This window comes from Methylonatrum kenyense (genome assembly GCF_023195885.1).
In the GTDB taxonomy this organism is placed as follows: Bacteria; Pseudomonadota; Gammaproteobacteria; order Nitrococcales; family Aquisalimonadaceae; genus Methylonatrum; species Methylonatrum kenyense.
Genome location: NZ_JALPKO010000002.1, coordinates 1 through 57,671 on the forward strand (window position 1 = coordinate 1; position 57,671 = coordinate 57,671).

Below are 57,671 nucleotides of genomic sequence, written 5' to 3' on the forward strand. Positions count from 1 at the left end.
GCTGTCCTCTCCTGCCAGTTATCCGATGGATGCACAGTCGCCCGGCGGGCCTGTTGCGTTCATAATAGTAATGCAACGTGAATGCCAAGAAACAAACCAGGCCTCGCACCACCGCCTGGAGCGGTCTGGCAGGCGGCGACCACTCCGGCCTGTCACCGACAAACACCATGTTGACGATGAATCTTGAGACAATGTGTTTCATTGACGGGACGCGCGGGACAAAGTGTCATACTTGGCCGCACTGCCGTGTTGACGGCATTGTTCCGGTAGACTGCGCATGCAGACGGGGCGCCGTGACGCGCCATCACGGCCTGCCGGCAGGCCCATCGACTCCCAAGGACTGATTACGGCGTGACTCAGCGACCACTGAAAATCGAAGACACCAAGACTCTGGCGAATCGGCACTCGCACCAGAACCGCAAGATGGAGTTGGAGCAATACATCGGCAGCGTGCTCCGTGGACGGCGCGTGAATCAGTCACTGACCATCGCCGAGGTGGCAGAACGGGCCGACCTGAGCCGGGGCATGGTCAGCAAGATAGAAAACGGCCAGGTTGCGACAAGCCTGGATTCACTGGCCCGCATTACCGCGGCGCTGGGCATGACCCTGTCACAGCTGTTCCGCGACTACGATTCCGCGGAAGCTGACGCGCAGCTGGTCAAGGCCGGTTCCGGACTGGAAGTGGTGCGGATGGGTACGAAACGTGGCCACACCTACCACTTGCTGGCGCATCACCGGGGCCACCATAAGAACTTCGAACCATTCCTGATCTCGATGGACGACGAGAGCGAGGCATTCCCGACCTTCCAGCACGAAGGCACCCAGTTGATTCACATACTTCAGGGCCGGATAGACTACCGCCACGGCAAGCGGGTTTACGAACTTGAGGAGGGGGACACCTTCACGTTTGACGCCCGCGTCCCGCATGGCCCGGAACGGCTGGTGCGGGTACCGATTCGCTTTCTGGCCATCACCATTTTCGGCAACGTTGATTAGTCCGACTCTGCCGGCAAGGCACGCACGACTTCCAGTACCGAATCACGCTCGGTAAACATGACAAAGCCACCGAACACGGCGAGGACCAGGCCAAGCAGAAAATTCCAGTCGGGCATCTGCAAGGTGAATGCAGCGACGAACAGGACCGTGAACACCGCATACAAATCGCCCACCGCCTGGCCGCGCCCCACGCCGATCAGCGGGAACGACCGGTACCAGGTCACCTGGCCGAATGCGAAACTGACGCCGGCAAGCAGCAACATTGCCACGGTGGTCGGCGTCGACAGGGCCTGGATGACCAGGCTCAGAACCGGGAAGTCGGTCAGCAGGATCACCAGCGGCAGTACCAGTACAAGCCAGTAGGCGGCTTCGGCGGTAAAGCGTATCGCCAGGCCTGCATCCGGGTCCGACACGTCCATGACCCGACCGGCAATGGCACCTTCCACACCCCAGCCAATCGCTGTCATCGCACCGCCAAGATAGCCCAGCCAGGCGCCGGTTCCGGTACCCGAGAACTCGGCCAGCAAACCGGGACCAAAGATCGTGATGCCGCCTGCAATGATGATGAAGATGCCGATGGCAGCTCGCAGCGTGATCTTCTCGTGATACCAGAGCCGGGCCAGCACGGCACCAACAATCGGATACATCAGTCCTGCCACCGCGGCGAAAACCGCACCGATGAAACCCATGGCCAGGAAGCCGCCGAAAAGCGCCATCGGTCCGCCGAAGAAGGCAGCCACCATGTACCAGGAACTGATTGACCGCACCTGGCGCACGGTCCGCCGGTAGTCCGGAATCTTGCCGAGTACGCCAAGCCACACGAAGGCGAACAACAGCATGGTCAAGGCATTCAGCGCGGCAATCACCGTCGCCGTGAGCAGGAACATCGACACGGTGCCCTCGCGCCCGCTGGAAAACGCCGGCTCGAACCAAAGGGCGGTGGCCGGGATATACCAGGCACCGGCCAGGACAGCCGACCAGAGCGCCCAGATGAACCCCCAGCGAATGCGGCCGGCGTGATAGCGGGACCTGGCACCCTGCAGGGCCGCGTCTTCGCCCGACGAGGCGCTCATTGCCAAGCCCTAAGGTTGCCCCGCAAGGCGGCCGCGCCATCAGCGAGAGGCGGAAGTGCTGCGATACTGAACCTCACAGGCGATACGCGAAGGTGCGTGCCTGATACAAGGCCAGGGCGCAGAGTAGTCCGATACTGATCACGGCAAGCCAGGGTGCCGCCGGGTAGGCCCAGAATTCGTTCATCGTTCCGTCTCCTTGCCTGGCATTCGCGTTCTGGCCAGACCGGTGTCCAGCAGCCGTTGGCGACCAAAGGCATTCAGGCGAAACCGGAACAGGATACGTCCGCGCCCGAAATGACCATCGTTGTCGATGGCCTCGTCGACACTCTCGATCACGCCGCTGGCATGCAGGTCCACCAGTGTCAGCCGGATCACGCCGCGCCAGTAATCCCCCGAAAGCGCGTAATGCCGTTCGGCCAGTCGGGCCAGTTGCCAGTCCCACAGGCCATGGTCACCGACCTCGTCGATCCGTTGCAGGAGCCAGCCCTTGATATGCAGGTGCGGCACGAAGCCCTCCATTCGCCACTCCGGCGACGCATCGTTCCCAATCATGCCATGCATGGCATGTGCCGACTTCTGGTGCAGAAGGCCGAATCGTACCCGCAAGGCAGATGCATACCGATTCGGACACGACGACCGCGAGCAGGTTGCTGTTTCTCTAAAGGCAAGGTTTTTGCACCACAGGAAGCCGTCGTCTCTTTTCTGCACGACAATCCGACTTGCAACAATGATCTGGAGGAGCACCGATGAGAAAAAACCACCCGATCCTTACTCGTGGTCGACAGGCCGCCCTGGGCGCGACGCTGCTGCTCGCCGGGACCGGCATCGTTCAGGCCGAATTCAGTGCCAACATTGGCGTGACCAGCAACTACATCTTTCGCGGCCTGACCCAGACCGACGACGGCGCGGCCGTCCAGGGCGGGCTGGACTATGGCCATGAATCGGGCGTCTATGTTGGCGCCTGGGCCTCGAATGTGGATTTCGAAATTGAAGGAAGCAATTTCACCGGTTATGAGCTGGACGGCTGGATCGGCTTTGCCGGCGCCTTCGAGCAGCTCAACTACGATCTCGGCTACATCTACTACGCCTATCCCGGCAGCCGCGACCTTAAGGACTCGGACTTCGGCGAGATCTACCTGAATCTGAACGTCGACATGCTGACTGTCGGCGTGTTCTACGTCACGAACGCGGAAAGTGAGGTGCGCGAGCAGTTCAAGGACGCGGTCTATTACTACGCCAATCTCGACGTACCGATCACGGAAGACTGGTCGGCAGGCGCCACGCTGGGCCGCCAGGACTTCCGCAGCAGCGCGCCCGAGGATGACTACACCCACTGGCAACTCGGCGTGACCCGGCACACCGATATCGGGGATTTCACGTTTGCCTACGATCAGACGGATCTGAGCGGCAACGACGGTGATGCGAAGGTCAGTGCGAGTTTCGTCATGACGTTCTGAGGAAGATCCGGGACTGCGATGGAACCCCTTCCATCGCAGTCTCCAACGCGCTGCCCGTCGCAACACTGCGACCCGTTGCAGCAAACCGTCCCACGACTGCGACGAGATCAGGTACCGGAGCGACGTTCCAGCACCTCAGTGACATCGCAGACAAAACCCTCAATGGCGATCACCGAACCGCGCGCGTCGTACACGCCGTTACCCCGGTCCCAGACCCATTTGACGCCGCCATCGGCACCGATGATGCGATAGGTGGAGGCGAACGGCTTTCGGGCCTGGACGCCCTGTTGTACTTCCTGCCAGACCCGCTCACGGTCCTCGGCGACGATCAGGTCCCCGTAGGCAACGGTTCGGCTTTGCACCAGTTCCGATGACAGGTAGCCGGTCAATTCGACACAGCCATCACTGACGAACTCGAACATCCAGTCCGGCTCATTGCGGCAACGATAAGCCATGCCCGGCAGGTTACTGAGTAGTCGGGCCAGGGCCTGCTGACTTGAACTGAGCGTGTCTTCGGTACGTTTCCGTGCGGTGATATCGGTGATGAACCCTTCCACGGCCACGATCCGGTTGTCGGCGCCATAGACCCCGACCCCCTGTTCCCAGACCCACTTCTCGGCACCGAGCGCAGTACGAATGCGGTAACTGACCCGAAACGGCCGGAATTCGCGCAGTGCCTGCTGGATGTCGTTCCAGACGCGGCCCCGATCCTCCGGGTGGATCAGCTCCAGATAGGAGATCTCGCGATCTTCGAGCAACTGGTCCTCGTCGTAGCCGGTCAACGAGCGACAACCGTCGCTGATGAAACGCATGGTCCAGCTTGGCGTGTTGTCCGACCGGTACAGCACGCTGGGCAGGTGACTCATCAACTCCTGCAGGCGATGGGCATGTTCAGTGGTTGCTTCGGTGACCAGTGCGCCATCCGGCAGGAGCATCCAGATCTGCGGCCAACGCCGCCCGGGCTCCAGGTTGCGCACCCGCAGCTCCAGGCGCACCCCCTGGCCGGCAGCGGACCGGCAGCGGACCAGCTTCCGGCTTCCACTGTCCGACAGCGAGGCTTCGGGATCGACCAGGGGCGCCGACTGCAGGGGCTCGAGAAGCTGATCCGGTTTCCGGCCCCGGATTTGCGCGGCCCGCACCCCGAGCAAGCGGCACGCCGTCTCGTTGCCGGCAAGAATCCCTTCCGGTCCCACCAGCAATGCCGCCCGCTCCGCCAGATCAAGCAGGGCCAACCGCGGATCCTGTCCGCCTTCAGTGGCTTGCTCACTACGCGCTCGTTTAACGGCCATCGCCCCGTCGACTCACTGTAAACACCCCAGCCGCATGCGTCCGCCGGCACATGGCCGTATCGGCAGCACGATGTCCTCCGGCCCAGGCAGTCTGACAAATCGGAAAACAATGCGATCCGCCAGGGAAACGCTGATTTATTCGCAGACCTGCGTTGAAGTCCGCTTTCTTTCCGAGACAAGGCGCGCTGCGCAGTACCGTAGTCGTCCTGCGGTCAAACAGCGCAGACACGGGATTAAACCAGCGTTTCCCTAAATGCCGGCAGCTGCTATTCAAAGTGTTGCCGCAATTCCTTGCTCACTTCAAACATGTCGCCGACGACGCCGTACCGTGCCACGTTGAAGATGCCGGCGTTGGCGTCCGAATTGACCGCAATGATGTTCTCCACGTGCTTCATCCCGGCAAGGTGCTGCACCGAACCGGATATCCCGAGGGCCAGATACAGCTTGCAACTGCTCGCCGTCTTGCCCGAGTATCCGACCTGACGCGCTTTCGGTAGCCAGCCTGCATCGGCAATCGGGCGCGAACAACCAAGCACCGCCTGCATCTGTTCGGCCAGTTCAGCGAACTCCTCGACGTTATCCTCTTCGCCAACGCCGCGTCCGATGGACAGGATGAACTCTGCGCCGGGAATATCCACGCCCCCCTCGCTGGGCGGATCGATGAACTCCAGGTGACGGCTGCGCGCCGCGGTTTCGGGGACCGACAATTCGGTCACCGTTGAATCGGCAGCCCCCTCGGCGGCCGGGAAGGCGCTGGGACGCAGGGCGAGAAGAACGCGATCCCGCCCGGGAAATTCCAGCAGGGCATGGGCCCGTTCGCCGTAGGCGCCGCGAACCGCGGTGACTTCACCAGCGTCCACCTGAATGGCGAACACATCGGTCGCGAACCCGGCGTCCGCTTGCACGGCGAGTGCCGCAGCATAGCCCCAACCATCAACGCTGTGCGGGGCAAGGATCAAGGAGGGATCTCGCTCGCTGACCGCCTGCATGGCGGCCGCCACGTGCAGGTCCGGCTGGAACTCGTCGGCCGTCACCGGCAGCAACAGCACCTCGTCCACCCCGTCCAGTCGGGCGCCCTCGGCGAGCGATGCCGGGTCGCGCGCAATGATTGCCACCGACACGGCACCGCCGACGTCGTTCTTGATCGCCCGCGCCGCGCCGATGAGTTCCTGCGTCACCGGACTCAGGACGCCGCGCCGTTGCTCTGCAATAACCAGAATTCCCTGTGCCATGACTAGCCTCCCATGACCTCTTTGACGATGGCTGCGATCCGCTCGGCCTGCTGTGCCGGCGTGCCCTCGATCATCTCCGCCTGCCCCTTTTCGGGCAGGTACATTTTGCGAACCCGCGCCCCGCAGGCCTGCTCGCCAACGTCCTGCGCCTCCAGGCCCAGGTCCTCCGGCGTCAGTTCCTCGACCGGAAGCGAACGCGCCTGCTTGATACCCCGTAGCGACGCATAGCGCGGCGTGTTGATGCCGAGCTGGATGGTCAGTACGGCCGGACAGTCGATTTCGAGACGCTGGCGCAAGCCCCCCTCGAGCTCACGCTCCACGGTGGCAGTCGCCGCCCCGGGCGAGTAATCCAGGGCAACCACCACCGCCGCATGCGGCCAGCCCATGAAGGTCGCCATGGCGACCCCGGTTGCCGAGAACCCCAGATCCGACGACTGCGTGCCGGCAAGCACCAGGTCAGGAGTCTCGCGCTGGGCAACGGCGGCAAGAACCCGGGCAATGACCACTGGGTCGGCGTCGCCAAGCTCGTCGTCCCAGACACGAATCGCCCGATCCGCCCCCTTGGCCAGACAGGTCCGCAGTGCATCCTCGGCGTCGTCATCGCCGACCGTCACGGCAACCACTTCGATACCGTCGTGGGACTCCTTCAACTGCAGCGCGGTCTCCAGCGAATAGTCATCCCATTCGTTCAATTGCAGGTCGACGAAGTCGGGATCGACATCGCGGCCGTCGTCGCGCAACTCGAAGTCGTCCTCGACGAGGGCCGCCTGCTTTACGGGTACAAGAATCTTCATGGTCATACTCTCCTTCCGGTCGGCGTCGCCGACGAAATCAATCAATGGCTGGCGGCCAGGGCCCCCAGCCGCTTCCACGCGATGAAGCGAATCCGCGGCTCGGGGTCGCCGGCCAGCGCCTCCAGGGTCGCGAGGGACAACGCGTCACGCTGCGACACGACAAAGCGGTTCAACGGATAGGGGTCTGTCGCCAGCGGTGCGAGTACCGCCGCAGAGGCGGCCGGGTTCTGGGCCACCGCACGCCGGACATCCCGGTCGTCGTGCATTGCCAGCCCAGCCAGCCGTTCCGCCGGGGTCGACGGGTTTGCGGCGACCGCACCGAGTACATCCACCTCCGTGTCGTCAGCCAGTCGCGCCAGAACCGACGGGTACAGGTCGGCGCGGCCGGCGGCTCCGGCCCGCACCCAGGGGTCGGCGTCCGCCGCGAGTCGCGCCAGCATGAACGCGGATGTTGCCGGATTGCGGCTCACTGCCCGGCGGACCTCGGCTGCCGCGGACTGGGCCAAGCGCTCCAGCATTTGTCGCGGGCAGCACGGATTGCGCGCCACCCAGCGCTGCAGCCAGGCACCCGGTTGCCGGGCGAGGCTGTCCAGCCAGGACGGGGGCAGATCCTGGCGCCGAGCCAGGGCGATCCGAACGCGTTGCGCCGGATCCGCCTGGAATCGGTGAAGCAACTCCACCGGCGTGGTTGGTGCTTCCGCCACGGCCGCCCGAACCCTTGCGTCGGAATCCCGGAGCAGGCGCCACCGGACCGGTTCGGGCAATGCCGGATGGCCAGCAGCGCGGCGTCGCCATAGCGCATGCGGGGCATGCGCTGCCGCCGCCAGCAATTGCCGCGGGCATGTTGCCGCACGCAGCAGTTCGGCCTGCACGTGCCGGTCACCACGCTCCCAGATCCTGGCAAGCAGCGCCGTGCTCAGATCGGCTCGCGCAGACAGCACGCGCAGCACCGGCATCTCCCCACGCCCGGCAAGCTCGAGGAGCAGGCCGTGTCCGGCCCCGGGATGACCCGCCGCAGCCACGCGCGTCGCCAGCCTGCCGTCCGCCACCAGGCCCGGAAGCGCATCCGTCGGTGTACGGACATGCGCCGCCAGCCGCGGACCCACATCGGGGTCGGCGCTACTGTTGTCGAGAAGCCGGGCGATGACCGGTGCCGGCGTTGCCGGGTTGCCGGCCAGGCGACGTTGAACGGCACTATCCTGCCAGCCTCCGAGCTCTTCCAGCAGGCAAGCCGGCGAGAAGCGCATGCCGGCGAACACCAGGCCGGTCGCCCGGTCAGGCAATGCCATTCGCAGCAGACGGTGATCGGCAAAATCCGGATGGGCCGCAAGCAGGCCGGCCGCAGCATAGGCATCCGGCCTTGCCAGCAGACGCCCGATCAGTGTCTGCGGTTCGACGGTTTCGCCGCCCATGACTGCCTTTCCGGATTCCAGCGCACGGTCCGCACCCATCTCAGGCCGCCTCCGTCGCTTGTTTATCCAATGCGAGTGCTTCGGCGACCAGTTCATTGAGCTCCTTGACCACGAACTGTCCCTCGTAGCCAGCCGTCTTCAGGGCATCCTCGAACATGGTCAGGTCCTTCGGGCAGGCGACCACGAACACTTCCAGACCCTCGATCCGTGCTGCCTCATGCATGCGGTTCTCGGCGGGCTTCTCCTTGCCCGGCGGATCCGCCATCCAGATACGGCCGCCACCGGCTCCGCAGCAGAAGGAGTTCTCGCCGGAACGCTCCATCTCCACCAGATCCAGGCCCAGTGCCTGCATCACGAAGCGGGGGGCATCGAAGCCGCGGTTGAACCGCCCCAGGTGGCAGGGATCGTGGTACGTCACGCGGTAACCGAGCTGTTTGGAGAACTGCAAGCGGCCCTGCTCGATCAACTGTTTCAGCAGCGAAGTGTAATGGTAGATCTGGTATTGACCGCCGAACTGCGGGTATTCGTTGCGGATGGTGTTCAGGGAGTGCGGATCGGTGGTGACCACGCGTTCGAATTCCGCCCCGTCCAGGCTGGCGATATTGTTCTCGGCCAGTAGCTCGTAGAGGCCTTCCTCGCCGACCCGGCGGACGTCGTTGCCGGCATTCTGCTCGGCGTCATAGAGGATGCCAAAGTCCACCCCAGCGTGCTCCAGGATCCGCGCGAAATCACGGGTCACCGACTGGTTGCGCGGATCGAACGAGGCGTAGTCGCCGACGAACCAGAGGAAATCCACCGGTTCCTTGCGCGCGTCCTTGACCGGAAAGTCCAGCTCATCGGCCCATTTTCCGCGCTTGCGCTTGGCCTCGCCGAAGGAATTGCCGCGCTTCTGGATCTTCTGCAGCGTGCCCTGGAGCATCGGATCCATCTCGCCCTGCTCCACCAGCCAGCGACGCATCTGCACGATGATCGGCACATGCTCGATTGCCACCGGACAGATCTCGACGCAGGCCATGCAGGTGCGGCACGACCACAGGGTCTCCGCCCGCACCTGGTTGACCCCGTCGCCGTGGACCACCAGGCCGTCGGCGTCGACGGTCCTGCCCTCGATCTGTTCATGCGCGAACTCGCGCAGAGTCAGGATCAGGTCGCGCGGCGACAGCGGCAGACCGGAGGCATTTGCCGGGCAGGCCTCATGACAGCGGCCGCACTTGGTACAGGCGTCCAGGTGCAGCAGGTGCTTGCGGCTGAAATCGGTGATCTTTCCGTAGCCGGCGTCCTCGCCGTCTTCCGGCAATTTCGGCAGGCGTTGCGCTGCCAGCGGATCACGCAGCATCAGGGAACCGCCGGCGGTGAAAATATGCTTGACCTTGGTGAACGGAATGACGGCAATGAAGGCCAGTGCCAGTACCCCGTGGAACCACCAGGTAGCCGTCCGCAGCACACCGGCGCCTTCGCTGCTCAGGCCCAGCCCCGACAGCATGTAGGCGATGCTGGTCCCGACCGGGGTCCACCAGCGGTAATCCCAGACCAGCGGATCGTCGATCAGCCACAGCTTGCGGCTGCCGTTCAGCAGAAAGCCGGTGATGCCGATGATCACCAGGGCCCATAGGAAGGCCCAGTCCTCGATCCGGTAACGGCTGCGGTCGGCGTCCGGCTCACCGGGCTCGCGGTCGGGGCGGCGGTAGTCCAGCTTGGGCGGCTTAATCCAGCCGCGGCGAACCATCATGTAGACGAGGCCGACGATCAGCGCCAGGCCGGCGAGGTCCAGCGTGAGCTGGAATAACAGGTAAAACTCGCCGTGCCAGAACGACAGGCCCAGTGGGCCGAGGATGTCGTAGTCGATGAAAATCAGTGACGTGCCGATGAAAAGCAGCGCGAAACCGAAGAAGATGGCGGCGTGAGCGCGTCCCGCCGCGGCGTCGCGACGACGCAGGGTGCGGTGGCTGAGCATGGTCACCACCAGGTCGCGGGTGCGTCGCGCCAGATCCGCCCAGGAGCCGTCGGCAACACCTCGGCGGTATTTGCGGATCTGCAGGTAGCAGCCCCAGGCGAATACACCCAGGGCGAGGAATCCGAATATGTAGAAAAGAACGATGCCGCCGGTAGAAAAGTTCTGGAACAGTTCCCGGGTCACGTCCGTCGATTCATGGGCCGGATTGATCATCTCGCTGCCTCGCCAGGGCCAAGCTCGGACCCTTTGTTCTACTGACTGGCAAAAGGCCGCTGCGGGAGGCCGACGGGCGGCATCCCGCAGCGGAACGGCTTACAACCGGTAGATCAGTTCGTGGCTCTGGCCCGGGATATAGGCGGCACCCCAGGCATGTACCTCGCGCTTGTAGGGTTGCGGGTACTGCGGGTTGGGGTCCTCGATTTCCCGTGCCAAGCGCTGGCCGGTGAAAGTGGCATCGGCAATCATGCGCGGTGCCTCGGCATCGCCGATCAGGTAGACGGCCTTGACGCCGTTGTCGTCCCATTCGTCCTTGCGGGCCTTCAGCTCCCGGAAAAGGCCATCCTCGGAATGGCGGCCGGTGACCAGGATCACGGTGTCGCACTCATGCCACTTGTGGGTGCGGTTTTCCTCGCGCGGGAGGTTGCCCGGCCCGCGGTACTGGCGCTTGTAGCCATCACCCCAGAGGTTGAACAACTCGACCCGGCCGGGCTCGATCCGCGAACAGGCATGATCACTGATCACCTCGATGCCCAGTTCGTGGATCAGTCGGTGCATGTTCGGCGCCTCCAGCGTGAAGTGCATGTAGGAGCCAAGATCGACCGCTGATGCCACGGTCACCTCATGACCCGCGCGCGCCAGCTTTTCCGCCAGGCTCGGAGCCATGAAGTAGGTGTCGTGATTGAGAATCATCACCCGCTTGCCGATCGGCTTTTCACCGGCGAAGACCTGCTCCGGCGTCAGGCAATGGGGCTGGCTGGCATCGGCACCCGGGATCGGCGCGTGGGACAGGTTGTTGGTGCCGTCGGTGTTCCAGGACGAGCCGGTGGCAATGACCACGCGCTCGGCACCGTACTGCAGCACGTCGTCGGCGGTCAGGCGCTTCTGGCCCAGGGCCAGTTGGCAATCCTTGTTGCGCTTGACCAGCTTCTGCAGCTGGGTTTCGCGGTAATCCCGGTGATAGCCCCATTCGGCCAGGCCCGGCAGCGTGATGACGTCGTTCACGTGACCACCGACCTTTTCGGCGCTGTCCACCACGTGCACCGTGTAGCCCCGCTCCATCAGCACACGGGCGCATTCGGCGCCGGACGGCCCGGCACCGACCACAAGCACCGTGTCGTCGGAACCGGCCGGCTCGAACTTCTCCGGGTGCCAACCACGGCGGTACTCCTCGCCGGCGGTGGCGTTCTGGGTGCAGATCATCGGCGGGCCGCCGATCTCCCAGCGCGAGATGCAGACATTGCAACCGATGCAGGTACGGATATCGTCGATCCGGCCCTCCTCGATCTTCTTCGGCAGGAACGGATCGGCAATCGACGGTCGCGCGGCACCGATGATGTCGATGATGCCGGAGTTGATGACTTCCACCATCTTCTCCGGATCGTAGAAACGACCGACACCCAGCACCGGCTTCTTCGTCGCCTGCTTGATGTACCGAATCCAGTCATTCTGGTGGCCGATGCTGTAGAAGCGGGAGGGACCGGCATCCTCGCCCCATTCGGCGATGTCACCGATGTTGACGTCCCAGAAGTCGACAAAGGGGTCGGCAAGCTCGATGAAGCGCATGCCGTCCTCTTCCACCTGCACGCCGTCCTCCCCGTAGAGGGTGTCCACGGCAAAACGCGCTGTGACGGCGCAGTCGGCGCCGACCGCCTTGCGCACCTTCTCCAGCGTCTCGACCCAGAAGCGGGCCCGGTTCTCGACGCTGCCGCCATAACCGTCGGTGCGCCGGTTGTAATACGGCGAGAGGAACTGCAGCGGCAGATAGGAATGGGAGCCGTAGACATAGACAATGTCGAAACCGGCGTCGCGGGCACGCAGTGCGGCATCCACGTAGTACTGCTGGACCATCTTGATGTCATCCAGGTCCATTTCCTTGCAGTAGGTCAGGGCTTCGAACTCGGAGGCATACTGGATCGGGCCGCGCGGGGTGGCGCGGCTCTCCATGCCTGGCGCATGCGCACCGCCGTACCACATCTCGATACCGGCGAGTGAGCCATGGGCATGCACCGCATCGGTCATTGCCCGCAGGTTGCGCACGTCACCTTCGTCCCAGATGCGGGCCGAGATGCGCATGGTGTCGTCCGACTCCGGGTGGATCGACGCGTACTCGGTATTCAACGCGCCCCAGCCGCCCTCGGCTTTCAGGCTGCGGTGGGCCATCTGGTAGCCCGGCCGGTCGGTGCCTGCTCCGATGCAGTGCGGCACCTGATAAAAACGGTTACGGATTGTCTTCGGTCCGAGTTGAACCGGTGTGAACAGAATGTCGTAGCGTGAATCGCGAGCCATCGTTTTCCTCCCGGGCGCATCGTCGGCGCCTGAACTGCTGGGTTGTGCGGACGGGGCAGCCCCGCCCCGTTTTCAGGACCTGTGCGCCGGTTGCACCGCCGCCAGGCCTGAGGATGAGTCGGTAACCGGCACCCGCTGCAGCCCGGGCGGCACCTGCACGGGCAGGTAGCGATCCCAGTGCAGCTTGTCAGCGGACCAGCCAAGCTGAGCGGCCGCATGCAGCAATGCCTCGATGAAAGGAATTGGTCCGGCGCAATAAAGGTGTGCACCCGCCCCCGGTCGGCCGATCACGGCGCGCAGGTCCGGCCGGCCCTCCCGCAGCGTGTCGTGGAAACGGACATGCTGTTGCAGTTCCTCCGCCAATTCGGCTTGCAACACGCTGGCAGTGATTCCCCGGCCGACCCAGCACATCCGGACGCGGCATTCGGTCGCCAACAGGACGCGCGCCAGCGGCAACAGCGGGGCGATGCCGAGACCGGCACCAATCAGGCGCACGGATGCCGGCGCCAGATTGAGCGGCATTCCGTTGCCCGGCCCTTCCAGGGTCAACCTTTCATTCAGCCGCGGCGTTCGCTGCTGGTCGGATCCAGCCGTCCTGTCCGCGACCAGGATCTGGTAGCGCGACACCTGGGGCTGGGCCGCAATGGAAACCGGCACCGCGGGCCCGGCCCTGCGCGATAGGCGAATGTGGTCGCCAGGACGTACCGCCGGTAACGGCGACAGGTCCGGCTGTTCCAGAGTGAGACGCCGCACCTCGGGCGCAACGCATTCGCTCGCACAGACCTTGACGGTGATCGATCCGGGCATGACGCCACCTCCACCTGATGCTGCAACGACCGCCGGCATGCAAGCCGGGGGCGTCTGGCTGGTTTCGGTTGGGAGGTAGCACCGCCTGTGCCAGATCAGGGAAATCCGCGCCAGTCAACGGTTCGCGGGTCGTTCGGAAGGAGTGAACCGGGTGTGTCCATGCAGCAGATGTCGCAAAAGAGGGAATTACCAACTGGAAAAGTCCCACTAATGCGACATTTTCGCGTTCCTGTCGGGAAACGGAATCGTACGACGAAAGTTTTTTGCATATATTGAATATTGTGTCATATTTGCATGGCAGTGAGATGTCGAAAGCGGGGTGCGATCCACGCGTCCCGAGACAGCGAGGGCGAAACGGCATTCCGCCCTACAACAATCACTGCGGGTCAACGCCAATGGCAGTCACCGAACAGCGGAAGGACAGCAGTTCCAGCGTCCAGTCGATAAACGGCCGCCGCAGCGCCGCCTGGGTCCGTTGTCGCGAAGAACTCGGGCTTGAGACGGACATGCGTCCCAGCCAGACCTCGTTGAGCACCGAACAGCTGAAACGCCTGCAGGACCAGTTCGGCGAGATGTTCGAGGTGGCCAGGGCCGAAATGAACAGTCTGGCCAGGCGGCTGGCAGGAACTCGGTGCGGGGTCGCCATTGCCGATGCGAGGGGTACGGTCCTGCATTATCTCGGTGATCCCGAGTTCAATGCGCTGGCCGCCCGGGTCGGCCTCCGGCCAGGCACCGACTGGGGCGAAAAAACCCAGGGCAACAATGCCATCGGCAGCTGCGCCGCAATGCAGCGGTCTGTTTGCGTGAGCGGCGACGAACATTATCTCACCGCCAATCGCTGGATGAGTGGTACCGGAATTCCGGTGTTCAGCGGCGACGGACAGCTGGCTTTCGTGCTCGCACTGCTGACCGCGACGAACGAGCACGACAACCGGCAACCCTATGTCACGGCATTACTGGAGATGGCGGCACAGCTGATTGATCGCCGTGCATTCCTGAAGCGGTTTGCCAATCGCATGATCCTGCGCTTTCATTCCCGGCCGGATTCCGTTGACACCATCGATGGCGGACTGATCGCCATCGGCCGCGAACAACGCGTGCTGGGCATGAGCCAGACTGCCAGGAGCCTGCTCGGAGACGGCGCACCGGACAGTAGTCGCTATGGCGAATTGGGCGAACTGCTTAACCTGCAGCTTGACGAGCTGCCGGAAGGCAACGAGGAACCGGGCATCGTCTTCGATTCGCGCCAGGGACGACGTTTCTACGTCCTGCTCACCCCTCCCGCCGATCATCCGCAGGAATCACCAGCAAGCACCCAGACCACCGAAAAACCCGGCGACGATGCGGTCAACGCCGAGGACTACCTGGCATCGCTGGAACTGGGCGACCCGGCGGTGGCAGGCCATATTCGCCGGGCCAAGCGACTGGCCGGCGAGAATATCCCGATCCTGATCCACGGCGAAACCGGTACCGGCAAGGAGGTGTTCGCCAAATCCCTGCATCGGGCAGGTAGCCGGCGCGACGGCCCTTTCGTCGCGGTGAATTGCGCATCGATCCCGGAGACGCTGATCGAGAGCGAACTGTTTGGCTACAAGGGCGGCGCCTTCACCGGGGCCAGCCGACGTGGCAACACCGGGCGCATCGTCCAGGCCGACGGCGGCACGCTGTTTCTGGACGAGATCGGAGACATGCCACTGGCACTGCAGGCGCGCCTGCTGCGTGTCCTGCAGGAGCGCGAAGTCCTGCCACTGGGCGGCGACAAGGCCGTGCCGGTGGATCTCTGCCTGATCAGCGCGACCCACCGCGACCTGAGAGAATTGATCGCCGAAGGCCAGTTCCGGGAAGACCTGTACTACCGCCTGCAGGGTTTTACGCTGACCCTGCCGCCACTGCGAGAGCGGCATGACCGCACCGCCCTGATTGAACATCTGCTGGCTTGCAGCAGCGCGCCCGCGCAGCCACCGCGGATTGACCCGGAAGCCATGCGCTTGCTCGACGGTTACCACTGGCCGGGGAACATCCGCCAGTTGGTGACATGCATCCGCACCATGGTTGCCTTGCAGGAGGGGGGCTGTATCCGGGTGGACGACTTGCCGGCCGAGATCCGGCTTGGCGAAATCCCGCAGACCGCGAGCCGCCATTACGACGACGGCCTGGAAAGACACCAAGCGGGTGAGGAAACAGGGTCGGCATTGCGTCAGGCCGAGCGTGACACCCTTGTCACAACGCTGCGACAGCATCACTGGCACGTCAATGAGGCCGCGGAAACCTTAGCGATCAGTCGCAGCACGCTGTACCGCAAGATGAAACGCTACGGCATTTACCCGCCGCGCCAGAAGTCCCCGTTTGGTTGATCGGCAGCCGTCGAACAGCGCTTCGATGCAAGACGGTGGCGGCCCCCAACCCCGCAACCTCAGCGCTGGTGACGCGCTGCCAGTTCCACATAGTGCGCCGCCGAATAACGCAGAAAAACCTTCTCGTCCTCGGTCAGCGGCCGCTTCTCGCGGGCCGGACTGCCAATGTACAGATGACCGGCGCGAAGGTGTTTGCCCGGCGGCACCATCGAGCCGGCACCGACAATCACTTCGTCTTCCAGTACGGCGCCGTCCATGACGGTGGCCGACATGCCGATCAGGCAACGATCACCAATGGTGCAGGCATGGATGACCGCATTGTGGCCGATGGTCACGTCTTCGCCGACAAGGGTCGGAAAGCCCTCGGGGTTCATGCCCCCGGCATGCGCAACATGGACGATGGTACCATCCTGCACGTTGGTTCGGGCCCCGATTCTGATGTAATTGACGTCGCCGCGAATCACCGTCATCGGCCAGACCGAGACCTCCGAGCCAAGCACGACATCCCCTATCACCAGGGCAGCCTGATCCACCCAGGCTCCCGCCTTCAGCGTCGGCGATATTCCTTCAAATGCGCGCAGCATGGCTCTCTCCCGTTCCGCGGCACCTGCGCTTGCGCAGGCAACCATATCACCTTGGATCATGCCCGATTGATCGTCATTGTAGGGAGAGGGTAACGGCTGCCAGCCGAGAGATGTACCAGCCGGGGCAGGAAACCTGTCGCCGGCAAGCCGACTCCATTAAGCCGGCACGCCATGGCATCATCATCACAAGGCACTGGCGAACGATGGAATTCGCCGGTAACAGAACGCACAGGAGTTGCAATCATGACCAATCCGCTCCTCGACAACGAGGGCCTTCCGGCCTTTTCCGCGATCCGCCCCGAACATGTGGAACCGGCGATCGACGCGCTGTTGGCCGAGAACCGGGAGCAACTCGAGGACCTGCTGGCGGGGACCGACGAGCCCAGCTGGGAGACGGTGGTGGAACCGCTAGAGGCAATGGATGACCGCCTGAGCCGGACCTGGTCGCCGGTCAGCCACCTCAACGCCGTGATGAACAACGACGCCCTGCGCGAGGCCTACAACGCCTGCCTGCCAAAGCTCACCGCATATACCACCGAAATGGGCCAGAACAGCGCCCTGGCCAAGGCTTACAAGGCCGTGCGCGAACGGGAGGATTTCGCCAGCCTCGGCGCTGCGCAACGCAAGAGCGTGGAAAACGCGATCCGCGACTTCCGTCTGTCCGGAGTCGACCTGCCGACCGACAAGAAGGAACGCTACCGCGAGATCGCCAGTCGCCTGTCGGCGCTGTCCGCCAAGTTCGAAGAAAACGTGATGGATGCCACCAACGCCTGGCAGAAGCACATCCACAACGAGACCGAGCTGGCCGGGCTACCCGAATCGACGCTGGCCGTTGCTCGACAGGCGGCGGAGCGCGAGGGCACGGACGGCTATTTGCTGACCCTGGATTTTCCCTGCTTCTTCGGCGTGCTCGCGCACTGCGACAACCGCGCCCTGCGCGAGGAGATGTACACCGCCTTCGGCACCCGCGCCTCCGACCAGGGACCCCACGCGGGCCAGTGGGACAACAGCGCCATCATGGAGGAGATTCTCGCCCTGCGGCATGAAAAGGCGCAGTTGCTCGGCTTCTCCAACTACGCGGAACTGTCACTGGCCACCAAGATGGCCGAGTCCACCGATCAGGTGACCGGTTTCCTTGAGGACCTGGCAGCGAAGGCCCGGCCCCAGGCGGAACGGGAACTCGCGGCATTGCGCGACTACGCCGCCAGCGAACTGGGCCTTGAGGAGCTGCAACCCTGGGACACCACCTGGGCGACGGAGAAATTGCGCCAGGCCCGCTACCAGCTCTCGCGGGAGGACCTGCGACCCTACTTTTCGGCGGACCGGGTCATGGACGGCCTGTTCCAGGTGGTGGAACGGCTGTACGGCGTGCAGATCGTCGAGAACACCGCCAGGGTCGACACCTGGCACGACGACGTGCGGTTCTACGAAATCCGTGACCCCGACGGCAGCGTGCGCGGCCAGTACTATACCGACCTGTACGCGCGGGCGAAGAAGCGCGGGGGCGCCTGGATGGACGTCTGCCGCATGCGCCGGGCGCACGCCGGTAAGACGCAAATACCCGTGGCCTATCTGACCTGCAACTTTACGCCCAGCGTCGCTGGCAAACCCTCGCTGCTGACCCATGGCGAGGTGGAGACCCTGTTCCACGAGTTCGGCCATGGCCTGCATCACATGCTGACCCGGGTGGACTGCGCCGCGGTCTCCGGCATCGCCGGCGTGCCGTGGGACGCGGTGGAACTGCCCAGCCAGTTCATGGAGAACTGGTGCTGGGAGCGCGAGGCGCTGGACCTGTTCGCGCTGCACGTCGAGACCGGCGAGCGCATCCCCGATGATCTCTACCAGCGCATGCAGGCCGCGAAGAACTTCCAGTCCGCAATGCAGATGGTGCGGCAACTGGAATTCTCGCTGTTCGATTTCCGGCTGCATGCCGACTACGATCCAGCGGCAGGCGCACGGATCTTCGAGACGCTGGATGCCATTCGCGACCAGGTCTCGGTGATGAAACCGCCGGCCTGGCATCGCTTTCCGCACAGCTTCGGCCATATCTTCGCCGGCGGCTATGCGGCCGGTTACTACAGTTACAAGTGGGCCGAGGTGCTGTCGGCGGATGCCTTCTCCCGATTCGAGGAGGAAGGCATTTTCAACCAGCAGACCGGGCGGGATTTCCTGGAAAACATCCTGGAGAAGGGCGGCTCCGAGGATCTGATGGACATGTACGTCGCATTCCGCGGGCGCGAACCGCAGATCGACGCGCTGCTGCGACACAACGGACTGGCCGCCTGAGGGGAGAGCATTGATGGCCGATTATCCGCGCAAGGATGACTGCATTTTCTGCAAGATCGTCGCCGGCAACATCCCGGCGGCCGTGATTCACGACGATGACCGGATCATGGCCTTCATGGATGCATTTCCGTCGTCCAGGGGCCACGCCCTGGTGATCCCGAAGGGCCATTACCAGACCATCCTGGAGATTCCGCCGGATCTGCAGACCGCCTGCAGTCTGATGGCCCAGCGTATCGCCCGCGCCGCCGACCAGGTGTTCCGTCCGGAGGGCATCAGCATCCTGCAGTTCAACGGCGAGGCTGCCGGCCAGACCGTGTTCCATTACCACCAGCACATCATCCCGCGCTGGCAGGAGAAGAACTGGAGCGTGCACGGCAAGGAGCAGGCCGATGCCGCCGAGCTAAAGGCCCAGGCCGAACAGCTGCGCGCCGCTCTGGCATGAAGCTCGCGACCTGGAACGTCAATTCGCTGAAGGTCCGGCTGCCGCATGTGCTCGACTGGCTGACCAGCGAGCAGCCCGACCTGCTCGGGCTGCAGGAAACCAAGCTCACCGACGACAAGTTTCCGCTTGAAGCCATCGAGCAGGCCGGCTACCGGGTCGCGTTCAGCGGCCAGCCCACCTACAACGGGGTTGCGGTGCTGGCCCGCGAGCCACTCAGCGACATTGTTACCGACATTCCCGGCCTGGATGACCCGCAGCGCCGGGTCCTCGCCGCCACCATCGGCAAGCTGCGCTTCATCAACCTGTATGTGCCCAACGGCTCGGAAGTCGGCTCGGACAAGTACGCCTACAAACTGGACTGGCTGGCACGGCTGCGGGACTGGCTGGCCGAGGAGACCATGCGACACCAGCAACTGGCGGTGGTCGGCGACTTCAACATCGCGCCTGCGGATGCCGACGTGCACGACCCCGAGGAATGGCGCGGCAGGATCCTGTTCAGCGAACCGGAACATGCGGCGCTGGAGGCCCTGCTGGAGCTGGGGCTGCACGACACCTTCCGGCTGTTTCCGCAGGAGGACGCCGTGTTTTCCTGGTGGGATTACCGGATGAACAACTTCCGCCGCAATCGCGGCCTGCGCATCGACCTGATCCTGGCCAGCGAGGCATTGAAGGCGCGTTGCGAGGCCTCCTGGGTGGACCTTGGACCACGCCGCCTGGAACGCCCGTCGGACCACGCCCCGGTAGTGGCCCGCTTCGCCGCCTGACGGCCGGCGGCCTCGCGTTTCCAGGCTGCGGTTCACTGGTGATTCTCGGCATCGCCGACTATCCTCAGAAGTGGGGTATCCGTGCCCCGTGCCGCTTCGGGAGGCATGCGTGCGATGCGTATCGTGCCATGTACCGTTGCTCTTCCCCCGACGACCGACTCTTCCGAGTCCGCCGCCGATAGGGTCCACTTGGGTCCACGCCGGCAAACGGCCCAGCCACAGGGCCAACCACCCGACCAGCACAGTTCACAGCACGCTCCGCCGACGTGTGCCTGGGTTCCGCGCAGGGCCGCGGGCTTCCCGACGTTTCGACAACGGTGGAGGGCTTGTCATGAGGATGACGCGCTATTTCTTCATCAGTGACGACCTGGACGATCTGGAGCGCCTGGAAGAGGAACTGGAACGATCCGGCATCGTCACGCCGCAGATTCACCTGCTCACCCTGAACGAATCCGGTGCGGAGGACCACCATCACCTGCATCAGGTAACCGCGTTCATGAAGCGCGATGTCGTGCATTCGACCTTGATCGGGGCCGCCATCGGCCTGTGCCTGGCGACGGCGATCCTTATTACCGCCGGCCTGACCGGCTGGCACCAGACCCCGGCGGGCTGGATACCGTTCGTGTTCCTGGCGGTCATCCTGCTGGGATTCTGCAGTTGGGAAGGAGGCCTGCGCGGCATCGACACGCCGAATGTGCATTTCCGGCATTTCCAGAATGCGCTGCAGGCGGGTCGGCATGTCTTCTTCGTCGACCTGGAGGACGGCCAGGAGGCTATCCTGCAGCGACTGGCGAAACGTCACCCGTCGCTGGAGCCGGCCGGCACCGGACCGGCGGCGCCACACTGGGTGGTGTTCTGGCAACACCGGTTGCAGCGGTTCTTCGCCGACACCTTTCCATAAAAGCCACCCCGGTTGCCGCGCCGATGCGCGATGACCGGGCTGCCGGGAGGCGCCGGTAACCGGCTGTCTCCCGGCTTTGACAAGACTGGCGGGGGATTCGACCCATGATCCTGGCAATCGTCCTCGCACTGATCGTCATCGGTTCGGTCGCGTTCCACTTCGTTACGCCCTGGACCGTGTCCGCGTTGGCGTCCAACTGGAGCTCGATGGACGCCATGCTGCAGGTTTCCTTCGCCATCACCGGCGTGGTGTTTGTCGCCGTCAGCCTGTTCATGGTGGTAGCGCTGATCCGCTTCCGCCATCGGCCAGGCCACCGGGCGCGTTTCGAGCCGGATAACCGGCGGCTCGAATGGTGGCTGTTAGGTGCAACCACCGCTGGAATCGTCGGCCTGCTCGCCCCGGGCCTGATCGTCTACGCAGATTTCGTGCGCGCACCGCCGGACGCCATGCAGGTCGAGGTGGTCGGCGACCAGTGGCGCTATGGCTACCGCTTTCCCGGCGCAGACGGTCAATTCGGCGCTGCCAACGTACGCCACGTGCGCGGCGACAACCCGCTGGGTCTGGACCCGGACGATCCGGCAGGACAGGACGATATCGTGATCCGGGGCGGTGACCTGAGACTTCCGGTGGACCAGCCCGTGGAGGTTCTGTTGCGCTCCAACGACGTGATCCACGGCTTCTTCGTCCCCCAGTTCCGGGCCAAGATGGACATGGTTCCCGGCATGGTGACGCGATTCTGGTTCACCCCGACTCGCACCGGCCGCTTCGAGGTGCTCTGCACACAACACTGCGGCGTCGGCCATTTCAACATGCGTGGCGCGGTGGTGGTGAAGGGGCAGGAAGACTTCGACGCCTGGCTGGCAGACCAGCGTACCTTCGGCGAGCAACTGGCGATGCTTGAGGATCCGGAGATCGATGCGCAGGTGATCCGCGGCCGGAACCTCGCCGAACAGCACGGTTGCGTCGCCTGTCACAGCGTCGACGGCAGCCGCCAGATCGGTCCCACCTGGCTCAATCTCTACGACAGCGAAGTAACCCTGGCCGACGGGTCAACCGTTGTCGCCGATGCCGACTACATCCGTCGCTCGATCACCGATCCCGGCGCCGAACTGACTCAGGGCTTCCCGCCGGTGATGCCGGCCTTCGATCTGGACGACGCCGATCTCGGCGCCCTGGTGTCCTATATCCGCAGCCTGGCGGAGGCACCGGAGGACCGGTCGGAGCCGGAGGAGATGCCACACGAGGCACAGGCACCGGGTGATGGGGAAGAACCGGCCCGGGGCAACACCGACTGACTCCCGTTGCGCCCGTGCGCTGACGCACGGGCGTAGCCTGTCTGGCAACGAGGCAAGTGGCCATGGCCTACAGCGCAGCAGCCGAGACTCACGAGCATCACGAACCGCAAAGTTTCGTGACCCGGTACATCTGGAGCCAGGACCACAAGGTCATCGCCATCCAGTATTCCCTGACTGCGATTTCCGTGGGTCTGGTGGCGCTGGTGCTGTCGGGTATCATGCGCATCCAGCTCGGCTTCCCGGATTCCGGCGTAGTCGATGCCGCGACCTATTACCAGTTCATGACCATGCACGGCATGATCATGGTGGTCTACCTGCTCACCGCCCTGTTTCTGGGCGGCTTCGGCAACTATCTCATCCCTTTGATGCTGGGCGCGCGGGACATGGTGTTTCCGTACGTCAACATGCTGAGCTACTGGTTTTACCTGCTGTCGGTGATCGTGCTGCTGGCCAGCTTCTTCGTGCCCGGCGGCCCCACCGGCGCCGGCTGGACGCTGTATCCGCCACAGGCCATCACGCCCGGCACCCCGGGGGCCGACTGGGGCATCATCACCATGCTGGTGTCGCTGGCGATATTCATCGTCGCTGCCACCATGGGCGGGCTCAACTACGTGACCACGGTGCTGCAGTGCCGCTGCCCGGGCATGACGCTGATGCGCATGCCGTTGTCGATCTGGGGCATCTTCATTGCCTCCATCATGGCCCTGCTGGCCTTCCCGGCCCTGTTCGTGGCCGCCGTGATGCTGATCATGGACAACACTCTGGGGACCAGCTTCTTCATGCCGGCGGTCATCGCCATGGGCCAGCAGCTCGACCACGAGGGCGGAAGTCCGCTGCTGTTCCAGCACCTGTTCTGGTTCTTCGGACACCCGGAAGTCTACATCGTCGCCCTGCCCGCCTTCGGTCTGGTGTCCGACCTCATCAGCACCCACGCGCGCAAGAACATCTTCGGCTATCACATGATGGTATGGGCCATTGTTGCCATTGGCGTGCTCAGTTTCTTTGTCTGGGCGCACCATATGTACGTCAGCGGCATGAATCTGTCGTTCGGCTATTTCTTCGCCATCTCCACCCTGGTGATTGCCGTGCCCACGGCCATCAAGGTCTATAACTGGATCCTCACGCTGTGGCGGGGCGACATCCACCTGACCGTGCCCATGCTGTTCGCCGTCGGCTTCATCATCACCTTCGTGGTGGGCGGCCTGACCGGGCTGTTCCTGGGCAACGTGGTGGTTGATATCCCGCTCGCAGACACCTACTTCGTGGTGGCTCATTTCCACATGGTGATGGGCGTGGCACCGATCCTGGTGGTGTTCGGCGCCATCTACCACTGGTTCCCGAAGCTCACCGGCCGAATGATGAACGAACGCCTGGGCCAGCTGCATTTCTGGATCACCTTCCTCGGCACCTACGCCATCTACTTCCCCATGCACTACCTGGGAGTGCTGGGCATGCCGCGGCGCTACTATGCCTACGAGGACTACGCGTTCATCCCCCAGTCGGCGCATGATCTGAACACCTTCATCACCGTGGTGGCGCTAGCGGTTGCCATCTCCCAGGTCCTGTTCCTGGTGAACCTGGTGTGGAGTGCCTTCCATGGCAAGCCGTCCGGCGACAACCCGTGGAACGCCGCCAGCCTGGAGTGGCAGACGCCGGATACCCCGCCAAAACACGGCAACTGGGGCGCCTCCGTGCCGGTGGTCCATCGCTGGCCCTACGACTACAACGTGCCCGGTGCTCCCCGCGATTTCATTCCGCAGACCGACCCGCGACCGGAAACCGGTGAACCGCACGGCGGGCCCGGTCCGCAGGAGGGCAAGGCATGAGCTTCTGGGCGCAACACGCCCCGGGAAGGGGCACCATTGAACCCGCCTGGGGCAACCGCCAGCCCTGGCAAGGACCGGTGGACCGGTCCCGGGTCGCCCTGCGTGGTCTCCTGCTACTGCTGGTGCCGCTAACCTCCATGTTCGGCCTGGTGGTCAGCGCCTATTTCATGCGCCGTCATATGGGCGACTGGCAGGCGGTGCCGCTGCCCTGGCAGCTCTGGCTCAGTTCGGCACTGCTGCTGGCCAGCAGCGTGGCCTTCGAGCGGGCACGCCGGATCACGGCCCCTGCCCGGCTTGCCGAGTTGCAGGCAAATCTTGCCGCCGCCGGTCTGCTGGCGCTGGGTTTTCTTGCCACGCAGGTATGGTCGTGGCAGGCACTGGCCGGCCAGGGATACGCCCTCGCCGGCAGCGCCGGTGGCAGCTTCTTCTATCTGATGAGCGGGCTGCACGCGCTGCACCTGGTCTGCGGGATGGTCGCCTGGCTCAAGGTGCGGACCGCCGCGCGGGTCGGCACCGAGTTGGCCACAGTGCAGCTCTACGTCCGCCTGTGTGCCATTTACTGGCACTTCCTGCTGGCCGTCTGGCTGGTGCTGTTCGCAACCCTGCTGAGCGGGTAGCGAGGCGAGGAAATCAACGATGACAGACTCGACCGCTCAACAACAGGGAACCAGCGACCCGCCCCGGTCCGGCTGGCAGCGCGTGGTGGACGACTGGTCCGCGGACCGGCAGACCTTTCCCCGGGTGTCCTGGGGAAAGACCATGATGTGGATCTTCCTGCTGAGCGACACCTTCGTCTTCGGTCTGCTACTCGTGGGCTACATGGCGGTTCGCCTGACCACGCCGCAGCCCTGGCCGGACACCAGCGAGGTGTTCGCCCTGACCGTGGCCGGCGTGGAACTGCCGCTGCTGCTGATCGCCATCATGACCTTTATCCTGATCACCAGCAGCGGCACCATGGCCATGGCAGTGAACTACGGCTATCAGCGCCGCCGAGGGCTGGCGGCTGCGTTCATGGGGCTCACCGCGCTGCTTGGCCTGAGCTTCGTCGGCATGCAGGCCTTCGAGTGGACCGATCTCATCGGCAAGGGAGTGCGACCCTGGGACAACCCCATGGGCGCGCCCCAGTTCGGCGCCGCCTTCTTCATGATTACCGGTTTCCATGGCCTGCATGTATCCATCGGCGTGGTGCTGTTGCTGATCATTGCGCGCCGGGTGCTGCGCGGCGACTACGACCGCAGCGGCAACTACGAGGCGGTGGAGATCACCGGTCTTTACTGGCATTTCGTGGACCTGGTGTGGGTCTTCATCTTCGCCTTCTTCTACCTGCTCTGAGGTGGCGTCATGACAACCGCACAGGGACAGCAGCATCCGATCAGCCTCTACCTGCAGGTCTGGGGCTGGCTGTTCGTACTCAGCTTTTTTTCCTACCTGGTGGACTACAACGACCTGCAGGGCTTCTGGCGCTGGTCACTGGTGCTGCTATTCATGAGCATGAAGGCCACGTTGATCGTGGCGGTGTTCATGCATATGCGCTGGGAGCGCTTGTCGCTGATCTACGCCATCCTGGTGCCACCCCTGGCCATGCTTACCCTGATCCTGTTCCTGGCGGCTGAAGGGGGCTATATCAGCGCGTTGCGCGCCGCCTACCCCGGTTAGTTGACCGTTGTCGACGGTATCCCGCCCCGGCTTGCCACTTGAGTCCGACACCGCATAACGGCAGGCCGGCTCAGAGGATGAAAGGGCATTGGACTGGTAGGCTTGGGATATGAACCTTGCCTGCCACGAACGGGACCTGCGTATCGAGCCGACTGCCTTCGGTGAATACCTGAAAACCGGCCGCGGGAGAGTGCATGCGGCAGTGCCGGCAAGCCGTATCGAGTGGCCGGCGGACCAGCCGCCAATCCTCCCCTGTTGCGACGACTAAGGCCGTGGCCTGGCAGAACACGCCACGGCCCCTGCACCTTGGTCTGCTGATCGCCTTGCCGCTGATCGCGGCCAGTCTCCTGCTTACCGGTCCAATGCCACAGGATCCGGGCTATCACGACTTTGCCGACCAACGGCCGGTTCTGGGCATACCCCACGGCCTGAACGTGCTCAGCAACAGCGCCTTCCTGCTGGTTGCGGGCCTCGGCTTCGCCAGTCTGCGCCGCTGGCACCCGCCCCACGGCAAGGACCGCCTGCCCTACCAGACGCTGTGCGTCGGTCTGATCGGCGTGGCACTGGGCAGCGGCTACTACCATCTGGACCCGGACACGCCGCGGCTGTTCTGGGATCGCTTGGCCATGGCCGTGACCTTTGCCGCCCTGTTCGCGGCGGTACTCAATGAGCGCCTGCCGGCCGGCCACGCGCCGAAGCTCGTGGGCGGACTCTGCACGCTGGCCGCACTCTCGGCCGGCTACTGGCTGGTCAGTGAATGGCTGGGACGCGGCGACCTGCGCCCTTACCTGCTGGTCCAGGGAATCCCGATACTGCTGACGCCGGTACTGGTGCTGTGTTGCCGGTCACGCCATCCCGCCAACGGCTGGCTGCTGACCGCCGTCGCCCTGTATCTGGTCGCCCTGGCTTTCGATCTGAGCGATGCCGGGGTCTATCAGGCAACCGGCGGCACCGTCAGCGGCCATACGGTGAAACACCTGGTGGCGGCGCTGGCCGCATTATGCGTGGTCCTGCGACTGCGACGGCTTCCTTCAGGTTAACAACGGAAGCCAACCACCCATCGTTCTGACATCATTGTCACCCTCGAAAACCCGGGAGACAGGCATGGCGGCAGTACAATATCGGGATCTAAGGGACTTTCTGACGATGCTGGAGCAACGCGACGAGCTGCACCGGGTCAGGGTGCCGGTCAGCCCGCGTCTGGAGATGACCGAAATCTGCGATCGCGTGCTGCGCAGCGGTGGTCCGGCGGTGCTTTTCGAGAAACCGGACGGCTACAGCATGCCGGTACTCGGCAACCTGTTCGGCACGCCGCATCGGGTCGCGCTGGGCATGGGTGCCGACAGCACCGATGCGCTGCGCGATATCGGCAAGCTGCTGGCCTTCCTGCGCCAGCCGGAGCCGCCCAAGGGCTTTCGCGATGCCTGGGATCAACTGCCGGTGTTCAAGAAGGTACTGAGCATGGCGCCGAAGACGGTGCGCAAGGCGCCGTGCCAGGACATCGTGCTGGAAGGCGATCAGGTCGACCTGGGCCAGATCCCGGTGCAGACCTGCTGGCCCGGCGATGCCGGACCGTTGATCACCTGGGCGCTGGTAATCACGCGCGGGCCGCACAAGTCGCGGCAGAACCTGGGTATCTACCGCCAGCAGGTGATCGGCCGCAACCGGGTCATCATGCGCTGGCTGGCCCATCGCGGCGGGGCACTGGATTTCCGCGAATGGCAGCAGGCCCATCCGGGCAAGCCGTTTCCGGTGACCGTGGCCCTGGGCGCCGATCCGGCCACCATCCTCGGTGCCGTGACACCGGTGCCGGACAACATCTCGGAATACGCCTTCGCCGGGCTGCTCCGCGGTAGCAAGACCGAACTGGTGGCCTGCCAGGGCTCGGATCTGCAGGTGCCGGCCAGCGCCGAAATCGTGCTGGAGGGCCATATCCATCCGGACGATATGGCGCCCGAGGGTCCGTTCGGCGACCACACCGGCTACTACAACGAGGTGGACCGCTTCCCGGTATTCACCGTCGAGCGCATCACCCACCGACCAGACCCGATCTATCACAGCACCTACACCGGTCGGCCGCCGGATGAGCCGGCAATCCTCGGGGTCGCGTTGAACGAGGTGTTCGTGCCGATCCTGCAGAAGCAGTTCCCCGAAATCGGGGACTTCTATCTGCCACCGGAGGGCTGCTCCTACCGCATGGCGGTGGTCAGCATGAAGAAGCAGTACCCGGGCCACGCCAAGCGCGTGATGCTCGGCGTCTGGTCGTTCCTGCGCCAGTTCATGTACACAAAGTTTGTGATCGTGGTCGACGAGGACGTCGACGCCCGCTCCTGGGAGGACGTGATCTGGGCCATGACCACGCGCATGGACCCGGCCCGCGACACGGTGATGATCGAAAACACCCCGATCGACTACCTGGACTTCGCCTCGCCGGTCTCCGGCCTGGGTTCCAAGGTCGGCTTCGACGCCACCAACAAGTGGCCCGGCGAGACCCGCCGGGAATGGGGCCGGCCGATCGCGATGGACGACGAAACGAAGGCGCTGGTCGACCGGCGTTGGGGGGAATACGGAATTTAGCGGGCCGTTGGGCCCGCGTGTTACGTGTTACGTGTTACGTGTTACGTCAAAAGCGTCGTGTTCCTCGCGCCTCGTTAAACGTAAAACGTAACACCTAAAACGCGCTGTAAATCAGCGCTGCGCCAGGACCACGCCGCGCTGGCAGAGGTCGCGTAGGGTTGCCATGCCGCCGGCGATGACTTGTTCGGTTTGCGCATGCCCGAGTGTCTCAGCGATCGCGGCGAGGTGTTCGTCGGCACGCAGCGACGGCGCCTTGTCGATGTGCTCGAGCAGCATCGCGGTCACGGCATTCATCTGCATGACCCGCACCGCCTCTTCCCCGGCCAGTTCCCGATAGACGATCAGGAAGGTCGGCGCTGCCGGCTCGGCAGGGAGTTCTCCGGGCGTCAACGCATGCACCGGGTACTGGTAACTGAGCGGATAGGCCAGCGGGGAGACAAGCAGCCGCCGGGGGCCGATCGCCTGGTTGTCGGGCGCTCCGGCGGCCGAAAGGTCAGGATCCGACTGCACATACAGCATCATGCGCAGCCATTCGAAATGCGCGAGCTCCAGCAGGAACTGCGCCAGGGGCTCGCCGTGCGCATCGCGGGCCTCGGTCTGCAGATAGTCGAGGAACTCCTCCGCCGACTCGAAGAACTGCGGTTTCCGGCAGCGATGCAGGACGAAGAAACCGCGGACCAGGGCGTGCCATTCCGCCTCGCCGAAAAACGCGCGAACCGCGGAGAAGGCACGCGACATGTAGCTGTCGATATTGTTGAACACCAGCCGCTGGTAGACCGCCATGCGCGAGGGGTCGACATCCGGCGGGGATGCCACCCGTTCCGGATCGCGAATATTGGCGGTGAACGCGTGCTGCAGGCGACGAAAATCCATCGCCGTCAGCGACCTCCGGCGCCGGCCGTCGCGGTGCCCTGCGCCTGCGCCTGGATCGCCTTGATCCGGGACACTTCCTGCAGCAGGACCGGCAACGGCGGGAAATTGAAATCCCGCTCCAGCACGGTGGGAAAGACCCCGAAGCGCCGGTAGGCCTGCTGCAGCAGGCCCCAGACCGGGTCGATCACGTCGGAACCGTGGGTGTCGATGCGCAGTCCGTCGTCCTCTTCGTGATGGCCGGCGATGTGCGCATAGGCAATGCGCTCGCCCGGGATCCGGTCGAGGAACTCGATCGGGTCATAGCTGAAATTAATGCTGTTGACGAAGATGTTGTTGACGTCGAGCAGCAGTTCGCAGTCGGCCTCGTCGAGGACCGCGCAAACGAAATCGATCTCGCTCATCTCGGCGCCGGGCGTGGCATAGCAGGAGACGTTCTCTACCGCGATGCGCCGCCCGAGGATGTCCTGCGCGCGCCGGATGCGGCGGGAAACGTAATCGACCGCCTCTTCGGTAAACGGGATCGGCAGCAGATCGTACAGCGCGCCATCGTCTCCGCAGTAGGACAGGTGTTCCGAGTAGTAGCGGATACCGAACGCGTCAAGGAAATCCCGCACCTGCACCAGGAACGCCTCGTCCAGCGGCGCCGGCCCGCCAAGCGACAGCGACAGACCATGGGAGACGAACGGGTACTGCTCGGTCAGGGCCCGGAAGCGCTTCGCACGCGCGCCACCGATACCGATCCAGTTCTCGGGCGCAACCTCGAGAAAGTCCGGCCGATCGGATCCGCCCTGCGCCAGCGGCGCCATCAGTGCCCGCCGCAGTCCAAGACCCGCGCCATGCACGGGATACTGCCTGTCGTGCATGGCGCGGCGTGTAGCCTTAGCCGTTGCCACAGCTTCCTTCACCACAGCTACCCTCGGCGTCCTTGTCATCATCGCCGCCGCAGCTCCCCTCGCCACAATTGCCCTCGGCCAACTGATCATAACTGCTCGGGTTCTTCAACTCGTCGGCCTGGAACGGATTGCCGTCAGCCATTGCAGTGGCGGCGAACGAGCAGGCCGCGAAAGCGGTCCCCAGCGCGATGGCCAGCGGTTTCTTCGTTGCCTTGGTTCCCATGCTGTCCCTCCTCGGGTTTTCGGTCACGTGGTCCACGAACATCGTGAACGTCTCAATCCCGGTGCCTCGTCCATTTGTCTACGCGGAGCGACGAGGATTGGTTGCATATTTGCTTCAGGTTTACGCTAGTCCGGCCACCGTCACCTCACCATTGGTGATAGTACGTAGGCGCCAGGTTACGCGTCTGGCCAGAAGCAGGTTGCCCTGGGTAGTGGAGCTACCGAACCGGCACCGCGCCTTGCCAGATGACCAAAACCGGTCTCGGGTGCAGACGCGGGAATAAGTCAGCGTTTCCTTCAGTATGACCCTATAATCGCCATACCATGATCCGGTTTGTCCACCTCCATCGCTGGTCCATGCGTTGCCTGTTGCTGGCGGCTCTGGCCTTCGTGTTGCAGCCTTTGGCGCATGCAGAGCATCGGCTGCTTATGGCCTTTCCGGAGTTGGGCGCCTGTCCGTCGGAAAGCGCCGCTCACGGGGCGCACGACGATCATGACCATCATGCACACGCAGATCATGCCCAGCATGACCTGACGCCGATGCCGATCTGCTGTGACTGCACCTGCTGCAAGCTCAGCGAGACGGTCGCCGAACCAACCTCCGGGCTACCGCCGACACTGGCGGCGGCGCAATCGGCGATGCCGGCGCCGAGCCGAAACGAACCGCTGCCGCCGGACCCGTCGTTCCTGCGCCCCCCGAGCCAGGCCTCACCGCTCTCCTGACGGACGTCGTCGTCCGGCCCGCCTCGTGCCAACAACGGCCCTGAGCGCCCGCGCTACCCAGCGGCGGGTGTTCTGCGCCTGTCGGGGTCATTGGCGGGTCGCGGATAGCCCGTTTCAGGAGAACACCAACAATGAACGCTCATCGTTACGTGAGCCTGTTGCTCGCCGGCGCCCACCTGGCGCTGTCACAGGCCGTCACGGCCGACACCCATCACCTGCAGCTCTCGCCGCTTGCCGTGGAGTCGACCGGACCACTCGGCACCCTGCCGAGCGAGCAGGACACCGCCCGCGAGCTGCGCACGATCCCCGGCGGCGCGACCCTGGTTGACGAAGACCGGATCCGGCGTGGCCGCGCCGCCAACCTCGCCGACGCCATTGGTGACACCCCGGGTGTGTTCGCCCGCTCCCGCTTCGGCGCCGACGAACTGCGCCTGTCGATCCGTGGCTCGGGCATCTCGCGCACCTTCAACACCCGCGGCATTCGCCTACTGCGCGACGGCCTGCCGGTGACCGAGGCCGATGGCAACACCCGCACCCAGCTCATCGACCCGCTGACCGCCCAGCACCTCGCCGTCTACCGTGGCGCCAATGCCCTGGGTTTCGGTGCCTCGACCCTGGGCGGTGCCATCGACCTGGTCTCGCCCACCGGCTACAGCGTGTCGCCGCTGAGCCTGCGCGCCGAGACCGGTTCCTTCGGCTATGCCCGCGCCCAGGCCCGGGCCGGCTGGATCGCTGAGGACGGGCTGGACGGCGTCGCCGCGCTGACCGTCGGCCGCGATGACGGGTTTCGCAGCCAGGGTGGGCAGCAAACGCTGCGCCTTTACAGCAATCTGGGGATCCAGCACGACGAGGACCGGCAGACCCGTTTCCACCTGGACCTGCAGGACAGCCGGGTCGACCTGCCTGGCTCATTGACCCGCGCCGAGTTCCGGGACGACCCGCGCCAGGCCGATCCGGCGAATCGCGACGTGGATGCCGCCCGCGACCTGCGCCTGGGCCGGCTGGCGGTGCAGCGCGGTATCCGCACCCGCGGCGATGACACGCTGACCCTGGGGGCCTTCGTCCAGCACCTGCGCATGGACCATCCGCTGCCGTTCGCGCAGATCGACAGCAGCCAGGACGATGTCGGGCTCAGCCTGCGGCATCGCCTGCACGGCCAGCTGCTGGGACTCGACAATCGCTTCACCTGGGGCGCGCTGGCGGTCACGGGCCGTGAACGCAACGAGCAGGAGAATCGTTTTTCCGGTGTCGTGACACGGCGGCTGAACAGCGCGTCGACGCTGGAACTCTATGCCGACAACCAACTGGCCCTTACCGCCCGCACCACGCTGGTGACGAGCCTGCAGGCGAGCTGGGCCGATCGCGAGGAGGATGTGCGCACTGACAACGCCGCTGAAGGACGCCGCATCTACCGTGGCCTGAGCCCGCGCGTCGGCCTGCTGCACCGGATCAGTGACGACATCCAGCTGTTCGGCAACCTGAGCCGCAGCCTGGAGCCGCCGATCAACGGCGAGCTGGTCAGCGAGGACGGCTCGCTGGTGCGTCAGCAACGGGCCGATACCGCCGAGATCGGCCTGCGCGGCGCGACCGCCCGCGCGTCCTGGGAAGCGGTGGCCTACCGCGCCTGGCTGCGCGATGAAATCCTGGTCTTTCAGGATCCGGACAACCCCGGCGACACGCTGACCAGCAACGCCAACCGCACCATCCACCAGGGCCTGGAACTGGCCGTCCGGTGGCGGACGCCACTGGCGGCGCTGGGTCGGCCCGACGATCGGCTGACCACCTCGCTCAACTACACGCTGAACGATTTCCGCGGCCGCAACGATTCGCTTTGGAACAACAACCGCATCCCCGGGGTGCCCCGCCACGTCGGCCGTATCGGCCTCGAATACCGGCATGCGGGCGGCTTCCATATCGGCCCGAATGTGCAGTTCACGAGCCGGAATCTCGTCGATTTCGCGACTAGCCAGAGTGCGTCCTCCTATGCCCTGCTCGGCATGCTCGCCGGTTACGACAGTGGCGACGGCTGGCGACTGTTCCTGGAAGGACGCAACCTGACCGATCGCCGGCATGCCGAGACCACCAGCATCGTCGCCCGGGCGGACAACGACGACCGGCTCTACAATCCGGGCACGCCGCGCGCCGTCTATGGAGGTGTGCAATGGGACTGGTAACACGACTGCTACTACTGCTGGCACTGGCACTTGCCGGCTGTCAGCAGACGGCCGAGCCACCCGAGCCGGATCTCCACCATCTGGCGGAAACCGACCATCCTGTGGTCAGCCTGGCCGTTACCGCCGATCGCGACCGGCTGCATGTGGCATGGGCCGAGGAACAAGCCGACGGCGCGTATTTCGCACGCCACAGTCACAGTGAGGACGGTGGCGGGAGTTGGAGCGACCCGGTGACCATCGACACCGATCAGCGCGCCCCGAGTCGTGTCCATCGAAGCAATGATTTGCGCATTGCCGCGCACGGAGATCACCTGCTTGTAGTCTGGCAAACCCGTGGCGACGGCTTCGCCGACAGCGGTCCGATGGTGATGGCCGAATCAGAGGATGCGGGCCAAAACTGGATGGCGACTCCGCCACCGGCCAACGAGGAGGACAGCCAGGCCCACGGATTCTTCGGCCTGCATGCCGACGCTGAGGGAACCTGGCACCTGGCCTGGCTGGACATGCGCAATGGGGCGCAGGGGCTGCGCTATGCCCAACGCCCGCCAGACCTGCAAGACTGGAATCTGACCCACACGCTGGATCCCGCCACCTGCCAGTGCTGCTGGAACACTGTTGCGTCGGCCGATGACCGACTCTGGGTGCTGTACCGGGCGCTGGACCCGCGCGACATGGCGCTGGCGAGATCCGAGGACGGCGGCGGATCCTGGCAGCTCGATGGCGTGGTCGGCGGGTTCGACTGGGACGTGGACGCCTGCCCCCATGTTGGCGGTGACCTGGCGCTCGACAATGGCACGGATCCACGGCTGCATGCGCTGGTCTGGACCGGGGAGGAGCAGGCTGCGGGCGTGCATTACCTGCACGCCCCGGCCGACAACACCACGAGTTGGTCCAGCCCCCGCCGCCTCGGCGGCACCGAGGCCGGGAACCCGGCCCTGGTCTCGACGGACGCTGGCAGTCTGCTGGCAGCCTGGGACGAGCACAATCGCATCCATGTCGCCACCAACAATAACGGTGACTGGCTTGAAGCGACTGTGAGCAGCGAGGACCGACGCGCCAGCCATCCCTTGCTGACCACGACCCGACACGGCACGCAGGTCTTCTGGACCGAACGCGATGCGGACGGCCAGCGGCGCTGGGCCATGGCCCGGCTGCCGGCCGAGCGGACACGTGAAGCCGAGTGAGTCCAGACCAGTGCGAGCCACGTCACTGGTTGGGCTTCGAGTCTGGGGGCGGGAGACGCAGTCGCGGGACCGCCATGAACGCATCCATTCGCGCATGACGGCCGTCATGGCGGTTGGCACCGAGTGCCGGGGGAGGAGAAGGTTTTTCATCGGACCTGTTGAACCGCAGGTTCGTCAGTCCGAGGAAAAGCTTGTCCTCCCCCGCCATGGGGTCGGAAGAATAGGTGCCTCTCCTTAAACACCTCGCCGAAATCAGCGACAATCACGAAATGAGCTACCGCATACGAATAGAACCTAGTGGCCACGCCTTTCTCGCCGAAGCCGGCGAGTCGGTGCTCACCGCGGCCTTGCGCCACGGACTGGCGATCCCCTATAGCTGCCGCGGTGGCACCTGCACCACCTGCATGGGCAAGGTTGTGGAGGGTGAGATCCGTTACCCGGGAAACCGTCTGCCGGAGGCACTGGACGAAAAGGAGGATGCCGTCGGCCAGGCGCTTTTCTGCCTGGCCGAGCCCGCCAGTGATCTGGTGATCGAAGTCCGCGAAGTGCGGGATACCGTGGACATCACGCCGCGCAAGCTCCCCTGCCGTGTGGCAGACATGACCCAGCTCAATCACGACGTGATGCGTCTGTTGCTGAAGCTGCCGGATCAGGACCGGCTGCAGTTCCTCGCCGGACAATATGTGGACATCCTGCTGCGGGACGGCCGCCGCCGCAGTTACTCGCTGGCCAACGCGCCACACGACGACGCGCTACTGGAACTCCATGTACGCAATGTCGGCGAGGGCGCCTTCAGCGGCCATGTCTTCGGGGAAATGCAGGAAAAAGCGCTGTTGCGGCTGGAAGGACCGTTCGGCCGCTTTTTCCTGCGCGAGGATTCCGACCGACCGGCATTGTTCGTCGCCGGCGGCACCGGCTTCGCACCGATCAAGGGCATTCTCGAACATGCCTTCGCGGCAAACCTTTCGCGCCCACTGCACCTCTACTGGGGCGCGCGGACCCGCCAGGATCTGTATCTGCCGGATCTTCCGGGCCGCTGGCAGGCCGAGCACCCGAACTTCAGCTACACGCCCTGCTTGTCTGAACCGACACCGGACGACAACTGGGACGGCCGGATCGGACTGGTGCACAATATGCTGCTGGCGGATTACCCGTCGCTGGCCGACTACGATGTTTACATGGCCGGTCCGCCCGGCATGATCGCGGCGGCCCGCCGGGATTTCATGGACCACGGCCTGGACCCGGAACACCTGTTCGCCGACCCCTTCGATTACGCGCTGGACGGCGAGCTACCCGCATGACGCCGGAGTCGCTCGCCCTGCAGGACCGGCTGCTGCCCGGTGTCTCGCGCACCTTCGCGCTGACCATTCCCCAGCTTCCCGAGGAGCTGCGGCCCGCCATCACCAATGCGTATCTGCTTTGCCGGATCGCCGACACCGTCGAAGACAGCACTGAAATGGCGCCCGATCAAAAGGAACTCCATTACGGGCGCCTGCTGACGGCGCTGGACGATGATAGGACCGCGGACGCCTTCGCCAACGCCCTGCTTGAAACCGGCATGATCCGGGATCCGCTGGAGCGGGAGCTGATCGGCGAAACCAGGGGCGTGCTGACCGCCCATCGCGAGCTGCCGCAGCCGCAGCAAGATGCGCTGCGAACCTGCCTGCGGACCATGTGCCACGGGATGGCCCGGTTCGAACACGAAAAGAATCCCAACGGCCTCGCCGATCGGGCCCTGTTGCGGGATTACTGCTACGTGGTGGCCGGCTGTGTCGGTGAAATGCTGACCGAGCTGTTCGTCGACGCAAATCCACGGCTGGCGCCACAGCGTCGGGAATTGCGGGACCTGGCCGTTGCCTTCGGCCAGGGTCTGCAAATGACTAACATCCTGAAGGATGTCTGGGATGACCGCCGTCGCGGCATCTGCTGGTTGCCCCGTGACGTGTTCCGGGCGCACAGCCTGGATCTGGAAACAGCGGAGCGCTGGCACACGCTGGAATCGTACCGTGACGGCATCCGCTTCCTGGTTGCGGTTGCCTACCGGCACCTGCAATGTGCCCGGGATTACACCTTGCGGATTCCAGCGGAGGAGACTGGTATCCGACGATTCTGCAGCTGGGCCATCGGCATGGCGCTCTACACCTTGCGCAATATTGCTGCAAACACCGGCTTTACCACCGGCGAGCAGGTCAAGATCTCGCGCCGGCGGGTGCGTCTGATCGTGGCAACGTGCAATCTGTCCGCCAGCAGCGATAGGCTGTTGCAACTGGCCTTCCAGATCGGTAGCCGAGGCCTGCCTCAGGTCAAAGAACAAGAAATCGGCCGCTTGCGAGCCGGGGAGAATCACGCATGAACTCTATCGGTCGCGCCCCGACTGCGCTCCGTCTGTTACTCGTGATCGTTGCCATGACGATGATCACCGCCTGCGCCAGCACGCCGCCAACGCCCAAGGAAGAGGTGTACGACCCGCTGGAGCCGATGAACCGCAGCATCTACAGCTTCAACCAGCGTCTCGACCGGTTCGTGGCCGCACCGCTGGCAAGGGGTTATGTGCGGGTAACACCCGAATTCATGCGCGACGGGGTAACCAACTTTTTCCGCAACGCCCGCTATCCGGGAACAATCGTCAACGGGATGTTCCAGGGCAAGTGGGGGCAGAGCGGCCGTGACTCGGGACGCTTCCTGATCAACTCCACGGTAGGCGTACTCGGTCTGTTCGACGTCGCCCAGCATGTTGGCCTGGAGCGCAACCAGGAGGATTTCGGCAAGACCCTGGCCGGCTGGGGCGTCTCCGAGGGCGCACACCTGGAGATTCCCGCGCTGGGGCCGAGCAACACCCGAGACGTGCACGACATTCCGGTGAGCACGGCCACCAATGTCATCACCTATCTGGGCGGCTGGACCGTGGTGCTGCCGTTCTACGTACTGGAGGCGGTTAACACACGCGCCCGCCTGGACACCGCAGCCCGCTTCCGCAGCGAAGCCGCCCTGGATGAATACGTGTTCACCCGCGGCGCCTACCGCAGCCACCGCAACAACGTGATCTTCGAAGGCAGCCCGCCGGAAGTGGATCCGTTTGATGAGTTGGAGGATTGGTAACGCGGCCTTTTGGCCGCGAGTTTTCAGTGTTCAGACTTCAGTTTTCAGACGGGGGGTTGGCCCTATCTGAAAACTGAACACTGAACACTGAACACTGAAACCTGAACACTCCTCATCAAATCTCCGCCAATAATCTCCCGACCATCCCCTCCGCCTGCCGGAAATACCCCCCGCCAAACAGATTGCCGTGGTTCAGCACATGGTAGAGCTGGTACAGGTCGCGACGGACCGGATAGCCGGGGTCGACGGGCCAGGCACTTGCGTAGGCCTGGTAGAACGGATCGGGAAAGCGGCCGAACAGTTCGCTCATGGCCAGATCGCACTCACGGTCACCGTAGTGGGTGGCCGGATCGAAGAGTACGCCGTTGCCGGCGGGGTCGAAGGCCACATTGCCGGACCAGAGATCGCCATGCAGCAACGAGGGAACCGGCCGGTAGCCATTGAACAGGGCGGGCAGTTGTTCCTGCAGTCGACGGCCTGCGTCGATTAGCTGGCGGTTGCCCCCGCCGCCTGCCGCCAGATCGAGCTGGAAGCCCAACCGCTGGTCCGCAAAGAAGCGGCACCAATCCGCGTCCTGGCGGTTGGGCTGGGGCGTCGAACCGATGGTGTTGTCTCGATGCCAGCCGTGGGTGTCGGCCGTCTGCCGGTGCATTTGCGCCAGACGCTCCCCGAGGCCAGCCCAGTCACCGCGGCCGCGCAGATCGATCCACTCCAGCGCGATATAGCTCTTGCCATCGGCCAGGCCGTGCGTGATCACCTGCGGCACCCGGATACCGTTGGCGTCGGCCATCGCGGTCAGGCCTTCGGCTTCGGCCTCGAACATGTCCAGGGCATCGGACCGATTGGTTTTCACAAAGACCGCGTCATCGCCGGATTCGAGTCGCCAGGCCGCATTGATGCTGCCCCCGGAAACCGGTGTCGGACGAGCTGCGCGGAAATCCCTGCCCAGTGCCTCGCCGATCCGCTGTTCGATCTCAGACCACATGGCCTGCCGTCTCCTCTACTGGCTGCCGCGCGACCCGTTGCACCCAGGCCAGGGCCCGTCGCCGCAAGGCGGTCGGCAGGCAAAGCGCGTCGATCCTCTCGGGCGCGGGCGGCGCAAGTTCTATCGACCGCTGCTGCGACCAGTCCACCGGCACCTGGCAGTGAATCGTCGCCAGGCGCCGCGACAGATAGGCCTGATCCCGATGCGCCTCGAGCAGCCGGGCAGCGCGGGCCGCACCGCGCATCGGCAGGCCCGGCACCTGATCCAGTCGGGCATAGATCCCGTCCAGGCTGCCCAGCTCCCGCAACAGCACGGTTGCCGTGCGCGGGCCGATGCCCGGCACTCCGGGGATGTTGTCCACGCTATCACCGGCCAGCGCCAGCAGGTCGGCGACCTGGTCCGGACGCACGCCAATCTCCCGGAGAACGCCATCGCAGTCCAGATTACGCCGGCCGCCGGCGTCCCAGAGCCGATCACCCGGCTCCAGCAGCTGCGCGTAATCCTTGTCCGAAGTGAGAAACCGCATGGCGAAGCCGTGTCGGCGAAAATGCCAGGCCGCGCTGCCGATCAGGTCATCCGCCTCGTAACGCTCGCTGCGCAAGGCCGGCAGGCCGAGCGCGCGCGTCAGTTCCTGACAGATCTTAATCTGGCGTTTCAGGTCTGCCGGCGCCTCGAGCCGGTTGGCCTTGTAGGCCGGGTAGAAGTCATTGCGAAAACAGGTGCTCAGACTCTCGTCGAAAGCGGCCAGGGCGTGGGACGGCCGCGAGCCGTCAAGCAGGTCGAGCAGGAAGCGCCCATAGCCGTAAACGGCATTGGCCGGCCGACCTGCCTCGTCCCGCAGACTGTCATCCACCGAAAACCAGGCGCGGAAGATATAGATGCTGGCGTCGATCAGGAAAAGCGGCGGCATGGGGGAATTAAGCCACGACTGATCAGCCTCAAGCGGTTTCCTCGCGTGCCGCCTGCAGCCCGGTATCAGCGGCATCCTCCAGCACACTGCGGCCGGTCAGCCGGTTCACGGCGCTGAGTACGGCCCGCAGCGAGGCAGTGACGATATTGGCGTGCCGCCCCACCCCGTAAAGCGACGTACCGTCCGGTCCGCGCACCTGAACATAGGCGACCGCTTCGGCGCTGTCACCGGCGTTAACCGCATGCTCGTTGTAGTCGGTGACGTGCAACTCGCAGCCCGTGTGCGTGCGCAAGGCCTGCATGAAGGCGTCGATCGGCCCGGTGCCCTGCCCGGCAACGTGATGCTCGTGCTCGCCGTCTCGCAATGTCGCAGTCAGCGTATCCTGACCCTCGGCCTCGGAACTCTCACTGTAGTTGACCAGGGACAGCGGGCTGGTGACTTCGATGTATTCGGCGCGGAACGCATCCCAGATTTCGGCAGCGGTGAGCTCGCGACCCGTACGGTCGGTGACCTTCTGAACCACCTGGCTGAACTCGATCTGCAGCCGCCTCGGCATGACCATGCCGTAGTCCCGCTCCATCAGATAGGCGATGCCGCCCTTGCCGGACTGGCTGTTGATCCGGATTACGGCCTCGTAGTCGCGCCCCACGTCCTTGGGGTCAATGGGCAGGTACGGCACTTCCCAGATGTCCTGCGTTTCCTGAGCCGCAAAACCCTTCTTGATCGCGTCCTGATGCGAGCCGGAAAACGCGGTGAACACCAACTCGCCGGCGTAGGGATGCCGCGGGTGCACCGGCAACTGGTTACAATACTCGGCCAGTTGCACCACCTTGTTGATATCCGAGAAATCCAGTCCCGGATCGATGCCCTGGGTGTAGAGATTCATCCCCAGGGTGACGATATCCACGTTGCCGGTGCGCTCGCCGTTACCGAACAAGGTTCCCTCGACCCGGTCCGCACCCGCCATCTGGGCAAGTTCCGCGGCCGCCACCGCCGTGCCCCGATCGTTGTGCGGGTGCACTGACAGGATGATGCCGTCTCGCCCGGCAACATGCCGACCAAACCACTCGATCTGGTCGGCATAGACATTCGGCGTGGCCATCTCCACGGTGGCCGGCAGGTTGATGATCGAACGCTGGTCAGGCGTGGGTTCCCAGACCGCGTTCACCGCGTCGACAATCTCGACCGCGAAATCCAGTTCCGTGCCGGTGAAACTCTCCGGCGAATATTCGAACTGCCACTGCGTCTGCGGCTGCGCCTGCGCCAGTTTCCGGACCAACTCCGCACCGCGCACCGCGATGTCGACGATCCCGGGCTCGTCCATGCGGAACACGACCCGCCGCTGCACCGTCGATGTCGAGTTGTACAGGTGCATGATCACCGATGGGGCACCACGCACTGCCTCGAAGGTACGCCTGATCAATTCCGGACGCGCCTGGGTGAGCACCTGGATGCTGACACCCTGCGGAATCATGTCCTGTTCGATCAATTCGCGGCAGAAATCGAAATCAGTCTGCGAGGCAGCCGGGAAGCCGACCTCGATCTGGGTAAAGCCCATCTCCACAAGGGCCCGGAACATGCGGCGCTTGCGCTCGCCGGTCATCGGCTCGATCAGGGCCTGGTTGCCGTCCCGCAGATCGACCGAGCACCAGATCGGCGGCTTCTCGATACGCACGCCGGGCCAGCGGCGATCCGGCAGATCGATGGGCGGAAAGGCCCGGTACTTGGTATGCGGCTGCTTCAACATGTCGCGGGTCCTCCCTGCTGCAGGTTCCCGTCGACGCGAATTGCGCAACCGGGGAGCGCCGCACGGCGTCCGGCCACGCTGTACCTCGGGTCAAGGGCCCGGGTCACAGCGAAAACAGTCAGGTTCAGGTGTTTCATCTGGGGCAGATCCGTGTTCGGAAAAGAAAACGAGTGCGAACGAAATGGCGGCCCGACCTCCCTCAGGAAGCCGGGTGAGTCAGTCGCAGAAGCTCGTTCAAAAACACGGACATAATCATGTTCTCAAAGTACGCCTCGCAATGGTGCGTGGTCAAGCGTAAGGCTCGGCCGCCTCGACCACGAAGCGATCCCGCAGGCGACTGCTGCGCGGGAAATGGGCGCGCAGAAATTCCATCTGGTCGGCCAGGATACGACGGCCCTTCAGATACACGTACTCGGCGTGGGTCGGCGTGAACGGCACCGCCAGCAGTGCCATACCGGCCTGTTCAGGGGTGCGTCCGGCCTTGTCGTTGTTACACCGCTTGCAGGAAGTCACCACGTTGTTCCAGGTGTCCTGACCACGCTGGGAGATCGGCGTCACGTGATCCCGCGACAACTGGCTGTTGCCGAAGCGTTCACCGCAATAGAGGCAGATGTGGTCATCGCGGCGGAACAACGCCTTGTTGTCCAGCGGCGGCGTGTAGCCGGCATGGCCCTTCAAGCGGGCCTGCATTGCGCCCTCGGTGGCGATGATCGAATTGAGGTCAACGATACTGCGGAGACCGGTCCGAGCGGAATAGCCACCACGCATGCGATAGAGCAACGTTCCGCAGGTGTAAACAACCTGGCCCAGATGATAGAGACGGACTGCCTCCTCGCAGTTGATCCATTCCAGCGGCATGCCGGAAATGTCCGTTCGCAAGATCTGGTTGCTGGTAAGAATCACGCCTGGCTCTCCTGTCTCGCAGCGCATCGCCACCTGGCGCCTGCGCCCTGTCCGGGGGAGCCCGCATCCTCCGACGTCCTGTCAGATACCGACTCCGTTATTTCCCCATCGCCTCGTTGCGTTACCCCGTGTTGATTTCTAAACCCTTTTATTCCAGAACCCTTTATAAAACGCAATTTTTTCAATGTGATGACCGCTGCAGCAGGAGCGCTGCCGGAACCGGCGCATGGGCACCGGCTTTGAAAATTCGACCGCCGCTTTTATTCTAAGTGCCGTGCCGCGGTGCAGCATACGTTTTTTCTGCCACGCTCGCCGGATATTGTCCGTCTTGGCCACCGGGACGACATTCACCTCGCTCCGCCCTACACTGAGGCGGTGCGTGCCAACAACAACTCCGGAGGACTGCCGATGCCGATCACAGTCGCCGTACCCAAGGAAAGCATGCAGGGCGAGCGCCGTGTCGCGCTGGTCCCCAGCCTGCTCAAGCAGTATGAAAAACTCGATGTACAGCTGGTTCTGGAAAGCGGTGCCGGTGTGGAAAGCGGCTTCGACGACGCCGATTACGAAGGCGTGAAGATCGTCAAGTCGAGCGACCAACTGTTCAAGAAAGCGGATGTGATCCTGAAGGTTCGGCCACCGACCGTGGAGGAGGCAGGCAAGTTGCCGGAAGGGGCCGTGCTGATGGGCTTTCTTGCACCCCATGAGGGCGACACCCGGATCAAGGCGTTGCAGAAGAACCGGATCACCGCCTTCTCGATGGAACTGGTTCCTCGCATATCGCGCGCCCAGGCCATTGATGCACTCTCCTCGCAGGCCTCGATCTCGGGCTACAAGGCGGTGCTGCTGGCAGCCAATCTGAGCCCGCGGCTATTCCCGATGTTGACCACCGCAGCCGGCACCATCAAGCCGTCCCGGGTGGTCGTGGTTGGCGCCGGGGTCGCCGGGCTGCAGGCCATCGCCACAGCCAAGCGCCTGGGCGCCATCGTCGAGGCCTACGACGTGCGCAGCGCCACCAGGGAGCAGGTGCAATCGCTGGGTGGCAAGTTCATCGATACCGGCGTCAAGGCCGAGGGCGAGGGTGGCTACGCCCGCGAACTGACCGAGGACGAGCGGAAGCAGCAGGCCGAGGTGCTGGCCAACCACATCGCCAAGGCGGATGCGGTCATCACCACCGCCGCGATCCCGGGCCGCGAGGCACCGAAGATCATCGACAAGGCGACCGTCGAGCGCATGAAGCGCGGCGCAGTGATTGTCGATCTGGCTGCCGAAACCGGCGGCAACTGCGAGTTGACCAAGGCGGGTAAGGACGTGGATCACAACGGCGTGATCATCCACGGGCCGAAGAACGTACCCAGCGCCCTGTGTCAGCATGCCAGCGAAATGTACGCCCGCAATCTCTACAACCTGCTGACGCTGATCGTGAAGGACGGCGAACTGGCGCTGGACTGGGAGGACCAGGTCCAGGCCGACAGCTGCCTGACCCATGATGGCGAGGTCAAGCACGGCCCCACGCGTGAACGCCTGGAAGGAGACAAGAAATGATTGAGGGATTCACGGCGCTCTATATCTTCATGCTGGCCGCGGTGGCCGGCTATGAGGTCATCTCCCGGGTACCGGTGATTCTGCACACACCGCTGATGTCCGGCTCCAACTTCATCCACGGCATTGTCGTGATCGGCGCGATGATCGCGTTGGGTCATGCCGACACACCGCTGGAACAGCTGATCGGCTTCATTGCCGTGCTGCTGGGCGCGGGCAATGCGGTGGGTGGCTATGTGGTCACCGAACGCATGCTCGAGATGTTCAAGAGCAGCAAGTCGGAAGCCAAATAAGGGGGGCCGGGCATGCAGACAATCATTCAACTGAGTTATTTCGTCGCCGCGGTCCTGTTCATCGTCGGCCTCAAGGGCATGAGCTCGCCGAAGACGGCGCGCACCGGTGTGCTCTGGGCCGGGGTCGGCATGATCGTGGCCACCGCAGTCACGTTCTTCTATCCGGGCATCACCGGGGTCAGCAACTATGTGCTGATCATCCTGGCGCTCGCCATCGGTGGCGGCATTGCCTGGAGTTCCGGCAAGAAGGTCGCCATGACCGACATGCCTCAGATGGTGGCCCTGTACAACGGCATGGGCGGCGGCTCGGCAGGCGCCATTGCCGCGGTCTATCTGCTGGCGGCACAACGCGACCTGGTCGACAGCGGGCTGCAGTCGGTGCAGCAGCAGATGGGCAGCGATGTGGCCGTGCTTGCCGTGCTCGGCGGCATGATCGGCACCGTGGCCTTCTCCGGCTCGCTCATCGCCTGGGCCAAGCTGGACGGCCGTTTCAACCGTAATTCCCTGGTGCCGGCCCAACAGATCGTCAACATCGTGCTGTTCGCAGCGCTGGTGCTGACCGGCATCTGGGTGCTGTTCACCGGCGGCGTGTTCCCGATTGCGCTGTTCTTCCTGCTGGCACTGACATTCGGTGTCTGCATGACGGTTCCGATCGGCGGTGCCGACATGCCAGTGGTGATCTCGCTGTTCAACGCCCTGACCGGCCTTGCTGTCGGCTTCAAGGGCTATGTGCTGGCCAACCCGGCGCTGATAATTGCCGGTACCGTGGTCGGTGCCGCCGGCATGCTGCTGACGCACCTGATGGCCAAGGCAATGAACCGCCCGATTAGCAATGTGCTGTTCAGCGGCTTTGGCACCACCGGTGCGGCAGATGGCGACGGTCCGGAAGGCGAGATGAAGGACGTCGGCGCCGAGGACGCGGCCTACATGATGGCCTATGCCGAGCGGGTCATCATCGTGCCGGGTTACGGCATGGCAGTGGCTCAGGCCCAGCACAAAATCTGGGAACTGGTGCAGTTGCTGCAGGCCCGTGACGTGGAGGTGAAATTCGCCATCCATCCGGTGGCCGGCCGCATGCCGGGTCACATGAACGTGCTGCTGGCCGAGGCTGGTGTTCCCTACGACATGATCTTCGACATGGAAGAGGTGAACGAGGAGTTCAAGATGACCGATGTGGCGCTGGTCATCGGCGCCAACGATGTGGTCAACCCGGCCGCCAAGAAGGACGAAAGCAGCCCGATCTACGGCATGCCGATCCTGGACGTGGAGGATGCGGAAAACGTGCTGGTGATCAAGCGCGGTCGCGGCACCGGCTTCTCCGGCGTCGAGAATGCCCTGTTCTACGGCGAGAACACGCGCATGGTGTTCGGCGACGGCGCCCAGGTGGCGAACAAGATGGTGGCTGCGGTCAAGGAACTCTAGACGCCTGCTCGTTCCCGCGACATACGACGCCCGACGGCAATCCGTCGGGCGTTTTTTTCGCCAACCACCCAACCGCCAGGGAACCCCTGACGCAGGTGCGCTGGTGCGAGTGCTCAGCCCACACGTAGGGCCAGGTCGAAACTGCGGATGATATCCAGGCCATCGTAGTCCGGCAGCGCCGCACTCAGGATCGCGCAGAGACGTTGCCGGCTCTCGATATCCGGTGAACATGGCAGGGCGAGGAGGTAACGCGCCAGGGCCGAACTGGCATCCGCCAGTGGGTCGGAGGCAGGCACCCGCGCTCCCGGTCTGTCCGCAAGGGCGAGCACCAGGCGTTGCTCGATGCGCTCGGCATCCAGTTCCCGCGCCAGCAGGCCTGTCCGCAGTTCGGCCAGACCCGGCACCGGATCAGTCCGCAGTCGCGCCTTCAGGGCATCGCGTGCCTGTCGCAGCGGACGTAGAACGTCCACCTGCCAGCGCCCGGATTCAGCCGCAATTTCCGCCGCCGCGGACGGCCGGATGGCGCCACGGCCATCGACGGCCAGCAGGATCAGACTCAGCATTGCGGTCACACTCAGACCCAGCCGGTCCTGGCAGAGCAGACAATGTTCGGCCATGCCAGGCTGCTGATACAGGTCGACCATTTCCTGCCAAATACCGTCGTCTGCCATTACCGTTTCGCAAGTCCGCATGTTGGGTTATTCACACAGCCGGTTCGGGTACGCAACCTTGCGTGGCGACGCGAACCTAATCAATACGCAGAAACGAACCCGAAACTGTTGTTTTAATAACCTTTTTTCGACACGCACGGTCAAACCGGAGATCCATGCCTGACAGGATGCCGTTGCGGGCATCGGGGCTGAATTTCTTCCACAGACTTATCCACAGGCATGCGCGCGACGAGGCCGATGGCCGACATCCAGTCCACAAACACAATCGGTTAGGCTGCACGGCGTGAGCAAACCTTCATCCATTCTACAGGTCGCCGTCCCCGGCCCCTTTAGCGGCCCGCTGGACTATCTGCCGCCATCAGGCGATGGCCCCGGCCCGTTGGCCGGTGCCCGCGTTCGCGTACCCCTGGGGTCGCGTCGCGAGGTCGGCGTCATCACTGGATTATCCGAATCAAGCGATCATCCGCGAAAGCGGTTGCGGCCGGCGATTGAGATCCTCGACCAGAGACCATTGCTGGACGCGCCCACGCTGGGCCTGGCGCAGTGGGCCGCCCGCTATTATCACCACCCGATCGGCGAGGTCCTGGCCGGCTGCCTTCCCACCAGCCTGCGGCGCGGCCAGTGGCCGTCGGCGCCATCAGTCAGTGCCTGGCGCATCAACGACGATATTCCGGAAGAACAATGTGCACGGCAGGTGCAACGGTCGCCGCGTCAGGCCCAGGTGCTGGCCCGCGTGACTGCCTGCGGCGGCGCGGCGACTATCGGGGACTTGCAGGATCTTGATGGCGACTGGCGTGGCGCCATTCGACATCTGGTGGACAAGGCGCTGCTTGAGCCGATAAGCGAGTTCGAGGCCGCGACATACCCCACCGAGGCGCCTGAGCTGAACGATGAGCAGCATGCGGCAGTCACGGCAATCTGCGCCGCACTGGATAAACACGCGGTTTTCCTGCTTGACGGCATCACCGGCAGTGGCAAGACCGAGGTTTACCTGGCAGCGCTGCAGGCAACGCTGCGCGCTGGCCGCCAGGCCCTGGTGCTGGTGCCGGAGATCGGTCTGACACCGCAACTGGTGCAGCGCTTCCGTCAGCGGCTGGGTACCCGCCTGGCGGTGATGCACTCCGGTCTTTCCGACGGTGATCGCGCAAGGGCCTGGCTGGCCGCCCGGGACGGTACCGCGGACGTGGTCATTGGCACCCGTTCGGCACTGTTCACGCCGCTGGCGCGGCCCGGCCTGCTGATCGTCGACGAGGAGCATGATCTGTCGTTCAAGCAACAGGACGGCTTCCGTTATCACGCCCGGGATCTGGCGGTGGTCCGCGCGCACCAGCTTGGTGTTCCGCTGGTGCTCGGTTCTGCCACGCCGTCACTGGAAAGCCGGCACAACGCGCAGCAGAGACGTTATCGGCATTTGCAGCTGAACCGCCGTGCCGGAACGGCCAAACCGCCTGCAGTCCATCTGCTGGATCTGCGCGGCCAGCCTCTGCAGGCCGGGCTATCGCCGGAACTGATCCGCCAGATGCACCGGCACCTGAACGACGACGGCCAGGTGCTGCTGTTCCTCAACCGGCGTGGCTACGCGCCGGTGCTGCTCTGCCACGACTGCGGCGGTATCGCCGAATGCAGCCGTTGTGATGCGCGGCTGACGTACCACCGCGCGGCCAGCCGCCTGCGCTGCCATCACTGCGGCTATGAGCGGCCGGTGGACACCCGTTGCGGGGACTGTGGCAGCACCACGCTGCAATCAGTCGGTCAGGGCACCGAGCAGCTGGAGTCCATGTTGCAGACCCTGTTTCCGGAACATGCAGTCAGCCGGATAGATCGCGACACCACGCGCCGCCAGGGCGCGATGGAGGCGCTATTGGACGACGCGCACAGCGGCCGCTCCCGCATCCTGCTTGGCACCCAGATGCTGGCCAAGGGCCATGACCTGCCGGATGTCAGCCTGGTCGGCATCCTCGATTGCGATCAGGGCCTGTTCGGTGCCGACTTTCGCGCCACCGAACGCATGGCACAGCTCATCGTTCAGGTGTCCGGCCGCGCCGGACGCGCGGAACGCGCCGGCGAGGTCCTGCTGCAAACGCATCACCCGGAACACCCCTTGCTGGTGCGTCTGCTACGCGACGGTTATCGCGCCTTTGCCGACGATGCGCTGAAGGAACGGCAGTTGATGGGTCTGCCACCCTGCGGCCATCTGGCCCTGCTGCGGGCCGAAGCACCAACAGCCGGGCCACCGCGCGCCTTTCTCGAGCAGGCCCGGGGCCTTGGCGTTGGACTCGCGGGTCCCGGTCTGTCACTGCTCGGGCCGGTGCCGGCGCCGATGGAACGGCGGGCCGGCCGCTTCCGGGCCCAATTGCTGGTGCAATGTGGCGACCGCCCGACCATGCAACGCTTCCTGTTCAGACTGCGACCAGGGCTCGCCGATCTGCCGCTGGCACGCAAGGTCCGCTGGTCGCTGGACGTGGATCCGCAGGACATGCTCTGAACCATCCTCGCGAGCACCCGACGCTCATTGGATGGGGCTAGGGAAACACTGATTTATTCCCGCGTCTGCGCCCGAGACCGGTTTTGGTCATCTGGCAAGGCGCGGTGCCGGTTCGGTAGCCGTCGCTACCGGGCCGGGGACGCAACGCCGCCAGGGGCCAAAACCGGCCGGGCCCTTCGGGTTGGGCCGCATTTTTCCCGAAGGCTGCGTTGCGCTGCTTGACCGCAGAATCACTGCGGCGCTGCGCAGCGCGCCTTGCCTCGGAAAAAATGCGGACTCCAACGCAGGCGTGCGAATAAATCAGTGTTTCCCTAGGCGGCCGCCCCTTGAATCCGCCTGTTCACAACGGATAATACCGGTCCACATCCGCTACCGATCCCGCCACATTCATGAAAAATCAGATTCACGACCTGCTGCACGGTGCAGTCCAGCAACTGACCCGCGATGGCCTATTGCCTGAAGACACGCAGGTCGCGATCCAGGTGGATCGGACCAAGGACAAGGCCCACGGCGACTTCGCCGCCAATACAGCGCTGATGCTGGCGAAACCCGCGCGGCGCAAGCCCCGGGAGATTGCCGAAGCGCTGGTTGCCGCGCTGCCGGAGAGTACGGCGGTGGACCGCGTCGAGATTGCCGGCCCGGGGTTCATCAATTTCTTCCTCAGCAGGGATGCCGCGTTCCAACCGGTGCGTGACGCGCTGGACCAGGCCGAACATTACGGCCATGCCGAACCGGGCAGTGGCCAACGGATGCTGGTGGAATTCGTCTCCGCCAATCCCACCGGCCCGTTGCATGTCGGCCACGGTCGTGGCGCGGCCTTCGGTGGGGCGCTGTGCAATCTGCTCGCCGCCGCCGGGCATAGGGTGCACCGCGAATACTATGTAAACGATGCCGGTCGGCAAATGGACATCCTGGCCACCAGCGTCTGGTTGCGGTACCTGGAAGCCCGTGGTGAATCGATTCGCTTTCCGGACAATGGCTATCGCGGCGATTACGTGCGCGGGATCGCAACCGCGCTCGCTGCCAGCGACGGGGACCGCCTGCGGCACCCCGCAGCCACTGTAATGGCCGATTTGCCGGCCGATGCCGCCGACGGTGGCGACAAGGAAACGCACATCGATGCACTGGTTGACCGCTGTCGCGGCCTGCTGGGCGAGGAGGCCTATCGACAGGTCTTCGACCGCGCGCTGGACACGGTGCTGGACGACATCCGCGACGATCTGGCCGGCTTCGGCGTCACCTATGACGAATGGTTTTCCGAGCGTTCGCTGACCAGCAACGGCGCCGTCGACCAGGGGCTGCAGCGGCTACAGGATCGGGGCGAACTATACGAGCAGGACGGCGCAATCTGGTTCCGTTCCAGCACCTATGGCGACGAGAAGGACCGCGTTGTCCGGCGCGACAACGGCGCTATCACCTACTTTGCCTCGGACATCGCCTACCATCTGAACAAACTGGACCGGGGTTTCGACCAGATCATCGACATCTGGGGCGCTGATCACCACGGCTACGTGCCCAGGGTCAAGGCCGCATTGACTGCGAGCGGCGCTGATGCCGGCAGGCTGGACGTTCGGCTGGTCCAGTTCGCGATCCTGTATCGCGGCAGCGAGCGCATGCAGATGTCGACCCGCTCCGGCCAGTTCGTGACACTGCGTGAGCTGCGTGATGAAGTAGGTACGGACGCGGCCCGGTTCTTCTACGTCATGCGCAAGCCCGAGCAACACCTGGATTTCGACCTGGAGCTGGCGAAGTCGCGCTCGGCGGAGAATCCCGTTTACTACGTGCAATACGCCCATGCCCGGATCTGCAGCGTGTTCCGGCAACTCTCGGAAAAGGGCCTGCAGCACGACGAGGCGCAGGGCCTCGCCAACCTCGAGCGACTGGACAATGAACGCGAGCAGGCCCTGGTGACCGCGGTCGGCCAGTATCCGGAACTGATTCGCACGGCCGCGCTGGCTCGTGAACCGCACCAACTGGCCCACTACCTGCGTGAACTCGCCAACGCCGTGCATACCTATTACAACGCGCATCAGTTCATCGTCGACGACGCGGCACTGCGTGACGCCCGGCTTTGCCTGGTGGCATCTGCGCAACGGGTGCTGCGAAACGGCCTCGGCGTACTCGGCGTCAGTGCCCCCGAGGCAATGTGAATGGCGGCAAGCAAACGAAGAAAACCGGCGAAACGCGGTGCGCAGCCCCGCCGCAAGTCACGCAGTCGCGGCAGCGCACCCGCCTGGTTCTACATGCTGCTGGGGTTCGTTCCCGGGCTGGTGATCGCCTGGATGGTGCACAACTACCATGTCGGCGAGGATCCTGAGCAGCTCGCGGACAGCGAGCCGGTCACCCAGGCCGACGACGTGGCCACCAGCCGCGATGATGACGACCGCCCCCGGTTCGAGTTCTACAAGCTGCTTTCGGAATCGGAGGTCGTGGTGCCGGACGAACCGGTGGAATTGCGGCGACGGCCCGACGAAGAGGAAGAGACAAGTCTCGGCCTGGAAGAGCAACCGGTTCCCGAACCACCGACGGCGGAGACGGACGACGATCCACCCAGCGAGGAACGCGAAACGGCCGAGGCCCAACCGGAAGCCGAGGACGTCATCCAGTACCTGATCCAGGCCGGCTCGTTCCGAAACCAGGAAGACGCGGACCGGCTGCGCGCCCGGATGGCGCTGATGGGGGTCGAGGCCGAAATCCAGAGCGTGCAGATCGAGGGCGGCGAAACCTGGCATCGCGTGCGCGTCGGCCCGATCACCGACCGCGACCGCGCCGACCGCGTCCGCGCCCGCCTGGAAGAGGAAAACGTCAGTAGTATTTTGTTGCGTACCCGCGGTTGAACCGCGGGTACGCGTTTTACGTTTAATGTTTAAGGTTTTACGTTGCTTAAAACGTTAAACGTTACACCTAAAACGCGCTCTGCCATCCGTCAGAGCGATTTAATATTTCCATTCTCGAACAGCGCGCGCTTGGCCCGGAACAGCGCCGAGATGTCCTCCTCGCCGAAGCCTGCCTCCAGCAACCGTTCGTAGTGCTTCAGGGTCATTTCGATGACCGGCAGCGCAACGCCCAGGTCGGCGGCCATGCGCTTGCAGATGGACAGGTCCTTGTGATGCAGGGCCAGCTTGAACCCCGGTTCGAATACGCCGTCGACCATGCTTGCGCCGCGTTTTTGCAGGAACCAGTTGCCGGCCGCGCCGCCGCCGACCACCTCAATGACCTTGGCCATATCCAGGCCCGAGGCCTGACCGAAGGCCAGCGCCTCGGTCACCGCCTGGTTGATCCCGGCGGCCATGATCTGGTTCACCGCCTTGGTCGCCTGGCCGCTACCCGCCGGCCCCATGTGCGTGGTCTGCTTGCCCATGGCCCGGAACACCGGCATCAGTTCCTCGACCACCGCCGCCTCGCCGCCCACCATGAACACCAGTTGACCGGCCTCGGCCCCCTCCCGGCCGCCGGAAACCGGCGCATCCAGGAACCGTGCACCGGCACCGCCAACCATTGCCGCCGCCTGTCGCGCGCTGTCGACGGCAATGGTGGAGCAATCGACAACGGCCTTGCCCGCGGAAAGCCCCGGTTGCAGCGACTGGATCACCTCCAGTACATCGGCATCCCGGGACACACAGGTCAGGATTACCTCGCAGCGGCGGGCAAGGTCGGCAGGGTCGGCGGCCGGCGTGACGCCGAGTTCTGCGGCCAGTGCCTCAGCTCGCGCCCCGGTCCGGTTCCAGACCGCGGTGAGCAGGCCGTTGGCGGCCAGATTGCGCACCATGCCGGTGCCCATGGCACCGAGACCGATCACTCCCGTTTTCATTGCCAACTCCGTATTGCTTGTGACTCAGGGAAACGCTGATTTATTCGCACGCCTGCGTTGGAGACCGGTTTTGGCCCCTGGCAGCGTTTCCCTCGGATTTCAGGGACGTGTTTAGGGCGTTGCCAGGTAGGTGTAGGCGTCCAGGCCCGCCTCCAGTTCTGCGAAAAACGCCTCCTGCTCCTCGGCTGTCAATTCGGCCGCCTGCACCCGTCGCCGGTAGCCGTCCAGCAAGGCATCACGCTCGAAATGTACATAGCGCAACACCGAGGCGACCGTGTCACCGCGGGCCGGTTCGCTCAGCCGGTAGCCATCGGCGCTGAGTTCCAGGTTCACTGAATCGGTGTCGCCGAAAAGATTGTGCATATCGCCCAGGATCTCCTGATAGGCGCCAACCAGGAAGATGCCCAGTCGATAGGGCTCGCCCGGTCGATAGGGCGGCAACGGCAGTGTGCTCTCCACACCCTCGCCATCCACATAGTGGCGAATGCAGCCGTCCGAATCGCAGGTCAGATCCTGCAGCACGGCGCGACTCTCGGGGCGCCGGTCCAGCCCGGCCAGCGGCAGGATCGGGAAGACCTGGTCGATGGCCCATACATCCGGCATGGACTGGAAGATCGAGAGATTGCAGAAGAGCTTGTCCGCCAGCTTCTCGTTGAGTTCGTCCATGACCTCGCGGTGATTGCGGGCCCTGGGATTCAGCAACGGCTGCACGCGCCAACAAGCCAGGCGATAGAACTGCTCGGCCTGGGCCCGCTGCGGCAGGTCCAGTACACCGTGCACATACATGTCCTGGGCATCCTGCAGGCCGTGCACGGCGTCATGATAGAGCTCCAGCGGCGAACCGCTGTGCTCGCCCCGGGCACAGCGCCAGAGATCCTGCAGGATCTGCGGTGCATCGGGTGCCGGGGCCACCGGGTCGCCGTCACTGCCACCGCTGTCGTGATCGATGACATTACTGATCAGCACTGCATGATGGGCAGTGAGGGCACGGCCCGACTCGGAGATCAGGTCCGGTTGCGGCAGGCCCTGTTCGGTGCACAGCTCCCAGACTGCATGCACGATGTTGTTGGCGTACTCGCCGACGCTGTAGTTCATCGAGCAGTAATTGCGTGACCGCGTGCCCTCGTAATCAACGCCCAGGCCGCCGCCGACATCGAGCACCTGCACCGGCACGCCCAACCGATGCAACTCGGCATAATAGCGCGCGGCCTCGCGCATGCCGCGGCGGATATCCCGAACGTTGGGGATCTGGGAGCCCAGATGGAAATGCAACAGGGTCAGGGTGTCCAGCGCATCCTCGGTCCGCAAGCGCTCGACCACCGACAGCGCCTGCGCCGCGGTCAGGCCGAATTTCGATTTCTCGCCACCGGTGTTCTGCCACTTGCCGGCACCAATCGAGGCAAGCCGCAGACGCATGCCGAACCGGGGCCGAACACCCATGGCCCGCGCCTCCCGCAACACCAGGTCCAGCTCGGAGCGTTTCTCCAGCACGATGAAGACCCGCAGACCCAGCCGCTGGGCCAGCAGCGCCAGGCGAATATAGCCACGATCCTTGTAGCCATTGCAGACCACCAGCGAGTCGGGCGCAGCCATCGCCAGCACCGCCATCAGCTCCGGCTTGCTGCCGGCCTCGAGTCCCACCCGCTGGCCACCGTGGTGCAGGATGTCCTCGACCACGCGGCGCTGCTGATTGACCTTTATAGGGTAAACGGCCGTGTAGCTACCCCGGTAGTCATGCCGACTGATGGCCTCGGCGAAGGCATTGCAGAGGGTATCCACCCGGTCACGGAGCACGTCGGTGAAGCGCACCAGTACCGGCAGGGAGAGCCCCTGCTGCTGGAGCTTATCGGCGAGATCGGAAAGCACGATGCCGGACCGCCCCGCGTCCCGATCGGGATACGCGACGATGCGGCCCTGCTCGTCGATATCGAAATAACCGCCACCCCAGCGACGCACATTGTAGATACCGCGTGCCTGCGCAACGTCCCAGTCAGCCATGGCCAAGACCCCCCCTGTTCGCGGCCGCACATGGTATCACCGGCCACGGGTAGACAACGGGTGACAGGGCCCACCGGGCTTGGCGATAATCCGCCGCGTTCAATTCCATTCGGCGGAGCAGGTACATGGCACTGGATGACAGGCACTGGTTCAGCGAGCCGTTCGGCGACGAGGGCATCGCCTTCTCGCTGAAGATCCGGCGCAAGCTGCACGAGAAGCAGACCCCGTTCCAGAAGATCGAGGTGTTCGAAACAGAACGCTGGGGCAATCTGCTGGTGATCGACGGCTGCATGATGCTGACCAGCCGGGACAATTTCACCTATCACGAGATGATGTCGCACCCGGTGCTGTTCACCCATCCGGCGCCGAAGCGGGTGCTGATCATCGGCGGTGGGGACTGTGGCGTGCTGCAGGAAGTGCTCAAGCACCCCGGGGTCGAGCAATGCGTGCAGGTGGACATCGACGAGGGCGTGACGCGTGCGGCGCTGCAGTACTTTCCGGAGCTTTGCACGGCCAACGACGACCCGCGCGCCGAGCTGCGCTTCGAGGACGGGCTGCAGTACCTGAAGGACTGCGCCGTCGGCTCGCTGGACGTGGTCATCGTCGACAGTACGGACCCGGTCGGCCCCGCCGAGGGGCTGTTCGGCGAGAGCTTTCTGCGTGATGTCCATCGCGCGCTGACCGACGACGGCCTGCTGGTGCAACAGAGCGAGTCACCGATCCTGCATGTGGACAGCCTGATCCGCGATCTGCACCAGGCCATGCGTGGCGCCGGCTTCACGCGTCTGGCGACGCTGCAGTTCCCGGTGGTGAGCTATCCCACCGGCTGGTGGTCGGCCACCATGGCCAGCAAGGGTGCTGACCTGACCCGCTTTCGCGAGAACGACGCCCGCGAGGCAGATCTGGGGACGCACTATTACAGTGCAGACATGCATCGCGCAGCCCTGACCGCACCGCCGTTCTGCCAGCACCGCTTTACCGAGCAGTTAAGGAAACGCTGAATTATTCCCGCGTCTGCGCCCGACACCGGTTTTGGTCATCTGGCAAGGCGCGGTGCCGGTTCGGTAGCGACGTAGGGTGGGTCAAGCGAAGCGGACCCACGCGGTGTGATCTGTTGGCGGGACAACCAAGGTTTTCGGACAAGGAAGGTGCTCGGACACACCAAGGCCGGGATGCGCATTGGCGGCGGCGGTAACCGAGCGCGGGTGACCACCATGGTAGCGGATCACACTGAATTATTCCCGCGTCCCAGTAAGGGGCAGTGGAAGCTTTCGGCTGGCCCTGTTGAACGGAACGTTCGTCAGGCCAGACGAAACCTTGCACTGGCCCGGCAGCTATCGGAACGGCCACGAAAAATTCTAAGAAACCGTGTGCAAACGATCCGTACGCAGGCGCTCGCGTTCATCGAACAGGCGGCGACTCCCCGCCATCACCGCGGCCACCGTGCCGAAGCCCGTGCCCACGGTGATCGTGAACATCACCAGGATCTGATATTTCACCGCCAGCGCCGGCGGGCTGCCGGCCAGGATCTGACCGGTCATCATCCCGGGCAGGCTGACCACACCTGCCGCGGCCATGGCGTTGATGATCGGGATCATGCCGCTGCGCATCGCATCGCGGCGGATATCGGCAATCGCCTGGCTCCAGCTCTCGCCCAGCATCAGCCGATTCTCGATTAACTGCCGCTGGCGCCAGACGCCGTCGGTCAGACGATCTAGGCCAAGGGCGACACCGGTCATCGTGTTGCCGAGCATCATGCCCAGCAGCGGGATCGCGTACTGCGGAGTGAACCAGGGATCCGGACCGATGATGACGGTCAGCGTCAGCACGGTCACCGTGAACGATGACAGGAACATGGACACGGTACCGATACCGAAGGCCCAGCCACCGGACAGGCGCCGCTTCTGCCGTGCCATGACCTCGCGGCCGGCGATCAGCAGCATTGCCAGCGCCATCAAAGCCACCCAGTGCAGGGAACCCACCGAGAACAGGGCCTCGAGCACCAGTCCGATCAGCGCCAGTTGCAGCACCGTGCGCGCTGCGGCAATCAGAATGTCCTTGCCCAGACCAAGGCGCGCCAGATGGGCGACCGCGGCCAGCGCCACCACCAGCAGCGAGGCCAGTCCCAGCTCCCACCAGCTCAGCTCGATGACATCCATCAAGCCTGCTCCAGCGTGCCGTTACGGAGACGGAAGTGGCGCCGTCCGACACGCTCGATCTGCGCCTGATCATGGGCCACCCAGAGTACCGGCAGGCGACGCTCCCGAATCAGCTCCTGCAACCAGGTTTCCACCCGCCGGATACTGTCCGCGTCGAGGTTTGCGGTGGGCTCGTCCAGGAGCAGGGCTTCCGGTTGTCGGGCAACGGCCCGGGCCAGTGCCAGGCGCTGCTTTTCTCCGGAAGACAGTCGGCTGACCGACCAGCCCATGACGGCATCGTCAAAGCCGATCGGCGTCAGATCCAGTCGGTGCTCCGGGGGGAAGTGGGCGACCACGGTCTCGGCCCACCATTGGCTCTCGGCGGGCACCAGCATCACCGCGGCGCGCCAGCGGTGACCCGGAACCCGGCCCTGGACCAAGTCTCCGAGAGTGACTTCGCCATCATGGGGCTCGAGGTCGGCTACCGCCCGCAGCAGACGGCTCTTGCCGGAGCCGGAGGCCCCCGAAAGGCAGACGATCTCCCCGGGAGCCACGGTCAGGTCGACGCCATGCAGGCTCCCAATCCCGAGGTTGTGCAGGCGAAGCGGCGTTTTGGCGGGCACGGAACCATCCCTGGTGAAGAAAGACCCCGCATTGTAGGGGAGGCGGCCCGAAGCGGGAACCGGACAACAAGAAAGGGGCGCCCGTGGGCGCCCCTGGGTTTTCCACCTGTCAGAACCGGGGGATCAGCTCTGCTTGGTGAATTCCGGATAGGCTTCCATCCCGCATTCGGAGATGTCCATGCCCTGTGCTTCTTCCTCGTCGCTGCAACGCAGGCCCATGGTGGCCTTGATGATGCCCCAGACGATGAAGCTGACCACGAACATCCAGAGGAAGATCGCGACGATACCCGTGATCTGGCCGACGAAGGTGGCATCGCCGTTCCACAGCAGGACTGCCAGCACGCCCCAGATACCGCAGGTACCGTGCACAGAGATGGCACCGACCGGGTCGTCGAGCTTCAGCTTGTCCAGGAACACGATGGAGAACACCACCAGGACGCCACCAACGGCACCGATCAGGATCGCCAGGAATGTCGAGCCGACATCAGGACCCGCGGTGATGGACACCAGGCCGGCGAGGGCGCCGTTCAGCAACATGGTCAGGTCGGACTTGCCGAACATGGCACGCGATACCAGCAGCGCGGCCACCAGGCCACCAGCGGCAGCGAGGTTGGTATTCGCGAACACCAGCGCCACGGCGTTGGCCGAATCCACATCGGACATCTTCAGCTCGGAACCGCCGTTGAAGCCGAACCAGCCCATCCAGAGGATGAACATGCCCAGGGTTGCCAGCGGCAGATTGGCACCTGGAATTGCGCGAACCTCACCGTTCGG

The 57,671-nt window shown here is 64.3% G+C and carries 51 protein-coding genes (1 of these 51 running past the window's edge); 27 read left to right on the forward strand and 24 right to left on the reverse strand.

The features are described from left to right. Positions 1-423: 423 nt before the first annotated feature. Entirely contained in the window at positions 424-996 is a 573-nt protein-coding gene (locus M0534_RS02170) for a helix-turn-helix domain-containing protein (RefSeq protein ID WP_248567129.1), read from the forward strand. On the opposite strand, the gene M0534_RS02175 is transcribed toward M0534_RS02170, so the two are convergent. Next, a complete protein-coding gene (locus tag M0534_RS02175) occupies positions 993-2,069 on the reverse strand; it encodes a hypothetical protein (protein ID WP_248566779.1) in 1,077 nt (358 codons plus the stop codon). The two genes, M0534_RS02170 and M0534_RS02175, sit on opposite strands and share 4 nt — an antisense overlap. Before the next feature lie 180 nt (positions 2,070-2,249). Further along, on the reverse strand, positions 2,250-2,588 hold the full coding sequence (locus M0534_RS02180) for a hypothetical protein (protein ID WP_248566780.1): 339 nt from the start codon (positions 2,586-2,588) through the stop codon (positions 2,250-2,252). A 227-nt stretch (positions 2,589-2,815) separates the two neighbouring features. On the opposite strand from M0534_RS02180, the gene M0534_RS02185 reads away from it, so the two are divergent. Further along, positions 2,816-3,526: a TorF family putative porin gene (locus tag M0534_RS02185; protein ID WP_248566781.1), complete on the forward strand. Its 711-nt coding sequence runs from the start codon at positions 2,816-2,818 to the stop codon at positions 3,524-3,526. Between the two features lie 107 nt (positions 3,527-3,633). Here M0534_RS02185 and M0534_RS02190 read toward each other — a convergent pair whose 3' ends face one another. The 7 genes from M0534_RS02190 to M0534_RS02220 form a co-directional block, all read right to left on the reverse strand. Next, positions 3,634-4,815 (reverse strand): PAS domain-containing protein, encoded by a 1,182-nt coding sequence (locus M0534_RS02190; RefSeq protein WP_248566782.1) that lies wholly within the window; start codon positions 4,813-4,815, stop codon positions 3,634-3,636. 266 nt (positions 4,816-5,081) lie between these two features. Continuing rightward, the gene (locus M0534_RS02195) at positions 5,082-6,047 is read right to left on the reverse strand and encodes an electron transfer flavoprotein subunit alpha/FixB family protein (protein WP_248566783.1); all 966 of its coding nucleotides are present in this window, start codon (positions 6,045-6,047) and stop codon (positions 5,082-5,084) included. Between the two features lie 2 nt (positions 6,048-6,049). Further along, positions 6,050-6,841 (reverse strand): electron transfer flavoprotein subunit beta/FixA family protein, encoded by a 792-nt coding sequence (locus M0534_RS02200; protein WP_248566784.1) that lies wholly within the window; start codon positions 6,839-6,841, stop codon positions 6,050-6,052. A gap of 41 nt (positions 6,842-6,882) precedes the next feature. Next, the gene (locus M0534_RS13690; protein ID WP_282571253.1) at positions 6,883-8,292 is read right to left on the reverse strand and encodes a hypothetical protein; all 1,410 of its coding nucleotides are present in this window, start codon (positions 8,290-8,292) and stop codon (positions 6,883-6,885) included. Between the two features lies 1 nt (position 8,293). Continuing rightward, entirely contained in the window at positions 8,294-10,420 is a 2,127-nt protein-coding gene (locus M0534_RS02210) for a heterodisulfide reductase-related iron-sulfur binding cluster (protein ID WP_248566785.1), read from the reverse strand. A 99-nt stretch (positions 10,421-10,519) separates the two neighbouring features. Beyond that, entirely contained in the window at positions 10,520-12,712 is a 2,193-nt protein-coding gene (locus M0534_RS02215) for an oxidoreductase (RefSeq protein WP_248566786.1), read from the reverse strand. 72 nt (positions 12,713-12,784) lie between these two features. After that, positions 12,785-13,519 carry a ferredoxin reductase domain-containing protein gene (locus tag M0534_RS02220; protein ID WP_248566787.1) on the reverse strand — a complete coding sequence of 245 codons (735 nt, stop codon included), beginning with the start codon at positions 13,517-13,519 and terminating at the stop codon, positions 12,785-12,787. 395 nt (positions 13,520-13,914) lie between these two features. Between M0534_RS02220 and M0534_RS02225 the strand changes: the two genes are divergently transcribed. Next, positions 13,915-15,873, forward strand: a complete 1,959-nt coding sequence (locus M0534_RS02225) for a sigma-54-dependent Fis family transcriptional regulator (RefSeq protein WP_248566788.1) — start codon at positions 13,915-13,917, stop codon at positions 15,871-15,873. A 59-nt stretch (positions 15,874-15,932) separates the two neighbouring features. Here the strand turns inward: M0534_RS02225 and M0534_RS02230 are convergent, their stop codons facing one another. Further along, a complete protein-coding gene (locus M0534_RS02230; protein ID WP_248566789.1) occupies positions 15,933-16,457 on the reverse strand; it encodes a gamma carbonic anhydrase family protein in 525 nt (174 codons plus the stop codon). Between the two features lie 243 nt (positions 16,458-16,700). On the opposite strand from M0534_RS02230, the gene prlC reads away from it, so the two are divergent. The 11 genes from prlC (at position 16,701) to ubiD (ending at position 28,204) form a co-directional block, all read left to right on the forward strand. Next, complete coding sequence (gene prlC, locus M0534_RS02235; protein WP_248566790.1) at positions 16,701-18,743, forward strand: oligopeptidase A; 2,043 nt, start codon at positions 16,701-16,703, stop codon at positions 18,741-18,743. Between the two features lie 13 nt (positions 18,744-18,756). Then, positions 18,757-19,185, forward strand: a complete 429-nt coding sequence (locus M0534_RS02240; RefSeq protein ID WP_248566791.1) for an HIT family protein — start codon at positions 18,757-18,759, stop codon at positions 19,183-19,185. Continuing rightward, the gene (gene xth / locus M0534_RS02245; protein ID WP_248566792.1) at positions 19,182-19,949 is read left to right on the forward strand and encodes an exodeoxyribonuclease III; all 768 of its coding nucleotides are present in this window, start codon (positions 19,182-19,184) and stop codon (positions 19,947-19,949) included. Before M0534_RS02240 ends, xth begins: the two co-directional genes overlap by 4 nt. A 337-nt stretch (positions 19,950-20,286) precedes the next feature. Further along, positions 20,287-20,850 carry an NAD/FAD-utilizing enzyme gene (locus tag M0534_RS02250; RefSeq protein ID WP_248567131.1) on the forward strand — a complete coding sequence of 188 codons (564 nt, stop codon included), beginning with the start codon at positions 20,287-20,289 and terminating at the stop codon, positions 20,848-20,850. Between the two features lie 104 nt (positions 20,851-20,954). Then, complete coding sequence (locus M0534_RS02255; RefSeq protein ID WP_248566793.1) at positions 20,955-22,145, forward strand: cytochrome c oxidase subunit II; 1,191 nt, start codon at positions 20,955-20,957, stop codon at positions 22,143-22,145. A gap of 62 nt (positions 22,146-22,207) precedes the next feature. Beyond that, positions 22,208-23,971: a cytochrome c oxidase subunit I gene (ctaD, locus tag M0534_RS02260; protein WP_248566794.1), complete on the forward strand. Its 1,764-nt coding sequence runs from the start codon at positions 22,208-22,210 to the stop codon at positions 23,969-23,971. Beyond that, positions 23,968-24,588, forward strand: a complete 621-nt coding sequence (locus tag M0534_RS02265; protein WP_248566795.1) for a cytochrome c oxidase subunit 3 — start codon at positions 23,968-23,970, stop codon at positions 24,586-24,588. The genes ctaD and M0534_RS02265 overlap by 4 nt, the downstream gene beginning before the upstream one ends. 19 nt (positions 24,589-24,607) lie before the next feature. Then, on the forward strand, positions 24,608-25,303 hold the full coding sequence (locus M0534_RS02270; RefSeq protein ID WP_248566796.1) for a heme-copper oxidase subunit III family protein: 696 nt from the start codon (positions 24,608-24,610) through the stop codon (positions 25,301-25,303). A gap of 9 nt (positions 25,304-25,312) precedes the next feature. Beyond that, a complete protein-coding gene (locus M0534_RS02275; RefSeq protein WP_248566797.1) occupies positions 25,313-25,627 on the forward strand; it encodes a cytochrome C oxidase subunit IV family protein in 315 nt (104 codons plus the stop codon). 272 nt (positions 25,628-25,899) lie between these two features. After that, positions 25,900-26,667, forward strand: coding sequence for an alkaline phytoceramidase (locus M0534_RS02280; protein ID WP_248566798.1), 768 nt, complete (start codon positions 25,900-25,902; stop codon positions 26,665-26,667). Between the two features lie 64 nt (positions 26,668-26,731). Continuing rightward, positions 26,732-28,204 carry a 4-hydroxy-3-polyprenylbenzoate decarboxylase gene (ubiD, locus tag M0534_RS02285; protein WP_248566799.1) on the forward strand — a complete coding sequence of 491 codons (1,473 nt, stop codon included), beginning with the start codon at positions 26,732-26,734 and terminating at the stop codon, positions 28,202-28,204. A 111-nt stretch (positions 28,205-28,315) separates the two neighbouring features. Here ubiD and M0534_RS02290 read toward each other — a convergent pair whose 3' ends face one another. The 3 genes from M0534_RS02290 to M0534_RS02300 are packed head-to-tail and all read right to left on the reverse strand — an operon-like array spanning position 28,316 to position 30,193. Continuing rightward, complete coding sequence (locus tag M0534_RS02290) at positions 28,316-29,077, reverse strand: HvfC family RiPP maturation protein (protein WP_248566800.1); 762 nt, start codon at positions 29,075-29,077, stop codon at positions 28,316-28,318. 5 nt (positions 29,078-29,082) lie between these two features. Then, on the reverse strand, positions 29,083-29,940 hold the full coding sequence (locus M0534_RS02295; RefSeq protein WP_248567132.1) for an HvfB family MNIO-type RiPP peptide maturase: 858 nt from the start codon (positions 29,938-29,940) through the stop codon (positions 29,083-29,085). A gap of 16 nt (positions 29,941-29,956) precedes the next feature. Then, positions 29,957-30,193: an HvfA family oxazolone/thioamide-modified RiPP metallophore gene (locus M0534_RS02300; protein ID WP_248566801.1), complete on the reverse strand. Its 237-nt coding sequence runs from the start codon at positions 30,191-30,193 to the stop codon at positions 29,957-29,959. A 323-nt stretch (positions 30,194-30,516) separates the two neighbouring features. Here M0534_RS02300 and M0534_RS02305 point away from each other — a divergent pair, with 323 nt between their 5' ends. From M0534_RS02305 to M0534_RS02330, 6 genes are all read left to right on the forward strand, one after another. Next, entirely contained in the window at positions 30,517-30,915 is a 399-nt protein-coding gene (locus tag M0534_RS02305; protein ID WP_248566802.1) for a hypothetical protein, read from the forward strand. A gap of 131 nt (positions 30,916-31,046) precedes the next feature. Next, complete coding sequence (locus M0534_RS02310; RefSeq protein WP_248566803.1) at positions 31,047-33,089, forward strand: TonB-dependent receptor family protein; 2,043 nt, start codon at positions 31,047-31,049, stop codon at positions 33,087-33,089. Further along, positions 33,077-34,273, forward strand: a complete 1,197-nt coding sequence (locus M0534_RS02315; protein ID WP_248566804.1) for a sialidase family protein — start codon at positions 33,077-33,079, stop codon at positions 34,271-34,273. Before M0534_RS02310 ends, M0534_RS02315 begins: the two co-directional genes overlap by 13 nt. Before the next feature lie 224 nt (positions 34,274-34,497). After that, positions 34,498-35,574 (forward strand): CDP-6-deoxy-delta-3,4-glucoseen reductase, encoded by a 1,077-nt coding sequence (locus tag M0534_RS02320; protein WP_345894692.1) that lies wholly within the window; start codon positions 34,498-34,500, stop codon positions 35,572-35,574. Further along, positions 35,571-36,626: a phytoene/squalene synthase family protein gene (locus M0534_RS02325; RefSeq protein ID WP_248566805.1), complete on the forward strand. Its 1,056-nt coding sequence runs from the start codon at positions 35,571-35,573 to the stop codon at positions 36,624-36,626. The genes M0534_RS02320 and M0534_RS02325 overlap by 4 nt, the downstream gene beginning before the upstream one ends. Further along, complete coding sequence (locus M0534_RS02330; RefSeq protein WP_248566806.1) at positions 36,623-37,372, forward strand: MlaA family lipoprotein; 750 nt, start codon at positions 36,623-36,625, stop codon at positions 37,370-37,372. The genes M0534_RS02325 and M0534_RS02330 overlap by 4 nt, the downstream gene beginning before the upstream one ends. 115 nt (positions 37,373-37,487) lie before the next feature. Here M0534_RS02330 and M0534_RS02335 read toward each other — a convergent pair whose 3' ends face one another. The 5 genes from M0534_RS02335 to M0534_RS02355 form a co-directional block, all read right to left on the reverse strand. Then, positions 37,488-38,357 (reverse strand): fructosamine kinase family protein, encoded by an 870-nt coding sequence (locus tag M0534_RS02335; protein WP_248566807.1) that lies wholly within the window; start codon positions 38,355-38,357, stop codon positions 37,488-37,490. Beyond that, positions 38,347-39,267, reverse strand: a complete 921-nt coding sequence (locus tag M0534_RS02340) for a 5'-3' exonuclease (RefSeq protein WP_248566808.1) — start codon at positions 39,265-39,267, stop codon at positions 38,347-38,349. Before M0534_RS02340 ends, M0534_RS02335 begins: the two co-directional genes overlap by 11 nt. 28 nt (positions 39,268-39,295) lie before the next feature. Continuing rightward, positions 39,296-41,014, reverse strand: a complete 1,719-nt coding sequence (gene leuA, locus M0534_RS02345) for a 2-isopropylmalate synthase (RefSeq protein ID WP_248566809.1) — start codon at positions 41,012-41,014, stop codon at positions 39,296-39,298. A 288-nt stretch (positions 41,015-41,302) separates the two neighbouring features. Continuing rightward, entirely contained in the window at positions 41,303-41,872 is a 570-nt protein-coding gene (locus tag M0534_RS02350) for an HNH endonuclease (RefSeq protein ID WP_428348274.1), read from the reverse strand. Positions 41,873-42,055: 183 nt separating this feature from the next. Further along, positions 42,056-42,253, reverse strand: a complete 198-nt coding sequence (locus M0534_RS02355; RefSeq protein WP_248566811.1) for a hypothetical protein — start codon at positions 42,251-42,253, stop codon at positions 42,056-42,058. A 72-nt stretch (positions 42,254-42,325) separates the two neighbouring features. Between M0534_RS02355 and M0534_RS02360 the strand changes: the two genes are divergently transcribed. Genes M0534_RS02360 through M0534_RS02370 form a run of 3 tightly spaced genes read left to right on the forward strand, consistent with a single transcriptional unit; the run spans position 42,326 to position 45,171 of the window. Continuing rightward, complete coding sequence (locus M0534_RS02360) at positions 42,326-43,459, forward strand: Re/Si-specific NAD(P)(+) transhydrogenase subunit alpha (protein ID WP_248566812.1); 1,134 nt, start codon at positions 42,326-42,328, stop codon at positions 43,457-43,459. Then, positions 43,456-43,749 carry an NAD(P) transhydrogenase subunit alpha part 2 gene (locus M0534_RS02365; RefSeq protein WP_248566813.1) on the forward strand — a complete coding sequence of 98 codons (294 nt, stop codon included), beginning with the start codon at positions 43,456-43,458 and terminating at the stop codon, positions 43,747-43,749. Before M0534_RS02360 ends, M0534_RS02365 begins: the two co-directional genes overlap by 4 nt. A gap of 12 nt (positions 43,750-43,761) precedes the next feature. Next, on the forward strand, positions 43,762-45,171 hold the full coding sequence (locus tag M0534_RS02370; protein ID WP_248566814.1) for an NAD(P)(+) transhydrogenase (Re/Si-specific) subunit beta: 1,410 nt from the start codon (positions 43,762-43,764) through the stop codon (positions 45,169-45,171). Positions 45,172-45,284: 113 nt separating this feature from the next. Here M0534_RS02370 and M0534_RS02375 read toward each other — a convergent pair whose 3' ends face one another. Beyond that, the gene (locus M0534_RS02375; protein WP_248566815.1) at positions 45,285-45,842 is read right to left on the reverse strand and encodes a TIGR02444 family protein; all 558 of its coding nucleotides are present in this window, start codon (positions 45,840-45,842) and stop codon (positions 45,285-45,287) included. A gap of 283 nt (positions 45,843-46,125) precedes the next feature. Between M0534_RS02375 and M0534_RS02380 the strand changes: the two genes are divergently transcribed. From M0534_RS02380 to M0534_RS02390, 3 genes are all read left to right on the forward strand, one after another. After that, the gene (locus M0534_RS02380; RefSeq protein ID WP_248566816.1) at positions 46,126-48,327 is read left to right on the forward strand and encodes a primosomal protein N'; all 2,202 of its coding nucleotides are present in this window, start codon (positions 46,126-46,128) and stop codon (positions 48,325-48,327) included. A 389-nt stretch (positions 48,328-48,716) separates the two neighbouring features. Further along, positions 48,717-50,477: an arginine--tRNA ligase gene (gene argS / locus M0534_RS02385; protein ID WP_248566817.1), complete on the forward strand. Its 1,761-nt coding sequence runs from the start codon at positions 48,717-48,719 to the stop codon at positions 50,475-50,477. Then, positions 50,478-51,164 carry an SPOR domain-containing protein gene (locus M0534_RS02390; RefSeq protein ID WP_248566818.1) on the forward strand — a complete coding sequence of 229 codons (687 nt, stop codon included), beginning with the start codon at positions 50,478-50,480 and terminating at the stop codon, positions 51,162-51,164. It begins immediately after the preceding gene. 89 nt (positions 51,165-51,253) lie between these two features. Here the strand turns inward: M0534_RS02390 and M0534_RS02395 are convergent, their stop codons facing one another. Then, positions 51,254-52,138 (reverse strand): NAD(P)-dependent oxidoreductase, encoded by an 885-nt coding sequence (locus M0534_RS02395; RefSeq protein WP_248566819.1) that lies wholly within the window; start codon positions 52,136-52,138, stop codon positions 51,254-51,256. A 111-nt stretch (positions 52,139-52,249) separates the two neighbouring features. Beyond that, the gene (gene speA / locus M0534_RS02400; protein ID WP_248566820.1) at positions 52,250-54,136 is read right to left on the reverse strand and encodes a biosynthetic arginine decarboxylase; all 1,887 of its coding nucleotides are present in this window, start codon (positions 54,134-54,136) and stop codon (positions 52,250-52,252) included. Positions 54,137-54,261: 125 nt separating this feature from the next. On the opposite strand from speA, the gene speE reads away from it, so the two are divergent. Then, positions 54,262-55,137 (forward strand): polyamine aminopropyltransferase, encoded by an 876-nt coding sequence (gene speE, locus M0534_RS02405; RefSeq protein WP_248566821.1) that lies wholly within the window; start codon positions 54,262-54,264, stop codon positions 55,135-55,137. A 357-nt stretch (positions 55,138-55,494) separates the two neighbouring features. On the opposite strand, the gene M0534_RS02410 is transcribed toward speE, so the two are convergent. The 3 genes from M0534_RS02410 to M0534_RS02420 all read right to left on the reverse strand — a co-directional run. Next, positions 55,495-56,295 carry an ABC transporter permease gene (locus tag M0534_RS02410; protein WP_248566822.1) on the reverse strand — a complete coding sequence of 267 codons (801 nt, stop codon included), beginning with the start codon at positions 56,293-56,295 and terminating at the stop codon, positions 55,495-55,497. Continuing rightward, on the reverse strand, positions 56,295-56,897 hold the full coding sequence (locus tag M0534_RS02415; protein ID WP_248566823.1) for an ABC transporter ATP-binding protein: 603 nt from the start codon (positions 56,895-56,897) through the stop codon (positions 56,295-56,297). Before M0534_RS02415 ends, M0534_RS02410 begins: the two co-directional genes overlap by 1 nt. Before the next feature lie 123 nt (positions 56,898-57,020). Then, positions 57,021-57,671, reverse strand: partial view of an ammonium transporter gene (locus M0534_RS02420; RefSeq protein WP_248566824.1) — the 3' portion only. The gene runs 597 nt beyond the window's last position; the window shows 651 of its 1,248 coding nt (coding positions 598-1,248); its start codon lies beyond the right edge, outside the window; the stop codon is at positions 57,021-57,023.

What these genes read in the sequence shown, in the direction of transcription:
- M0534_RS02170 (WP_248567129.1), top strand. Translation starts at nt 424, where the DNA reads ATGGAGTTGGAGCAATACATCGGCAGCGTGCTCCGTGGACGGCGCGTG.
- M0534_RS02175 (WP_248566779.1), bottom strand. Translation starts at nt 2,069, where the DNA reads ATGAGCGCCTCGTCGGGCGAAGACGCGGCCCTGCAGGGTGCCAGGTCC.
- M0534_RS02180 (WP_248566780.1), bottom strand. Translation starts at nt 2,588, where the DNA reads ATGGAGGGCTTCGTGCCGCACCTGCATATCAAGGGCTGGCTCCTGCAA.
- M0534_RS02185 (WP_248566781.1), top strand. Translation starts at nt 2,816, where the DNA reads ATGAGAAAAAACCACCCGATCCTTACTCGTGGTCGACAGGCCGCCCTG.
- M0534_RS02190 (WP_248566782.1), bottom strand. Translation starts at nt 4,815, where the DNA reads ATGGCCGTTAAACGAGCGCGTAGTGAGCAAGCCACTGAAGGCGGACAG.
- M0534_RS02195 (WP_248566783.1), bottom strand. Translation starts at nt 6,047, where the DNA reads ATGGCACAGGGAATTCTGGTTATTGCAGAGCAACGGCGCGGCGTCCTG.
- M0534_RS02200 (WP_248566784.1), bottom strand. Translation starts at nt 6,841, where the DNA reads ATGAAGATTCTTGTACCCGTAAAGCAGGCGGCCCTCGTCGAGGACGAC.
- M0534_RS13690 (WP_282571253.1), bottom strand. Translation starts at nt 8,292, where the DNA reads ATGGGTGCGGACCGTGCGCTGGAATCCGGAAAGGCAGTCATGGGCGGC.
- M0534_RS02210 (WP_248566785.1), bottom strand. Translation starts at nt 10,420, where the DNA reads ATGATCAATCCGGCCCATGAATCGACGGACGTGACCCGGGAACTGTTC.
- M0534_RS02215 (WP_248566786.1), bottom strand. Translation starts at nt 12,712, where the DNA reads ATGGCTCGCGATTCACGCTACGACATTCTGTTCACACCGGTTCAACTC.
- M0534_RS02220 (WP_248566787.1), bottom strand. Translation starts at nt 13,519, where the DNA reads ATGCCCGGATCGATCACCGTCAAGGTCTGTGCGAGCGAATGCGTTGCG.
- M0534_RS02225 (WP_248566788.1), top strand. Translation starts at nt 13,915, where the DNA reads ATGGCAGTCACCGAACAGCGGAAGGACAGCAGTTCCAGCGTCCAGTCG.
- M0534_RS02230 (WP_248566789.1), bottom strand. Translation starts at nt 16,457, where the DNA reads ATGCTGCGCGCATTTGAAGGAATATCGCCGACGCTGAAGGCGGGAGCC.
- prlC (WP_248566790.1), top strand. Translation starts at nt 16,701, where the DNA reads ATGACCAATCCGCTCCTCGACAACGAGGGCCTTCCGGCCTTTTCCGCG.
- M0534_RS02240 (WP_248566791.1), top strand. Translation starts at nt 18,757, where the DNA reads ATGGCCGATTATCCGCGCAAGGATGACTGCATTTTCTGCAAGATCGTC.
- xth (WP_248566792.1), top strand. Translation starts at nt 19,182, where the DNA reads ATGAAGCTCGCGACCTGGAACGTCAATTCGCTGAAGGTCCGGCTGCCG.
- M0534_RS02250 (WP_248567131.1), top strand. Translation starts at nt 20,287, where the DNA reads ATGACGCGCTATTTCTTCATCAGTGACGACCTGGACGATCTGGAGCGC.
- M0534_RS02255 (WP_248566793.1), top strand. Translation starts at nt 20,955, where the DNA reads ATGATCCTGGCAATCGTCCTCGCACTGATCGTCATCGGTTCGGTCGCG.
- ctaD (WP_248566794.1), top strand. Translation starts at nt 22,208, where the DNA reads ATGGCCTACAGCGCAGCAGCCGAGACTCACGAGCATCACGAACCGCAA.
- M0534_RS02265 (WP_248566795.1), top strand. Translation starts at nt 23,968, where the DNA reads ATGAGCTTCTGGGCGCAACACGCCCCGGGAAGGGGCACCATTGAACCC.
- M0534_RS02270 (WP_248566796.1), top strand. Translation starts at nt 24,608, where the DNA reads ATGACAGACTCGACCGCTCAACAACAGGGAACCAGCGACCCGCCCCGG.
- M0534_RS02275 (WP_248566797.1), top strand. Translation starts at nt 25,313, where the DNA reads ATGACAACCGCACAGGGACAGCAGCATCCGATCAGCCTCTACCTGCAG.
- ubiD (WP_248566799.1), top strand. Translation starts at nt 26,732, where the DNA reads ATGGCGGCAGTACAATATCGGGATCTAAGGGACTTTCTGACGATGCTG.
- M0534_RS02290 (WP_248566800.1), bottom strand. Translation starts at nt 29,077, where the DNA reads ATGGATTTTCGTCGCCTGCAGCACGCGTTCACCGCCAATATTCGCGAT.
- M0534_RS02295 (WP_248567132.1), bottom strand. Translation starts at nt 29,940, where the DNA reads ATGCACGACAGGCAGTATCCCGTGCATGGCGCGGGTCTTGGACTGCGG.
- M0534_RS02300 (WP_248566801.1), bottom strand. Translation starts at nt 30,193, where the DNA reads ATGGGAACCAAGGCAACGAAGAAACCGCTGGCCATCGCGCTGGGGACC.
- M0534_RS02305 (WP_248566802.1), top strand. Translation starts at nt 30,517, where the DNA reads ATGATCCGGTTTGTCCACCTCCATCGCTGGTCCATGCGTTGCCTGTTG.
- M0534_RS02310 (WP_248566803.1), top strand. Translation starts at nt 31,047, where the DNA reads ATGAACGCTCATCGTTACGTGAGCCTGTTGCTCGCCGGCGCCCACCTG.
- M0534_RS02315 (WP_248566804.1), top strand. Translation starts at nt 33,077, where the DNA reads ATGGGACTGGTAACACGACTGCTACTACTGCTGGCACTGGCACTTGCC.
- M0534_RS02325 (WP_248566805.1), top strand. Translation starts at nt 35,571, where the DNA reads ATGACGCCGGAGTCGCTCGCCCTGCAGGACCGGCTGCTGCCCGGTGTC.
- M0534_RS02330 (WP_248566806.1), top strand. Translation starts at nt 36,623, where the DNA reads ATGAACTCTATCGGTCGCGCCCCGACTGCGCTCCGTCTGTTACTCGTG.
- M0534_RS02335 (WP_248566807.1), bottom strand. Translation starts at nt 38,357, where the DNA reads ATGTGGTCTGAGATCGAACAGCGGATCGGCGAGGCACTGGGCAGGGAT.
- M0534_RS02340 (WP_248566808.1), bottom strand. Translation starts at nt 39,267, where the DNA reads ATGCCGCCGCTTTTCCTGATCGACGCCAGCATCTATATCTTCCGCGCC.
- leuA (WP_248566809.1), bottom strand. Translation starts at nt 41,014, where the DNA reads ATGTTGAAGCAGCCGCATACCAAGTACCGGGCCTTTCCGCCCATCGAT.
- M0534_RS02350 (WP_428348274.1), bottom strand. Translation starts at nt 41,872, where the DNA reads ATGCCGCTGGAATGGATCAACTGCGAGGAGGCAGTCCGTCTCTATCAT.
- M0534_RS02360 (WP_248566812.1), top strand. Translation starts at nt 42,326, where the DNA reads ATGCCGATCACAGTCGCCGTACCCAAGGAAAGCATGCAGGGCGAGCGC.
- M0534_RS02365 (WP_248566813.1), top strand. Translation starts at nt 43,456, where the DNA reads ATGATTGAGGGATTCACGGCGCTCTATATCTTCATGCTGGCCGCGGTG.
- M0534_RS02370 (WP_248566814.1), top strand. Translation starts at nt 43,762, where the DNA reads ATGCAGACAATCATTCAACTGAGTTATTTCGTCGCCGCGGTCCTGTTC.
- M0534_RS02375 (WP_248566815.1), bottom strand. Translation starts at nt 45,842, where the DNA reads ATGGCAGACGACGGTATTTGGCAGGAAATGGTCGACCTGTATCAGCAG.
- argS (WP_248566817.1), top strand. Translation starts at nt 48,717, where the DNA reads ATGAAAAATCAGATTCACGACCTGCTGCACGGTGCAGTCCAGCAACTG.
- M0534_RS02390 (WP_248566818.1), top strand. Translation starts at nt 50,478, where the DNA reads ATGGCGGCAAGCAAACGAAGAAAACCGGCGAAACGCGGTGCGCAGCCC.
- M0534_RS02395 (WP_248566819.1), bottom strand. Translation starts at nt 52,138, where the DNA reads ATGAAAACGGGAGTGATCGGTCTCGGTGCCATGGGCACCGGCATGGTG.
- speA (WP_248566820.1), bottom strand. Translation starts at nt 54,136, where the DNA reads ATGGCTGACTGGGACGTTGCGCAGGCACGCGGTATCTACAATGTGCGT.
- speE (WP_248566821.1), top strand. Translation starts at nt 54,262, where the DNA reads ATGGCACTGGATGACAGGCACTGGTTCAGCGAGCCGTTCGGCGACGAG.
- M0534_RS02410 (WP_248566822.1), bottom strand. Translation starts at nt 56,295, where the DNA reads ATGGATGTCATCGAGCTGAGCTGGTGGGAGCTGGGACTGGCCTCGCTG.